The 57,671-nt window shown below is 45.5% G+C and carries 55 protein-coding genes (2 of these 55 cut by a window edge); 23 read left to right on the forward strand and 32 right to left on the reverse strand.

What is annotated here, in order from left to right; all coding sequences use genetic code 11:
- Window positions 1–34, forward strand: the 3' end of a protein-coding gene (locus ACHA99_RS13120) for an HlyC/CorC family transporter (RefSeq protein WP_113940661.1). Its footprint begins 1,241 nt before the window's first position; the window shows 34 of its 1,275 coding nt (coding positions 1,242–1,275); its start codon lies off the left edge, out of view; it ends in the stop codon at window positions 32–34.
- A 130-nt stretch (window positions 35–164) separates the two neighbouring features.
- Here ACHA99_RS13120 and ACHA99_RS13125 read toward each other — a convergent pair whose 3' ends face one another.
- From ACHA99_RS13125 to rpoE, 12 genes are all read right to left on the reverse strand, one after another.
- Window positions 165–689 (reverse strand): DUF962 domain-containing protein, encoded by a 525-nt coding sequence (locus ACHA99_RS13125; protein ID WP_393943194.1) that lies wholly within the window; start codon window positions 687–689, stop codon window positions 165–167.
- A 209-nt stretch (window positions 690–898) separates the two neighbouring features.
- On the reverse strand, window positions 899–1,282 hold the full coding sequence (acpS, locus tag ACHA99_RS13130; protein WP_028760816.1) for a holo-ACP synthase: 384 nt from the start codon (window positions 1,280–1,282) through the stop codon (window positions 899–901).
- Entirely contained in the window at window positions 1,282–2,019 is a 738-nt protein-coding gene (gene pdxJ / locus ACHA99_RS13135) for a pyridoxine 5'-phosphate synthase (RefSeq protein WP_131523032.1), read from the reverse strand. Before pdxJ ends, acpS begins: the two co-directional genes overlap by 1 nt.
- A 70-nt stretch (window positions 2,020–2,089) precedes the next feature.
- Window positions 2,090–2,800, reverse strand: coding sequence for a DNA repair protein RecO (recO, locus tag ACHA99_RS13140; RefSeq protein ID WP_028760818.1), 711 nt, complete (start codon window positions 2,798–2,800; stop codon window positions 2,090–2,092).
- Window positions 2,801–2,828: 28 nt separating this feature from the next.
- A complete protein-coding gene (gene era, locus ACHA99_RS13145; RefSeq protein ID WP_028760819.1) occupies window positions 2,829–3,845 on the reverse strand; it encodes a GTPase Era in 1,017 nt (338 codons plus the stop codon).
- Window positions 3,842–4,522: a ribonuclease III gene (rnc, locus tag ACHA99_RS13150; protein ID WP_012088603.1), complete on the reverse strand. Its 681-nt coding sequence runs from the start codon at window positions 4,520–4,522 to the stop codon at window positions 3,842–3,844. The genes era and rnc overlap by 4 nt, the downstream gene beginning before the upstream one ends.
- 1 nt (window position 4,523) lies before the next feature.
- Window positions 4,524–5,441 carry a signal peptidase I gene (gene lepB, locus ACHA99_RS13155; protein WP_393943198.1) on the reverse strand — a complete coding sequence of 306 codons (918 nt, stop codon included), beginning with the start codon at window positions 5,439–5,441 and terminating at the stop codon, window positions 4,524–4,526.
- Between the two features lie 170 nt (window positions 5,442–5,611).
- Window positions 5,612–7,402: a translation elongation factor 4 gene (gene lepA / locus ACHA99_RS13160; RefSeq protein ID WP_028760822.1), complete on the reverse strand. Its 1,791-nt coding sequence runs from the start codon at window positions 7,400–7,402 to the stop codon at window positions 5,612–5,614.
- A 166-nt stretch (window positions 7,403–7,568) separates the two neighbouring features.
- The gene (locus ACHA99_RS13165) at window positions 7,569–8,042 is read right to left on the reverse strand and encodes a SoxR reducing system RseC family protein (protein ID WP_105249858.1); all 474 of its coding nucleotides are present in this window, start codon (window positions 8,040–8,042) and stop codon (window positions 7,569–7,571) included.
- Window positions 8,043–8,052: 10 nt separating this feature from the next.
- The gene (locus tag ACHA99_RS13170) at window positions 8,053–8,985 is read right to left on the reverse strand and encodes a MucB/RseB C-terminal domain-containing protein (protein WP_028760824.1); all 933 of its coding nucleotides are present in this window, start codon (window positions 8,983–8,985) and stop codon (window positions 8,053–8,055) included.
- A gap of 12 nt (window positions 8,986–8,997) precedes the next feature.
- Complete coding sequence (locus ACHA99_RS13175; protein ID WP_393943201.1) at window positions 8,998–9,624, reverse strand: sigma-E factor negative regulatory protein; 627 nt, start codon at window positions 9,622–9,624, stop codon at window positions 8,998–9,000.
- 41 nt (window positions 9,625–9,665) lie between these two features.
- Entirely contained in the window at window positions 9,666–10,244 is a 579-nt protein-coding gene (gene rpoE / locus ACHA99_RS13180) for an RNA polymerase sigma factor RpoE (RefSeq protein ID WP_028760826.1), read from the reverse strand.
- Between the two features lie 190 nt (window positions 10,245–10,434).
- On the opposite strand from rpoE, the gene nadB reads away from it, so the two are divergent.
- Window positions 10,435–12,048: an L-aspartate oxidase gene (gene nadB, locus ACHA99_RS13185; protein ID WP_113940667.1), complete on the forward strand. Its 1,614-nt coding sequence runs from the start codon at window positions 10,435–10,437 to the stop codon at window positions 12,046–12,048.
- A gap of 34 nt (window positions 12,049–12,082) precedes the next feature.
- Here the strand turns inward: nadB and ACHA99_RS13190 are convergent, their stop codons facing one another.
- The 10 genes from ACHA99_RS13190 to rppH form a co-directional block, all read right to left on the reverse strand.
- The gene (locus tag ACHA99_RS13190) at window positions 12,083–12,523 is read right to left on the reverse strand and encodes a protein YgfX (RefSeq protein ID WP_028760828.1); all 441 of its coding nucleotides are present in this window, start codon (window positions 12,521–12,523) and stop codon (window positions 12,083–12,085) included.
- Window positions 12,504–12,752 (reverse strand): succinate dehydrogenase assembly factor 2, encoded by a 249-nt coding sequence (locus ACHA99_RS13195; protein ID WP_028760829.1) that lies wholly within the window; start codon window positions 12,750–12,752, stop codon window positions 12,504–12,506. The genes ACHA99_RS13190 and ACHA99_RS13195 overlap by 20 nt, the downstream gene beginning before the upstream one ends.
- An 85-nt stretch (window positions 12,753–12,837) precedes the next feature.
- Window positions 12,838–13,746 carry a transcriptional activator NhaR gene (gene nhaR / locus ACHA99_RS13200; RefSeq protein ID WP_028760830.1) on the reverse strand — a complete coding sequence of 303 codons (909 nt, stop codon included), beginning with the start codon at window positions 13,744–13,746 and terminating at the stop codon, window positions 12,838–12,840.
- 115 nt (window positions 13,747–13,861) lie between these two features.
- A complete protein-coding gene (locus tag ACHA99_RS13205; protein ID WP_105249860.1) occupies window positions 13,862–14,248 on the reverse strand; it encodes a hypothetical protein in 387 nt (128 codons plus the stop codon).
- A 2-nt stretch (window positions 14,249–14,250) separates the two neighbouring features.
- On the reverse strand, window positions 14,251–15,420 hold the full coding sequence (gene nhaA, locus ACHA99_RS13210; protein ID WP_168823431.1) for a Na+/H+ antiporter NhaA: 1,170 nt from the start codon (window positions 15,418–15,420) through the stop codon (window positions 14,251–14,253).
- A gap of 117 nt (window positions 15,421–15,537) precedes the next feature.
- Entirely contained in the window at window positions 15,538–16,332 is a 795-nt protein-coding gene (gene thyA / locus ACHA99_RS13215) for a thymidylate synthase (protein ID WP_393943205.1), read from the reverse strand.
- Window positions 16,329–17,138 carry a prolipoprotein diacylglyceryl transferase gene (lgt, locus tag ACHA99_RS13220; RefSeq protein ID WP_028760834.1) on the reverse strand — a complete coding sequence of 270 codons (810 nt, stop codon included), beginning with the start codon at window positions 17,136–17,138 and terminating at the stop codon, window positions 16,329–16,331. Before lgt ends, thyA begins: the two co-directional genes overlap by 4 nt.
- 42 nt (window positions 17,139–17,180) lie before the next feature.
- Complete coding sequence (locus tag ACHA99_RS13225; protein WP_028760835.1) at window positions 17,181–17,981, reverse strand: sulfite exporter TauE/SafE family protein; 801 nt, start codon at window positions 17,979–17,981, stop codon at window positions 17,181–17,183.
- 59 nt (window positions 17,982–18,040) lie between these two features.
- A complete protein-coding gene (ptsP, locus tag ACHA99_RS13230; RefSeq protein WP_105249864.1) occupies window positions 18,041–20,275 on the reverse strand; it encodes a phosphoenolpyruvate--protein phosphotransferase in 2,235 nt (744 codons plus the stop codon).
- Window positions 20,276–20,298: 23 nt separating this feature from the next.
- Window positions 20,299–20,823, reverse strand: a complete 525-nt coding sequence (rppH, locus tag ACHA99_RS13235) for an RNA pyrophosphohydrolase (protein WP_006080762.1) — start codon at window positions 20,821–20,823, stop codon at window positions 20,299–20,301.
- 690 nt (window positions 20,824–21,513) lie between these two features.
- Between rppH and mutH the strand changes: the two genes are divergently transcribed.
- Window positions 21,514–22,185 (forward strand): DNA mismatch repair endonuclease MutH, encoded by a 672-nt coding sequence (gene mutH, locus ACHA99_RS13240; RefSeq protein ID WP_131523041.1) that lies wholly within the window; start codon window positions 21,514–21,516, stop codon window positions 22,183–22,185.
- Between the two features lie 122 nt (window positions 22,186–22,307).
- On the forward strand, window positions 22,308–23,375 hold the full coding sequence (locus ACHA99_RS13245; RefSeq protein ID WP_105249866.1) for an adenylate/guanylate cyclase domain-containing protein: 1,068 nt from the start codon (window positions 22,308–22,310) through the stop codon (window positions 23,373–23,375).
- A 55-nt stretch (window positions 23,376–23,430) separates the two neighbouring features.
- Here the strand turns inward: ACHA99_RS13245 and oxyR are convergent, their stop codons facing one another.
- The 3 genes from oxyR to ACHA99_RS13260 all read right to left on the reverse strand — a co-directional run bounded on the left by oxyR (window position 23,431) and on the right by ACHA99_RS13260 (window position 26,124).
- A complete protein-coding gene (oxyR, locus tag ACHA99_RS13250; protein WP_198572141.1) occupies window positions 23,431–24,342 on the reverse strand; it encodes a hydrogen peroxide-inducible genes transcriptional activator OxyR in 912 nt (303 codons plus the stop codon).
- Window positions 24,343–24,624: 282 nt separating this feature from the next.
- Window positions 24,625–24,990: an Hpt domain-containing protein gene (locus tag ACHA99_RS13255; RefSeq protein WP_028760840.1), complete on the reverse strand. Its 366-nt coding sequence runs from the start codon at window positions 24,988–24,990 to the stop codon at window positions 24,625–24,627.
- 204 nt (window positions 24,991–25,194) lie between these two features.
- Window positions 25,195–26,124, reverse strand: a complete 930-nt coding sequence (locus tag ACHA99_RS13260) for a TIGR01212 family radical SAM protein (protein WP_393943210.1) — start codon at window positions 26,122–26,124, stop codon at window positions 25,195–25,197.
- Window positions 26,125–26,712: 588 nt separating this feature from the next.
- Between ACHA99_RS13260 and gltB the strand changes: the two genes are divergently transcribed.
- The 8 genes from gltB (at window position 26,713) to ACHA99_RS13300 (ending at window position 36,723) form a co-directional block, all read left to right on the forward strand.
- On the forward strand, window positions 26,713–31,161 hold the full coding sequence (gltB, locus tag ACHA99_RS13265; RefSeq protein WP_393943212.1) for a glutamate synthase large subunit: 4,449 nt from the start codon (window positions 26,713–26,715) through the stop codon (window positions 31,159–31,161).
- A gap of 6 nt (window positions 31,162–31,167) precedes the next feature.
- Window positions 31,168–32,574 carry an FAD-dependent oxidoreductase gene (locus tag ACHA99_RS13270; protein WP_219252993.1) on the forward strand — a complete coding sequence of 469 codons (1,407 nt, stop codon included), beginning with the start codon at window positions 31,168–31,170 and terminating at the stop codon, window positions 32,572–32,574.
- A 321-nt stretch (window positions 32,575–32,895) separates the two neighbouring features.
- Window positions 32,896–33,606, forward strand: coding sequence for a 5'-methylthioadenosine/adenosylhomocysteine nucleosidase (locus ACHA99_RS13275; protein WP_028760844.1), 711 nt, complete (start codon window positions 32,896–32,898; stop codon window positions 33,604–33,606).
- A 22-nt stretch (window positions 33,607–33,628) separates the two neighbouring features.
- A complete protein-coding gene (locus ACHA99_RS13280; RefSeq protein ID WP_393943215.1) occupies window positions 33,629–34,618 on the forward strand; it encodes a cobalamin biosynthesis protein in 990 nt (329 codons plus the stop codon).
- Window positions 34,619–34,674: 56 nt separating this feature from the next.
- Entirely contained in the window at window positions 34,675–35,052 is a 378-nt protein-coding gene (locus tag ACHA99_RS13285; RefSeq protein ID WP_012088590.1) for a DUF2721 domain-containing protein, read from the forward strand.
- Window positions 35,049–35,675 carry a trimeric intracellular cation channel family protein gene (locus ACHA99_RS13290; protein WP_173246146.1) on the forward strand — a complete coding sequence of 209 codons (627 nt, stop codon included), beginning with the start codon at window positions 35,049–35,051 and terminating at the stop codon, window positions 35,673–35,675. Before ACHA99_RS13285 ends, ACHA99_RS13290 begins: the two co-directional genes overlap by 4 nt.
- Before the next feature lies 1 nt (window position 35,676).
- Window positions 35,677–36,168 (forward strand): nuclear transport factor 2 family protein, encoded by a 492-nt coding sequence (locus ACHA99_RS13295; protein WP_028760847.1) that lies wholly within the window; start codon window positions 35,677–35,679, stop codon window positions 36,166–36,168.
- 126 nt (window positions 36,169–36,294) lie between these two features.
- Entirely contained in the window at window positions 36,295–36,723 is a 429-nt protein-coding gene (locus ACHA99_RS13300; RefSeq protein ID WP_113940677.1) for a hypothetical protein, read from the forward strand.
- Window positions 36,724–36,822: 99 nt separating this feature from the next.
- Here ACHA99_RS13300 and tyrS read toward each other — a convergent pair whose 3' ends face one another.
- Window positions 36,823–38,016, reverse strand: a complete 1,194-nt coding sequence (gene tyrS, locus ACHA99_RS13305; protein ID WP_131523049.1) for a tyrosine--tRNA ligase — start codon at window positions 38,014–38,016, stop codon at window positions 36,823–36,825.
- A 126-nt stretch (window positions 38,017–38,142) separates the two neighbouring features.
- On the opposite strand from tyrS, the gene ACHA99_RS13310 reads away from it, so the two are divergent.
- The 5 genes from ACHA99_RS13310 (at window position 38,143) to ACHA99_RS13330 (ending at window position 42,816) form a co-directional block, all read left to right on the forward strand.
- Window positions 38,143–39,549, forward strand: coding sequence for a peptidoglycan DD-metalloendopeptidase family protein (locus ACHA99_RS13310; RefSeq protein WP_219252987.1), 1,407 nt, complete (start codon window positions 38,143–38,145; stop codon window positions 39,547–39,549).
- A 20-nt stretch (window positions 39,550–39,569) separates the two neighbouring features.
- Window positions 39,570–40,679: an anhydro-N-acetylmuramic acid kinase gene (locus ACHA99_RS13315; protein WP_372838025.1), complete on the forward strand. Its 1,110-nt coding sequence runs from the start codon at window positions 39,570–39,572 to the stop codon at window positions 40,677–40,679.
- A 433-nt stretch (window positions 40,680–41,112) separates the two neighbouring features.
- Window positions 41,113–41,808, forward strand: coding sequence for an aquaporin Z (gene aqpZ, locus ACHA99_RS13320; protein WP_393943219.1), 696 nt, complete (start codon window positions 41,113–41,115; stop codon window positions 41,806–41,808).
- 152 nt (window positions 41,809–41,960) lie between these two features.
- Window positions 41,961–42,341, forward strand: a complete 381-nt coding sequence (locus ACHA99_RS13325) for a DUF2750 domain-containing protein (RefSeq protein WP_028760853.1) — start codon at window positions 41,961–41,963, stop codon at window positions 42,339–42,341.
- Between the two features lie 25 nt (window positions 42,342–42,366).
- Window positions 42,367–42,816 carry a hypothetical protein gene (locus ACHA99_RS13330; RefSeq protein WP_393943221.1) on the forward strand — a complete coding sequence of 150 codons (450 nt, stop codon included), beginning with the start codon at window positions 42,367–42,369 and terminating at the stop codon, window positions 42,814–42,816.
- A 116-nt stretch (window positions 42,817–42,932) separates the two neighbouring features.
- On the opposite strand, the gene erpA is transcribed toward ACHA99_RS13330, so the two are convergent.
- Entirely contained in the window at window positions 42,933–43,283 is a 351-nt protein-coding gene (erpA, locus tag ACHA99_RS13335) for an iron-sulfur cluster insertion protein ErpA (protein ID WP_393943223.1), read from the reverse strand.
- Window positions 43,276–44,079, reverse strand: a complete 804-nt coding sequence (locus tag ACHA99_RS13340) for a DUF6776 family protein (RefSeq protein WP_011846148.1) — start codon at window positions 44,077–44,079, stop codon at window positions 43,276–43,278. Before ACHA99_RS13340 ends, erpA begins: the two co-directional genes overlap by 8 nt.
- Before the next feature lie 74 nt (window positions 44,080–44,153).
- On the opposite strand from ACHA99_RS13340, the gene ACHA99_RS13345 reads away from it, so the two are divergent.
- The 4 genes from ACHA99_RS13345 to nhaD all read left to right on the forward strand — a co-directional run bounded on the left by ACHA99_RS13345 (window position 44,154) and on the right by nhaD (window position 50,540).
- Window positions 44,154–45,878 (forward strand): chloride channel protein, encoded by a 1,725-nt coding sequence (locus tag ACHA99_RS13345; RefSeq protein WP_006080740.1) that lies wholly within the window; start codon window positions 44,154–44,156, stop codon window positions 45,876–45,878.
- A 276-nt stretch (window positions 45,879–46,154) separates the two neighbouring features.
- Window positions 46,155–47,174 (forward strand): aspartate carbamoyltransferase, encoded by a 1,020-nt coding sequence (locus tag ACHA99_RS13350; protein WP_006080739.1) that lies wholly within the window; start codon window positions 46,155–46,157, stop codon window positions 47,172–47,174.
- Between the two features lie 26 nt (window positions 47,175–47,200).
- Window positions 47,201–48,493, forward strand: coding sequence for a glutamate-1-semialdehyde 2,1-aminomutase (gene hemL, locus ACHA99_RS13355; RefSeq protein WP_393943226.1), 1,293 nt, complete (start codon window positions 47,201–47,203; stop codon window positions 48,491–48,493).
- Between the two features lie 799 nt (window positions 48,494–49,292).
- Window positions 49,293–50,540: a sodium:proton antiporter NhaD gene (nhaD, locus tag ACHA99_RS13360; RefSeq protein ID WP_028760859.1), complete on the forward strand. Its 1,248-nt coding sequence runs from the start codon at window positions 49,293–49,295 to the stop codon at window positions 50,538–50,540.
- Window positions 50,541–50,647: 107 nt separating this feature from the next.
- Here the strand turns inward: nhaD and ACHA99_RS13365 are convergent, their stop codons facing one another.
- Together ACHA99_RS13365 and ACHA99_RS13370 are read right to left on the reverse strand one after the other, a co-directional pair.
- Window positions 50,648–51,733, reverse strand: a complete 1,086-nt coding sequence (locus tag ACHA99_RS13365; protein WP_393943228.1) for a general secretion pathway protein GspB — start codon at window positions 51,731–51,733, stop codon at window positions 50,648–50,650.
- The gene (locus ACHA99_RS13370; RefSeq protein WP_263140543.1) at window positions 51,733–53,406 is read right to left on the reverse strand and encodes an ExeA family protein; all 1,674 of its coding nucleotides are present in this window, start codon (window positions 53,404–53,406) and stop codon (window positions 51,733–51,735) included. Before ACHA99_RS13370 ends, ACHA99_RS13365 begins: the two co-directional genes overlap by 1 nt.
- Window positions 53,407–53,584: 178 nt before the next feature.
- On the opposite strand from ACHA99_RS13370, the gene ACHA99_RS13375 reads away from it, so the two are divergent.
- Both ACHA99_RS13375 and ACHA99_RS13380 read left to right on the forward strand, forming a co-directional pair.
- Complete coding sequence (locus tag ACHA99_RS13375; RefSeq protein WP_393943231.1) at window positions 53,585–54,835, forward strand: multifunctional CCA addition/repair protein; 1,251 nt, start codon at window positions 53,585–53,587, stop codon at window positions 54,833–54,835.
- Between the two features lie 233 nt (window positions 54,836–55,068).
- Window positions 55,069–55,335 carry an Lpp/OprI family alanine-zipper lipoprotein gene (locus ACHA99_RS13380; RefSeq protein WP_006080732.1) on the forward strand — a complete coding sequence of 89 codons (267 nt, stop codon included), beginning with the start codon at window positions 55,069–55,071 and terminating at the stop codon, window positions 55,333–55,335.
- Window positions 55,336–55,956: 621 nt separating this feature from the next.
- Here ACHA99_RS13380 and ACHA99_RS13385 read toward each other — a convergent pair.
- On the reverse strand, window positions 55,957–56,799 hold the full coding sequence (locus ACHA99_RS13385; protein ID WP_393943233.1) for a putative RNA methyltransferase: 843 nt from the start codon (window positions 56,797–56,799) through the stop codon (window positions 55,957–55,959).
- A 118-nt stretch (window positions 56,800–56,917) separates the two neighbouring features.
- On the reverse strand, window positions 56,918–57,671 hold the 3' portion of the coding sequence (locus ACHA99_RS13390) for an undecaprenyl-diphosphate phosphatase (protein ID WP_173246178.1). It continues 47 nt past the right edge of the window; the window shows 754 of its 801 coding nt (coding positions 48–801); the start codon falls outside the window, past its right edge — the gene reads right to left on this strand; its stop codon occupies window positions 56,918–56,920.

Here is a 57,671-nt window from a genome sequence, read left to right on the forward strand (position 1 = left end):
TATCCCGCTGTATTATCATCCCCCCAGAGTTTAATCCCCAATTTTGAGCATAAAAATTGGCCGAACCACGCGAGTTAAGATGTGGTCCGACCGACGATTTCCTCCAAGCGATGATGCTCCCCCAAGCTATAAATCTATCTACTCTAATTCACTATCTAGCCAAGCTATGCAGACTTTTTCGCCTCAAGTATACGGCGCTTCTCAAGCGCCATTGGCGTTATCTGGGCGTTCAGCGCCTTTTCTAAGCCCAACATAAAATACACTTCCGCCATTAAGAAAAATGGCCCAATTAATAGCTGATTTAAGTCATCCACAAAGGCAGGCTTGGCTTTTTCATATTGATGGCCGATTAGCTGGAACACCCAGCCCACCACAAATACCCCTAGGGCAAGCCAAGTGGCACCGGCGATATGCGCCGCCCACTCAGTAGTGAGCAGCACAGGTACCATGAATATTATGAGCCCCATTGAAAGCCTTAAGTGTAAACGGACATAATAGGCCAACACGAATATACCGACTATCACTGCTAAACTTGTCTCCCCCATACTGCCCAGCGGAATACGCACTGTGGCCAACAACAGGAAAGCAGACCAAATAATCAGTGGGATGCCAATAAAATGGGTCTGAATATTACGCTGATTTAAATGCACACTTTTGTAGGTCGATAACTGCTCTGCGGCGGATTTCATGTCGGGTTCCTCTTCATTTGCCCCTGATTTTACCTGCGCCAAATTGAGCGACGCGCAAGCCATAAACTAACGTAAAACAATTAAACTTAACAGTAAAAGTAAATAAATTGTTGCATTCGCTGATTTAACACTTATTTGGATACCCATCCAGAAATGAAAAAAGGAACCCTAAAGTTCCTTTTTTACCGCCAACAGACACAAACTCGGGTTTATTGAGACTCTATGATTACCGTCGCAATTGCATAGGATTTTTCATCGGCAATAGAGATATGCCCAACCGTCGCTTTAAGCTGCTGTAAGCGCGTCAGCGCACCTTCGGTAAAGTGAATCGTCGGTGCACCATCCTCATTGTTGCCAATGTGAATATGCTGAAACGACACGCCGCGGCCAATACCCGTACCGAGAGCTTTGGCTGCGGCTTCTTTTGCCGCAAAACGCTTGGCAAGATAACGACTTGGCTGACTATGGGCAGTATAAATGGCTAACTCAGACTCGGTCAGCACACGTTTCGCCAGCTTGTCACCTGCGCGCGCCACATGCACCTGAATACGCTCAATCTCGACGATATCTGTGCCTAGGCCGACAATCGCCATTATTCGCCTCGACGACCTTCAAGCATTAACACTTTCATGTCTTTCACTGCTGTCGCTAAACCGTCAATAGCGGCACGTGCGACAATCGCATGGCCGATATTGAGTTCATATAACTCAGGAATCGCCGCGATGGGTTTCACGTTGTGATAATGCAAACCATGACCCGCGTTAACCACTAAACCTTTGCCATGGGCGTATTTTGCCATTTCGCGAATACGCGCTAACTCAGTGGCTTCTTCTGCTTCCGTTTTAGCATCGGCATAACAGCCCGTATGAATTTCAATAAGCGGTGCGCCAGAGGCAACGGCGGCATCAATTTGAGTTTTATCGGCATCGATAAATAAGGAGACTTGAATACCCTCAGCAGCTAAACGAGTCACTGCAGCAGTGATTTTATCTAACTGCCCCGCTACATCTAAACCGCCTTCAGTGGTGACTTCTTGACGTTTTTCTGGCACTAAACAGACATAGGTCGGCTTAATTTCACAGGCGATGTTAAGCATTTCTTCGGTCACCGCACATTCGAAATTCATGCGGGTTTTCAAGGTTTTTGCCAACAGATACACATCGCGGTCTATGATATGGCGCCTGTCTTCACGCAAATGGATAGTGATGCCATCGGCGCCAGCATGTTCAGCAACGGCAGCAGCATGCACAGGATCAGGATAACTGGTGCCACGGGCTTGGCGCAGAGTAGCAATATGGTCGATATTCACGCCCAATAAGATACGGCTCATCGGGAACTCCTTAATGTTTAACGCTGATATTGCGGCCTATTGTACTTAGGCTCACGCTAAAAAACAGGAGCTAGGGCGAATTATTCCCATCAATCTTAGTTGGTACGGCTGTGCTGACGAACAATTGTCGACTCAACAAAGGTTTAGTCCCGAGTAATGGCGTTAACAGGGAGCGCATCAACAACTTAGCACTCAAAAAATGTGCGTCGGTGAGCTGGTTATCGTTAAGCGCCGTCAACATTGCACCTTGATAGGCATTGCGAGCACGGGAGTTGAGCACAAATTGAAAGCCTAACTCAGGCACGAGCTGGTAATAATCATCAGGCACGAGTGGTTCACCTTGAGTATCGCGGCTAAGAGAAGGCATAAAACCTAATTCCCGCAGCAAGGCAAGCTCAATATAACGCAGTTGGGATTGGCAAAACTTCGCGGCAAGGCCGACTAAGGCTTGATGATAAATGAGGAACAACTCTTCGGCATTGTGCTGTACAGACAAAGTGCGAACCAATAACTCATTGATATACATGCCAGCAAACAAGCTTTGACCAGAAAGAGGCACAGCAGGCGCAGCGGCTTCGACTTGAGTTAAGGTTTTTAATTCAGACTTACCGCTAAATTCGAAGATCAGCGGTTGAAAGGGCTGGAGAATACTCTTGATAGAGCGCTTACCGCTGCCAGTTCGGGCAACCACATCAACCCGTCCAATGCCGTCAACTAAGAGGTTAACTAAGACACTGGACTCTCGATATGGGCGATGATGTAAAACGTAACCACGTTTCATCGGTAAGCGCGCTCGCTGAAATTAATGCTTAATCGTCGCCGTAACCTAAGCTACGCAGGGCGCGTTCATCATCGGCCCAACCAGATTTCACTTTCACCCACACTTCAAGGAAGACTTTATTATCAAACAAGGTTTCCATGTCTAAGCGGGCTTGAGTCGCAATAGTGCGAATACGTTCGCCCTTGCTACCGATCACCATACGTTTCTGGCCTTCACGCTCAACGAGGATCAGGGCATTGATTTGATAAACGCCATTTTCCATCATCTTAAACTGTTCGATCTCAACCGTCGCATCATAGGGTAATTCATCACCTAAGAAGCGCATCAGTTTTTCGCGCACAATTTCCGACGCCATAAAACGTTGCGAACGGTCGGTAACATAGTCTTCAGGGAAGAAGAAAGGTCCTTCAGGAATAGACGCCGCCGCTAGCTCTAAAATGCGCTTAACGTTGGTACCTTTACTGGCTGAAATCGGCAAAATTTCATCGAAAGGATATTTTTTGGCGACTTCTTCCAAATACGGGAACAGCGATTCTTTGTCTTTGATATTGTCGACTTTGTTAATCGCCAGAATTGTCTGACGCTCTTCACCGCCACGGCGTAATTTACTCAACACCATCTCATCATCGGCGGTCCACGTCATGCCATCGACCACGAAAATTACCATAGCTACATCGGCAAGCGAACTGGCTGCTGCGCGGTTCATCAGGCGGTTAATCGCCCGCTGCTCTTCTATGTGTAAACCTGGTGTATCGATGAACACGATTTGCTTCGGACCATCGGTATGAATACCCATGATACGGTGGCGCGTTGTTTGTGGCTTTTTAGAAGTAATACTTACCTTCTGACCAAGTAAACGGTTAATTAACGTTGATTTACCGACGTTAGGGCGACCAATGATCGCTACCATGCCGCAATAAGTGACATCGTATTGGGCCGACGGCGTTGGCGCGGCCGCATTCATCCTTGCCAGTAATTCATCTAAACTCGGCTCAGTTGCCGCTTTTGCAGCATCGATACCTGACAAGTCTGTTTTTTTGGTCATTTCTTTAGTAACTCCAATACTTGAGCGGCCGCGATTTGCTCGGCTTTACGGCGTGAACTCGCCACACCAATGACGCTTTGACTCAAGTCTTCAATACGACATTCAACGGTAAATGTCTGATCGTGGGCATCGCCTTCTATGTTGATTACTTGGTAATCAGGCAGCGGCTTTTTAAACCCTTGTAAATGTTCTTGCAGTAATGTCTTAGCGTCTTTCTGGCTGATCCCAGGTTGGATTTCGGCCAAACGCTCGGCATACCATTTCAACAGTAATGCACGGCAAACTTCGAGATCGGAATCAAGGTAAACGGCGCCAATAATGGCTTCAACCGCATCGGCAAGAATCGACTCGCGTCTAAATCCGCCACTTTTCAACTCGCCAGGACCGAGATATAAATAATCGCCGAGCTTAAACTCTTGGGCGATGATAGTTAAGGTATCACCGCGAACTAAGGTGGCACGCATCCGGCTTAAATCGCCTTCGGTTGCCTTCGGAAACTGATGATATAAAGCATCAGAAATCACAATAGATAAAATTGAATCACCTAAAAACTCTAAGCGTTCATTGTGTTTATTTGCCGCACTTCTGTGGGTCAGCGCTTGAGTCAAAAGCTCAATATTCTTGAACTCATAACCTAAAGTACGACACAAACGTGGCAAATTTTTAATCGGTTCCATGCTATTTAATTCCACCTACACGCTCAAAACGCACACCGCTAGGCACCCAAGTTGGGAGGAAGTCGGCTTTTGAACGGTCAAATTCAAAACTAATCCAAATCGCTACCGCTTTACCGACCAGGTTTTCTTCTGGCACAAAGCCCCAGAAACGACTGTCGGTACTGTTATCGCGGTTATCGCCCATGGCAAAGTAATGGCCTTCTGGCACTAAAAACTCACCTGCGGGTAAATTACCTTCGCGCTTAAAATACCCCAGCATGTCAGGTCGACTTGGGTTGATCAAAATATCGTGGGCAACATCGCCCAATTCCTCTTTATAACGCAGTAATGGCACACCATCTTGGCTGTAATCACCACGACTGATCTCTGTGCGGGCGATAACTTGCGGTTCTGGACAATCTGCTTGCTCAACACCACAGGCCTTCTGGATCATCAACTGTTTATTACGGTAAATAATTCTATCACCCGGCAAACCGACTACACGTTTGATGTAGTCAATTTGCGGGTTTTCAGGATATTTAAATACCACCACATCACCGCGTTTGGGCTCGCCAGTTTCAACCAGTTTAGTGCGCCATACGGGATCTTTAAGCCCATAACTAAATTTTTCCACCAGAATGAAGTCGCCCACTAAGAGGGTTGGCATCATAGAACCCGATGGGATTTGAAATGGCTCATAAATGAATGAACGTAAGATCAACACAAAGGCAATCACAGGGAAGATAGAATGCGCGGTTTCGACTATGGTCGACTCACGAATGATTTGGTACTCAGCTTCTTCAGTTAAATTCGCTTGTGACGCCTTTGCTAGCGCTAAACTCTCACGACGCTTTGGGGCGAAAACGAGCACATCGACTAACCAAATAAGTCCTGAGATCAGGGTGATTAGCACTAGAATAATGGAAAAATACGCTGCCATTGCTTATTGAACTCCTGCCTTAAAAATAATTAAAGGTACCTAACTCAGCGAATATCATACTTTAGTTAACTTACCGTATTCGACCTTGGTAAACCAATGCGATAACCTAACTAAAGCGCCGCAAACAGCGGCGCAATAGTCAACTAAATTGTCACTTCTTATGCTAACGATTACTCATTTAGCTTAAGTACCGCTAAGAATGCTTCTTGTGGCACCTCAACGTTACCTACTTGCTTCATCCGTTTCTTACCCTCTTTTTGTTTATTTAAGAGTTTTTTCTTACGAGAAACGTCGCCGCCATAACACTTAGCCGTTACGTCTTTACGCAGGGCTTTCACGGTTGAACGGGCAATAATTTGACTGCCCACCGCCGCTTGAATCGCAATATCAAACATCTGACGTGGAATAAGTTCTTTCATCTTATCCACTAAAGCTAAACCACGGTGACGAATGTTTGATCTATGGATAACCATAGCCAAGGCGTCGACTCGGTCGCCGTTGATGAGAATATCTAAACGCACCATGTCTGCAGGATCGAAACGAATAAAGTTATATTCGAGTGATGCATAGCCACGGCTAGTGGATTTCAAACGGTCGAAGAAGTCCATGACCACTTCCGCCATTGGCAGATGGTAAGTCACAGCCACTTGGTTACCGTGGTAAACCATGTTCACTTGGGTGCCACGTTTTTCAATACACAGGGTAATCACGTTACCTAAGTATTCTTTTGGCACTAAAATGTTGGCCTCAACAATCGGCTCACGCATTTCTTCAATGTTGTTAATCGCAGGCAGATCAGACGGGTTATCAACGTAAATCGTTTCGCCGCTAGTCATCACGACTTCGTACACTACGGTTGGCGCAGTGGTGATCAACTCTAGGTTGTATTCACGCTCTAAACGCTCTTGTACGATTTCCATGTGGAGCAGGCCTAAATAGCCAATGCGGAAACCAAAACCGAGTGCCGAAGAACTTTCAGGTTCAAAGAATAATGACGCATCGTTCAGGCTGAGTTTGTTCAGCGCATCACGGAAGTTTTCATATTCGTCGGTCGAAATTGGGAATACGCCAGCGTATACCTGTGGCTTCACTTTCTTAAAACCAGGTAACGGCTTTTCAGCACCATTTTTGGCTAAAGTTAACGTATCGCCCACGGGCGCGCCGTGAATTTCTTTCAGACCCGCAATCACAAAGCCGACTTCACCGGTTTTAAGCTCGGTTTTATCAGTTTGTTTTGGGGTGAAAATACCGACGCGATCCGCAGTGTGGTTTTGCCCTGTAGACATTACCTTAAACTTGTCACCTTTTTTCAGGCTACCGTGTTTAATTCGCACTAACGACACTACGCCTAAGTAATTATCAAACCAAGAATCGATGATCAAGGCTTGCAATGGTGCGTCAGGATCGCCTTCTGGCGGTGGAATTTTGGCAACAATGACTTCTAAAACCTCATCGACACCGACACCGGTTTTAGCCGAACAACGCACAGCATCCATCGCATCAATACCGACGATATCTTCAATCTCGGCAGCAACACGTTCTGGATCGGCTTGTGGTAAGTCAATCTTGTTTAAAATGGGTACCACATCTAGATTCATATCCAGCGCGGTATAACAGTTTGCCAGTGTCTGAGCTTCAACGCCCTGACCCGCATCAACCACCAGCAAAGCACCTTCACAGGCAGCTAATGAGCGCGAGACCTCGTAGGAGAAGTCAACGTGACCTGGGGTATCAATAAAGTTGAGTTGATAGACAAGGCCATCTTTGGCTTTATAATCCAAAGTGACACTTTGTGCCTTAATCGTAATACCACGCTCACGTTCTAGATCCATAGAATCTAAAACTTGAGAATCCATTTCACGGTCGGTTAAACCGCCACAAACCTGAATAAGACGATCTGATAGCGTCGATTTACCATGGTCGATATGGGCAATAATTGAGAAGTTTCTAATTTGTTTCATTATGCTGCAATGACTAATACTGAAAATGGATACGGTTCAAAGGAGCGAAATTGTACCTGATTGCGGTTTCAATACCAATCACATTCACTCCTACTTAAGACAGGCCGATAAAACAACGCCCAAAACCGCAGTTAGCTGCTATTTGATAAAAAATAACACATTGAAATTATTGAGCTAATTCGTTTAAATTGATGCTCCTACCTAAATAGGCCAAAATCACAGGCTGAGCATCAACTTCTAAACGTTTAGCCTGTTGCTTACCAAAAGACCACGCAATCAAGGCACCAACGGCCGCAAAGCCCATAGCACCTAGGTTAGGATTAAACTCAAGCAACTGGCCTAAAAATTGTCCTAACGCCGCGCCGACAAACAGGCCAAACAGCGGCATTAAATAGATTAATGCAGCGGCTTTGAGGATCACGCTCTCAGGAAGGCCTAATTTGAGTAATTCACCAGCCTCGCAGCGGCGGTCACTCTGAATAGAAAATTGCTGGGTTTTCGAGGAAAAAGCCTGAGCGACAGCAGAGGTCCCGCAAGACTCACTGTTACTGCAGCTCTTGCAGGTACTCTTAAGTTCCACTTCAACCGTCAACCAGCCTTGACTATCACTGGAGACGACTCTGGCAATTTCTTCCATCATAATCGGCGTCCTATTCTAGCGTCAGACTTTTAGCAATGCGCGTTAAGGTTTCTGTCGGCACTTTACCCACAGCAACCACTTCGGCATTACCGACTTTTTCTGAGACTAACGACAAGCCATTACGGGTAATTAATTCTTCAGGCAATGGACTCGTGCCCGCACGCGCCACATAAACAGAAATATTTGCCAGTCCATCGGTCAGTGCTATGTATTCCACCGCTTCGTGACTGCCAATTAATCTATGGTGGTCGCGCACTACCACAGTAAAACCTGCGGGTAACCAAGCAAATTGCCAGTTTTGACCGTCTTGGCGCTCGGCTTGATCGATAACTGCCGGCCACTCTTGCTTATAGGCCTCTTGCAAAATGGCTGGCGGCTCGCTGAATTCAATGAGTTCAATCACCATGATCTGCTCAAGTAATTGCTTATCTTGAGTCAGCATGTCGTATCTCAGCGGCAGATAGGTTTCCATATCAAGCCAAATTTGAAAGCCATAACGGAATTCATCATTAGGCAACAGGCGGATCATCTGCCCCGGACGCCCAGCGATACGGGTACGGCCACCGAGTACAAACTGATAACCCACTTCTAAGTCCGCCATATTGGCAGAGAAAGCAGCGGGCCAGACACCTTGAATATGATTAGAAACGATACTATACGCAGGCTCATCGTGCTCAATAAAGGTGACACGATTACCGACACGCACTGCATTTTTGGGTGGACCGTTAAGGTATTCTAGAAAGGCAACTTCTTGATTATTCACCTTACCGTGCAGGTAAACCAAAGGCCGAATATGATCGGCCTGAAGTTGAATAATCGATGCTTTAAACTCTTTCTCTCGTAAAGCCTGACTCATTTTCTCGAGCCAAGCTTTGGCAGGCATGTCCTCCTGCGCGGTTGCAGGAAAGACCAAGGCTAATAAAGCCAACAGGATTAGACGCAAGCTAACTCCTCGTTATTGATTGACCGGAACGGGTACGACCTCGGTATTGTCCTCTACAACCGCACCAGTATTCAATCGTTGTTGCAACATATGATCTTGGATATAAGTATTAATTCGGCGACGTTGCTCATTTACCTGATCATTGGTATAGCCTTGATTCTGTTGTACAGGACCGGTTTGTAGGCTCACAGGTGATGCGCTACCAATCAGCGGCCTTGTAATTAACACGGGCGATGGTGACGCGGCATCATCGGCGGTTTGATTGTAATTCTGCACACCCACAATCGCAAACATAGCAACCGTCGCAGCAATGGCATATTGACCAAATTGCTTAAATAAAGGTACGACGCGGCTTTGCTCCGAATTGGCGGCAATTTGTGGCGTTACAGGTGCAGTAACTTTAGACGCATGATGCTTAGGCGCAACTATCGCTGGCTCAAGTTCAATGGCGGCAGCAATGCTAGCAGAGAGATCTAACACAATAGTCTGCGGCAATTCGCCACGCATGGCATCGCCTATCATATGATAGTTATGCCATTTATCATGTGAATGTGTATCAGCAGATAACTCTGCCATGGTCTGCTCATCAGTCTCTCCATCGACTGCGGCAGATACCCATTCTTGACCTAATTTATCCATTTTTCACCTGTCTAAATATAAGGGTTTCTTAAAATAAGAATTTAGGCTTCCAGCAAAGGCTGGAGCTTTTTATCGATTGCTTCTCGTGCTCGGAAGATACGTGATCTTACGGTCCCGACAGGACAATCCATGACTATGGCAATATCTTCGTAACTCATACCATCGAGTTCACGCAATGAGATGGCCATTCGTAATTCTTCAGGCAAGGTCTCTAATGTATCGAAAATCACTTTTTTGATTTCATCCGATAACATTAACCGTTCTGGGGAGGCAAACTCCTTCAGCGCGTCACTACCTTCGTAATATTCGGCATCTTCTGCATCAACATCATTCGCAGGCGTTCTACGCCCCTGTGATACGAGATAATTCTTCGCAGTGTTTACTGCGATGCGGTACAACCAAGTATAAAATGCACTTTCACCGCGAAAGTTTGGCAAAGCTCTGTAAGCTTTGATAAACGCTTCCTGTGCGACATCAGCAACGTCCGCTTGGTTCCGTACATAACGGGATATCAAGCTAATGACTTTACTTTGATATTTAAGCACTAACAGGTTAAAAGCGTTTTTATCACCTTGTTGTACGCGCTCAACTAATTGTTGATCACTTAATTGTCCACTCATCCGAGCCGACTTCTCCTAAATCTAAAATGCTGATTTCTCAGTCGCTCGAATCATATTCACTTATGTAGACTCGCGGGCTTTGAAAAAGTTCTAAAAATTATACAAAAAAAGTAAGGTAAAAAGGAAAGTACCCATAATCGGTGAGTTGGTTTACCATAGTTGGCACTCTTCAGTCACATCATGATACCCGATGAAACAAGTAGTTGAACACCAATCTGACATATTAGTCATAGGTAGCGGTGCTGCAGGTCTGACACTAGCTTTGCATCTTGCTGAAAAAGCAAAAGTAATTCTGCTTTCAAAAGGCCCACTCTCGGAAGGGTCGACTTACTACGCCCAAGGCGGTATCGCCTCCGTCTTCGACGAAAGTGACACTATCGAATCCCATGTTGCAGACACCTTAATCGCAGGGGCGGGTTTATGTGACAAAGACGTTGTCACTTTCACGGCTGAAAATGCCAAGAGTGCGATGCAATGGCTTATCGAATGTGGCGTCGCCTTCGATAAAGAAGAAACCACAGACGGCAACGCAAAAGATGCACCTTACCATTTAACCCGTGAAGGCGGCCATAGCCACAGACGTATTCTGCACGCTGCCGATGCCACAGGCAAAGAAGTGCAAACCACACTGCAAGAACGCGCACTCGCCCACCCCAATATTCACGTTTTAGAACGCTATAACGCCATCGACCTCATCACCACCCGTAAATTAAATCGCCCAGGTAACCGTGTGTTAGGCGCTTATGTCTGGAATCGCAATGAAGAACACGTCGAAACCGTTAAGGCTAAGTTTGTCGCGTTAGCGACTGGTGGTAGCTCAAAGGTTTATCAATATACCTCAAACCCCGATGTCGCTAGTGGTGATGGTATTGCCATGGCATGGCGTGCAGGTTGCCGCGTGGCGAATATGGAGTTCAACCAATTCCATCCAACGTGTTTGTACCACGCAGATGCGCGCAACTTCTTACTCACCGAAGCCCTGCGTGGTGAAGGGGCTTATCTGCGTCGTCCAGATGGCAGCCGCTTTATGCCGGACTTTGATGAACGCGCTGAGCTCGCTCCCCGTGACATCGTTGCCCGCGCCATCGACTACGAGATGAAACGTCTGGGTGCCGATTGCGTCTATCTCGATATCAGCCATAAAGATGCTGACTTTGTGATGAAGCATTTCCCGACCATCTATAGCCGTTGCTTAGATCTAGGAATCGATATCACTAAAGATGCGATTCCTGTGGTACCCGCCGCACACTATACCTGCGGTGGTGTAATGACAGATATGCACGGTCAGACGGATCTCAATGGTCTCTATGCTATTGGTGAAGTTGCCTATACGGGCTTACATGGCGCCAATCGTCTGGCGAGTAACTCACTACTCGAATGTTTAGTGTTTGCCCGTGCGGCGTCACAGGACATAGAAAGCCAACTGCATAAAATTCAAATCCCGGGACAAATTCCAGCATGGGATGAAAGTAAAGTATCGAACTCGGATGAGGAAGTGGTCATCGCCCATAACTGGCACGAGCTGCGGTTATTCATGTGGGACTACGTTGGAATTGTACGCTCTGATAAACGTCTGGAGCGAGCACTGCGCCGCTGCCTGATGTTACAGCAAGAAATTCAGGAATATTACAGTAACTTCAGGGTTAGCAATAACTTGCTCGAATTACGTAACTTAGTGCAAGTGGCCGAATTAATTATTCGCTGTGCCATGGAGCGTAAAGAAAGCCGTGGGCTGCATTTTAATATCGATCATCCAGAGAAATTAGACGCGCCTCGCCCGACTATTTTACTACCAGAAAAGTAACCGCATACGCATAGATTACTTCATCATAAACAGACTAAATCTTAGAATGAGGTTTAGTCTGTTGCATTTTAGCCCGCAGCAACAGCCGACATAAATGTCGATAGTCAGTATCGTCTAACATATCAGCCCAAATCAGCAAGAGCCGTAGCTGAGTATCCACTTCGATATAAATCAAGCAAACAAAGGGCGTGACCCAAGTGCGTTTTAGTACCTGAAAGTGCTCCCCCGTTGACAAACGTCCCTCGCCTTTATCACTCAGCACAAAATCTAAACGCCAATGCTGCAGTCGCCACAACTGCGACAGCAAAAAAATACTAACAAGTACGATAAACAAATATTTAAGCAGAGATAAGGCGATAATGTCGCTTTGGGGCCAAAGCAGAAATGAGCTAGAACAGACACCAATAAAAACGACCAACGAGAGTCGTTGGTCGAAAGAGGCTTTTACGCTGAAACTATGGTGCCGGTCTTCCACGGACTTTTACTATCATACGAGCCAGTTCAGTATCAGGGCACACTTCATGGCCCATAAACCAAGCAAACAATTCTGGATCTTCACATTCCAACAAACGGATAAACACGGTTTTATCTTCATCGGACATTTCTTGATAGAAGTTTTCAACAAAAGGTTGAAGCAAGACGTCTAATTCCAGCATCCCACGGCGACATGCCCAGCGAACCCTTGCGATGTTCATTAATTCCAAGGTATTTCTCCCAACACAGATTTGGCATTAGTCTATCAGTTCACTGACTAAAGTGTCGATTAACCCTTCATATTGACTCACAAAATTAGCATTGTTGTACTTGCGTATCGAGCCCCTCAAAGAGATCGCTGAAATCAGTATCCAATAATCGCTTTACCGCAGGATGTTGGATCATACGTTCGGCAAACATCACATGGTATTCCTCTTTCACATCGGTGGTTTCACCGAGCAAATTCATACCATGGGAAATCACTTCTTGGCGATAAATCGACGGCGTGACAAAAATACCTCGTTTAAGGTAACCAAAGGCTTTCATCATGGCCGCATCATCGAACTCGCCCAAAATACTGACTTTAAGGTTTTGCTCGTCAAACCAGCGATATAGCTGTTGTCCGAGTGAGGTTCTGCGGCCAGGAATTAATAGCTGGCCTTGCTCTAAACAGGCTGGAAAATCAGCGCTATAAGTCTCCGCGGAGAAAAAACTCACGCCACACTCGCCCAATTTTTTAGATAAAATTTCAGGGTATTTCAGTGACTCACCGGCACAATCCGAAAGGATCATATCCAGTTTATGCTCACGTAAACGCGCCATTAGGCTCTCGTGAGTCGCCTCATAGCAGGCTAAGTGCATAGAATTGTCATTAGGCACTACAGATAATAACACTCGACTGACTAAAGCTTTAGATAAGGCATCGGCAATACCCACCTCGAATAACATGGCATCCGCTTTTTGATAATTAAGTAAATCGAGCATTTCATAGCTAAGGCTAAACATCTTATCGGCGTAGCGAAAAACCAATTCACCTAATTCTGTCGCCTCCAATGTCCGCCCGACTCGCTTGAACAGACTGCCGTTTAACCTATCTTCTAAGGCACGAATTTGCCCCGTTATCGTTTGCGGCGTCAAACATAGGGCTTCGGCCGCCTTCGCGACTGAGCCCTTTTTCTTAATCATCCAAAAATAATACAAGTGGTTATAATTTAAGTGCAGCATGCTAACCCGCTGTTAATGCTCCCTCAAACGCCAAAGCGCTGAGGGGTTACTGTGTTATTTTAAACTCGATTAGTTTAAAATCAGATGATTAAAAACCTGATGATTCCCAGTCAAGTTACTTTAAACGCTGGCAGTCGAGTAAGTTAGTAACTATGCCTTGTAACTGCTCCAAATCGGCAGCATTCCCCAGACTTACCGCTTCAGTGACTCCTGAAACTAAAACGTTACGTTCTGGAATACGTTCGGCGCAATAGGTTCGATTCGCTTCTTGGAAACGTTTACCACCGCGATACTTAAGTGCCCTCGATTCATAACCATTAGTTTCTAATCTCGCCCCTAAGGAATCAGATTTAAACATCAAAGCGCCATCCACTATTCCTTCAAGATAGCTTTGGCAAGTCTGCGAGTTTGCATCCTGATTACAGGCCGAAATTTGCGATGCCGTCGCGGTTGTCGATAAACATAAGAGCGTTGCTATTCCCATTAATTTCAACTTTATCATAGTTATACTCCTTTCTTAGGTAACACTTTTGATAACCAGAAATACCCGACTAACGCTGCCATAATCGAACCGATTAAGGTCCCTAGGCGTGCTAAGTCACCGTACATAGGGTCTGCATGTTCAAAGGCTAACGACGCAATAAACATAGACATAGTAAAACCAATACCGCACATGGCCGCGACGGGGGCAATTTGCTTCCAACCTACGCCATCGGGCAATTGAGCTAATTTTAGTTTCACCGCAATAAAGCTAAATAACATTACACCGATTGGCTTACCTAACATCAGGCCCAATGCAATACCAACAGGAACAGGAGAAATTAACGTCTCCAAATTCATATTGCCGACATAAACGCCCGCATTGGCAAAAGCAAACACTGGCAAAATGAGGAAAGTACTCCAAGGATGCAAACTATGCTCTAAGCCTTCTGAGGGTGAACTGCCATCCTTTGCCCGCAATGGAATACAAAAAGCAATGATGACGCCAGCCAGAGTCGCATGCACTCCAGACTTAAGTACGGCAACCCAAAGGATTAACCCTAAGATGCCATAGGGTAAAAGTGAGGTAACCCCTTTGCGGTTTAACCCAACCAAGCCCGCAATCGCTAAACTGGCAATCACTAAACTGATGGTTGATAAGTCAGTACTATAAAACAGCGCGATAATCACTATGACGCCTAAATCATCGATGATAGCTAAAGCAAGTAAGAAGACTTTCAGTGAAACAGGAACGCGGCTTCCGAGCAGTGCCATAATACCTAAGGCAAAGGCAATATCGGTCGCGGCAGGAATCGCCCAGCCCGCCTGTGTGACAGGATCACCATAGTTAAACAGTAAGTACACACCAGCAGGGACTAACATGCCGCCAATGGCAGCAAAGGTAGGCAGGGAAGCTTGAGCGACACTCGATAAGGCGCCTTCAAGTAGCTCACGTTTCACTTCTAAACCAATCAGCAAAAAGAATATGGCCATCAAGCCATCGTTTATCCACAGGATGAGTGGCTTGTGTATATTGAGCTCGCCAATTTTGACTTGAACGTCAGTGCCTAAAAAGCCTTGATAAAGTCCAGATAAGGGGGAATTGGCCATCAGCATGGCTAAGGCAACAGCAACCAATAACAGGATACCGCCAGCCGACTCTTGGCTCAGAAAATTTCTAATTGCTTTTTCCATCTTGCACTCCTAAAAATCATAATGAATTGAGTGTAGACGAATTGTAATAACAAATATAATCGTAAGTTTCTCCCTAACACCTCGGTTATCCCGAAGTGTTAGACTAAAAAACATACATCACACAGCAACAGGGGCTTTGATATGAGGGTGTGGAGTGTAGTTTGTTAATTCAAAATCATCGAATTGATAGTCAAAAATCGACTCAGGTCTGCGTACAATAGTCATGGTCGGCAACGGTTTTGGATCACGGCTTAACTGCAGTGCCGTCTGTTCCATATGATTAGAATATAAATGGGTATCGCCACCCGTCCATACAAAATCACCTAAGGCCAAGTCACATTGCTGGGCGACCATCATAGTTAACAAAGCATAACTGGCAATATTAAATGGCAAACCAAGAAACACATCACAACTACGCTGATACAGCTGACAAGATAATTTGCCATCGGCTACATAGAACTGAAAAAACGCGTGGCACGGTGCCAAAGCCATTTTATCCAGTTCGCCCACGTTCCAAGCAGAAACGATAAGACGGCGAGAATCTGGTTGAGATTTTATCTGGGCGATAACTTGCGAAATCTGGTCGATAGCATCACCACTCTGGGTTGGCCAACTGCGCCACTGGGCACCATAAACTGGGCCCAAATCGCCATTATCATCGGCCCATTCGTCCCAAATACTGACCTTATTTTCGCGTAAATAGGCAACGTTAGTTTCACCCTTCAGAAACCACAGCAATTCATGAATGATAGAGCGCATATGGCATTTTTTGGTGCTCACCAAAGGAAAACCTTTGCTCAAATCGAAGCGCATTTGATAGCCAAATACCGAGCGAGTCCCAGTACCTGTGCGATCCGATTTATCCACGCCTTCGGCTAATATATGCTTCATTAAGTCTAAATACTGTTTCATTGCTGCTTACCTTGCTTACGAAAAATCAAGTACAAACCGATTAACACCATAGGCACAGAGAGTATCTGCCCCATAGTCATAAATCCCCAGTAGAGTCCCAACTGTGTGTCGGGTTGCCTCACAGTTTCAACCATAATACGGAACATACCGTAACCGACTAAGAACATACCAGAGACTGCACCGACTTTATCGGTACGTTTGCTAAACCAGTAAAGTAATAGGAATAATGCTACGCCTTCAAGGGCGAACTGATACAACTGGGATGGATGACGTGGGTCAGGCCCACCAGTTGGAAACACCATAGCCCAAGGCAGATCAGTGGTTCGTCCCCAAAGCTCGCCGTTGATAAAGTTACCAATACGACCAGCGCCTAAACCAATAGGCACAACAGGTGCCACCATATCGGCGACAGCAAAAAAAGTACGTTTTTGTTTCCACGCGATATAGAGCATCGCCGTAATCACGCCCATCAAACCGCCGTGGAAGGACATGCCACCTTCGGAGATTTTAAATAAATAGAGGGGACTGGCGAGGAAATAATCGAAATGATAAAAAAGCACGTAACCGATACGGCCACCTAAAATCACCCCAAGAAAACCATAAAAGAGTAAATCTGAAACTTGCTCTCGCGTCCATATCCCCTTTGAACGGTCGGCTTGGCGGTTCAACAACCACATGGCCGCAACAAATCCGACTAAATAGGTAAAACCATACCAACGCAGTGCCGGTTCAAAGGTTTGTCCAAAAAGATTAAACGGTCCAAATGAAACGATCACGGGATCGATATTGGGGAAACTCAACGCCATAACACATCCATTAGCAGCCTCAAACTGAGATAAACATAAAAACTAGGTCAGAATTAACTTAAGGCCGACACATAGAAGTAACAGTGCAAATATCTTTTTAAGTACAGGTGTTGGCCAAGTGCTCGCCGCTTTTACCCCCACAGGCGCCATCAAGACAGAAGTGATCACTAAACCAAACAATGCAGGTAAATAGATATAGCCTAAGGTACCATAGGGCAACTCAGGGGCATTCATTCCTGCAATAATATAGCCGAAACTGCCAGAAAGAGAGATTAAGAAGCCCATCGCCGCAGAAAAGCCCACGGCTTGACGCATCTGTAAACCATAAAAAGTCAAAAATGGCACTATCAGTATACCGCCACCTATCCCGGTCAAACCTGCCAAAACCGCAACAAAAGCCGATACAACAAAAAGCACTACTGAATTAGGTAATTGACGATTTGATTCGGCCTTAACGGGATAAGCCATTTGAATTGTCATTAAAATCACAAAGATGGCAAAACCTTGTTGTAACTTATCAGCGGGAATACGCTCAGCAATAAAACCTGAAGCCAGCGCGCCTATAATCAGGCCCGGTAACATTGATTTGAATAAATCCCAAGGCACATTGCCACGCTTATGGTGGGCACGTGCCGACGAAATAGAGGTGAGAATAATGGCTGCTAGCGAAGTGGCAATTGCAATATGGGGGAGCTGAGTAGAGCTAATACCGACCGATGGCAAAATATAAAGCAGTGCCGGCACTACAATCAAGCCGCCACCGATACCTAATAATCCTGCCATAAAGCCGACAAATGCGCCTAAAGCCAAGCAAATAAAGAACACCAACAACAAACTATCCACACGAGTACCTACAGCGTGATAAATTGAGGGCCTTAGCTTAAAGCAAAACACAGCATTAGTTAATTAAGAATTGTTGCGAGACCCTGCTGGGTCAAATATTCTTTAACCAGCTCACGCACTTGGAAGCCGTTTGATAGGCTCAGCGCTTTAGCAAGTAATTGATCTAAATCAGCCCGCGCAACACGTCGCAATAGATAATTGATCCGCGCTAAACTGCCCTGATTCATACTCAACTGATCGTATCCCATAGCCACCAGCAAAATGGCCCCCATAGGTTCGCCCGCTAACTCTCCACAGATACTAATATCGAGTTTATGGTATCGACAATCTAGGTGCGCCTGATGCAAAGCCCGCAATATTCCAGGATGATAACTGTCAAATAACGAGCTCACCCGCGGGTTATTACGGTCAACAGCCAGCAAATATTGGGTTAAATCATTACTACCAACAGAGACAAAATCCACTCGTTTTGCCACATCATCCAACTGATATAACATGGCAGGCACTTCGAGCATAATGCCTATTCGTGGCATCACTATGTCGCTGTTAACATCGTTTTTTAATTCAACATAGGCTTGTTGCAAATATTCTAAGGATTGATCGATTTCATCTAAGTTGCTGACCATAGGCAGCAAAATACTTAACTGTTTACCGTCTCCCCCAGCCTGTAGCATGGCCCGTAACTGCACCAAAAACAGCTCAGGATGATCCAGAGACAAGCGAATACCGCGCCATCCAAGGAAAGGATTGTCTTCTTTAATCGGGAAATACGGTAAAGGTTTATCGCCTCCCACATCTAAAGTACGCATCACCACAGGTCGACCGGACGCTGCCGATAAGACCTGTTGATAGACTTTGACTTGCTCAGATTCACTCGGGAAGCGCTGTTGCAACATAAAAGGAATTTCAGTGCGATAAAGCCCAATACCGTCGGCGCCCTCTGCAATTTCAGAGGCCACACCACTGAGTAATCCCGCATTGAGATACAAGCGAATACGTGAACCATCTAGGGTTACAGAAGGCAGCGCTAATTCTTGGGCATACTGGCGTTGCAAAGCTTTTTGTGCCGAAATCAGGCTACGATACTCACCGACAATCGCAGGTGATGGCGACACCAATAACTGACCACGGCTTGCGTTTACAACTAAAAGTTTTTGGTCAATATTGGCGGATAACAGTTGCTCGACACCTGTAATAGCAGGCACACCTAAGGCACGGGCTAAAATGGCGGCATGGGAGTTTACGCCACCAAGCTCAGTGACAATACCCGCAAGCTTTTGCCTTGGGAACTCAGCCAACATAGTCGCATCGGCTTCACGGGTAATGAGGATTACAGGTTTATCGGGCTCAAGCTCTAGACGTTCTGGCTCAATAAGTTGGCGTAATACTTTTTGACCTAAGTCGCGAATATCGCTAGCCCGCTCCTTAAGGTAAGGGTCTTCCATTGCTAAAAACTGTTGAATATAACGTAGAGACACTCGGCTCACCGCCGACTCAGCAGCCCAGCCTAATTGCACTTCACGGGTATATTCGCCGCCTAAACTAGCATCATCGAGCAGTAACTGTAATGCATTGAAAATGGAGACAACTTCGTCATCTTGCTCGCGATCAAACCGTTGAGATAAGGCACCTATTGCTTCTTTACAACGCACCATAGCCGTGGTTAAGCGACTCGATTCATAGGCAATATCGTCAGAGCGCACCTCAGGCTGTTCAAGGGGGATTTCCCCACCAAGTACGAAGGCATACGCAATGGCGATACCGTTTGACGCTGAAGTACCTTGAAACAGAATTTGTTGATGATGGGAGCTGACTTGTGCTTTTTGTTTTAAGCCACGCACCGCCATCGCTAATTGGGCGGCGAGCGTCATCAGGAAGGCTTCTTCACCCTCACTGAATTGGCGAGCACTCGCCTGCTGTACCACTATCACCCCTACCACAGCCTTCTGGTAGATAATAGGTACAGCTAAAAAAGCGCGGTATTCTTCTTCGGCGACTTCAGGAAAAAGTTTAAATCTGGGATGAAGCCGAGCATCTGCTAAATTAACGGCCTCTTCTCGCTGGGCAGCGAGTCCAACTAAACCTTCAGTCAGCGGCATACGTACTCGACCAACGGCGCTTTTTTCAAGACCATCGGTTGCAGATAACACGAGTTCTTGCTCTTCTAGGATATAGATGGAGCAACATTGGGTTTCCATCGCCGCTTTAGTCGATGAAACTAAGATTTCTAATGCGGTTTCCAAACTGTGGGCAGATGCCACAGCCTGAGTAATATCCCTAAGCGTATTTAACACTGTTTTCAATCCTCTTTTGAAAATCAGCCCGTTGTTTTTTGTCTTCCCCGTTTCCTAGGTATTTCTAGGGTTTGGAATGACAATGCCGTTACCGCAAACTCTTTCATCACCTTACGATAAACATCACGCTTAAATGACACAACTTGCCGCACAGGATACCAATAACTTACCCAGCGCCAATCGTCAAATTCAGGATGCCCAGAAGAACTCAAATTAATCGCACTATCTTGGCTTTTCAGTTGTAACAGAAACCACTTTTGTTTTTGCCCGATACACACAGGTTTACTGTCTTGCCTCACTAAACGCTTTGGCAAACGATAGCGCAACCAAGAACGGGTCGAGGTTAATATATGCACGTGTTCAGGTCTTAGGCCCACTTCTTCATACAACTCACGGTACATAGCCTCTTCTGCTGTCTCGCCATCATCGACGCCACCTTGAGGAAATTGCCATGAGTGTTGACCGAAACGTCTAGCCCACATGACTTGGCCATATCTGTTACAAATTATAATGCCCACATTTGCGCGAAAGCCGTCGCTATCAATCACATGGACTCCAAATCACATTAAATTTTAATAAACTGATTGTTTCATAAAGCTAGTCTCTCAGCAAACCTCTATTTTATCCTAAGCTTTGGATAACATCTGACTTAAAAGACATTTATCAACAATGCTAGGGGATGGAATCCAGGGATATCCACATTTTCTGTGGATATCTCTGTTTGAAACTCAGGTGAACTTGTTATAACGTTCAAAAAACATCTATTTACCATCGTTTTTAAAATTTAGCGTTAAAACTTAATAGCAAACAAATTCATAAACTTGCATATTAATCATGATTTATTTTAGACTAAAAAACCAATAAAGCTCATTATTTGACCAGCAAGAAGTATTTCTATCATTCTCGCGATATTACTCAACTTTATACACAAATAGTGTCCACAACTGTCCACAAAAGCCAGAATAAATGCACTTTATTCGCATTGACTTAGGATTTTTATTAGGTTAAGAGGCTCACTTTACTGAGTTATCCATAATATCTGTGGATAAGTATGTGGGGAACGCAAGGGAAAGCAGAGAGTAACTTTGAACACTTTTTTGCAAAACGGGGGTTAACACGGATATAAAATTTAAAATCAGTCACTTAGAATAAAAACATTCGGTACAAGTTAATCCACCCTGTAGAGCTCATTTTTTAACCACCATTGCTAAGCGGTTATTTTTAAGTAAAATCCAGCCATGAATCGAATTATCCCCCCTGAAAATCTATCTGAACTACTCGAACGTGCCAACATGATGGCGGGCGTGAGTTTGGCGCAGATAGCAAGCCAAAGAAGCATTCGTGTCCCCAAGGATCTTAAACGCGATAAAGGTTGGGTCGGTCAATTAATCGAAATGGAATTAGGCGCAACGGCGGGTTCTAAACCTGAGCAAGATTTTCTGCATTTAGGGGTCGAGCTTAAAACTATCCCCATTGATACACAGGGGCGACCGCTGGAGACCACTTATGTCTGCGTGGCGCCGCTATCAAATATCCAAGGATTAACCTGGCAAAACAGCTTAGTCTGCCATAAGTTACAGCGAGTACTTTGGGTACCCGTTGAAGGAGAGAGGCATATTCCTGTGGGTGAGCGCCGTATAGGTACGCCAATATTGTGGGAACCGGATCCGCACGAGTTGCAATTACTGCAACAGGATTGGGAAGAGATCATGGAGCTTATCGCCCTCGGAAAAGTAGAGAGGCTTACAGCGCGTCACGGCGAAGTGCTGCAATTGCGACCTAAGGCCGCGAATAGTAAGGCGTTAACACAAAGCATTGCCGAAGATGGTAGCCTCAAAATGACTAACCCTAGGGGTTTTTATTTAAAGACCAGTTTCACTGCTATGATACTTAATAAGGTATTTGGTTAATTTTTAGTAACGATATGGACTTGGATTGATCCAGATCACAAATTTCACTGGCACTAAGGTGACTCTTTTCTATAAACTACGGCATCCTGAAATCACAGCCGTATTCGGATACCAATCAAGCAGTGAGAGCACGTAGACAAGCGAAAAAACTCCTTTTTGCGATTTTAGCTTGGGCGATTGCCATGGCTGCATTCGTGTTTTTTCGATATGCCCAATCACCAGAGCTGCCCCAATGGGCGGTAAGTTCGGCTGATCTCGCAACACTTGCTATCTACATGGGGATTATTTTCGGCAGCTTACATTGGATGTCGAACGTCATTGCCGATTTCAGTGCAATCAATCGCCTCCCCTATGTGTTTTCAGTCATCTTTAAGGGCTTGTTTTTATTACTGGGTGCTACGACGTTAGCTTACATGACTCAGTTTTTAAATATGTGGGCCATCGAAAATCACATGTCGACCCTCAGACAAATGCTGACGGCGCACATTCTCTATAGTCCTTCATTCCAAGCATTGATCGTATATTTGGTCGTTGTACGAGTCAGCTTAGCTTTTGTCGAGCAAATGGCATTATTAGTCGGGCCGCGTATTTTACTCAACATAGGCCTTGGTAAATACCACAAGCCAAGATACGAGCAGCGCTTATTCCTCTATTTAGACATGGTCGCCTCAACCACACATGCCGAATCACTTGGCGATTACCGCTTTAGTCGATTGATCCAAGACAGCTTTAGTTTACTTTCAGATACAGTGTCCAATAACGAAGCTGAAATCTACCGCTATATGGGAGATGCAGTGCTGCTTCACTGGCCATTAGAAGAAGGGATAGTTCACGACCGCTGCATGAATATTTATTTTGAATTTAGCCAACAACTGAACTGGCAACGCCGCTACTTTGAAGAGCATTATGGCTTTGTGCCGAAATTTAAAGCGGCGGCCCATTGTGGCCAAGTCGTCGCTGCAGTTGTTGGTGTACAGAAACAAGAAATTAGTTTCTTTAGTGACGTGCTCAATACCTTAGCAAGACTGCAAGATCAATGTAATCCACTAGGACAGCGCATGTTGATTTCGGGCGCACTCGCGGGACGTTTAGATAACCCCAACACTCAGTATCACCTATCAAATCTAGGCCCAGTCAAACTCAAAGGGAAACAACACTCAATTGAAGTGTTTGGCGTTTCCCCGCTCTGATTTGTAATCGACTTTAAGCTTTAGCTTGAATTAATGCTTTGCAGTTACAGTCAGTTTATTCCCCGTCCTTAGTTAATAATTTTTGGATCATTAAACCTAAAGTGCGGAAAGTTAAGATGCGACTGGTGGTTTGACGCCAAACAAGGCCGATATCACGGTAAGGAGCTTCACCCGGTGGCGTCATCACCACTAAATCTGTGTCATTCAAAATACCCGCGTCAATGGCCATTTGCGGAAGAAACGTGGTGCCCAGTTTACTGTTCACCATCTGCACTAAAGTATGCAAACTGGTGGCGGCAAACGGATTGACTTTCGCACTATCACCTAGCTGACATGCAGTAATAGCATGGCCTGTGATGCAATGCTCACTTTGCAGAAGAAAAATGCTCTCGTCCGGCAGAGTTTGATAATCAATAGGTTGATGTATGCCACCCGCTAAATCTTTGTGGGCAACCATTTTGAAAGGATCTATGCCCACTTTCATGCTGTGGTAACCGCTAGTATCAACGGGTAGCGCTAGGATCAATAAGTCCAGCTCTCCTTTACCCAAAGCATCTAGCAAACGCTCAGTGGTATCTTCCTTCAATAATAAACTCATCGCCGGATAAGATTGCTGACACTGGCGGATCACACGACTCAATAGGAAAGGCGCTATGGTTGGAATACAGCCTAAGCGAATATCCCCCGTCATCGGCTCACCTTGATTTTTCACTAATTCCACCAAATCATCCACATCAGTGAGAATTTTACGGGCGCGCTGCACCACTTCTTCACCAATGGCGGTAAACATAAATGACTTATGGTCTCGCTCAATCAACTGATGTCCTAACTGCTCTTCTAGGTTTTGGATCCCACTTGAAAGCGTTGATTGACTGACAAAACACACCTTAGCGGCGCGGTTAAAATTCTGCTCTTGATGGAGATTCACCAAATAGAATAAGTTTTTTAAGCTAGGTAAACTTTTCATTTTCTCGATTGCCATTAAGGTTATGAATTAAGAAATTAAATCTACTTTAGCATAAGTGATGAGCAATAACGCGGCATAAGATATCAGGATTGTGACCCGAATCGATATTCAATCGGTTCGCCGTAAAACTTAAGTGGGAGTAACAAAATAAGATGGGAAAAGCGCTAACAAGAAAATGTCGAAAACAACAAACTTAATCGTAAAACCAATGCAAGATTCACTCAATTGAGCGCAACAATAGACATTATTGCTGCGCCTTAACTTACCTTAGCAAGTAATATTTTATGCTTTGGCTTGGAGGAATAACTTTAACTGTTGTAAATCTGCACTCGCGTGTTCAACGATGTCAGCAACCCAAGAGCCATGTTCAGCATCCCATCTTGCTTCTTCGCCATGCTGTAATAATTGGGCGATTTGCTGAATACGTTTTAACCCCACAGAACCTGCAGCACCTTTAAATTTATGTGCTTCTGAACATAAGGTATCTTTGTCTGCTGCGTCGTTAGCCTTCACTAGATTTCCAACATATTCAGGCATTAGCTGCTCAAATAACACCACACTCTTGAGTAAGGTACCGGCACCAATGGCGCTGCAGTACTGTTCGAGAGTATTGAGATCTAGGATTGCTTCTAATTCAACTGTGGCCATAAGGCCTCCCTTAAGTGGTTCAATGCTTAAAACGAATTTATCACATGATACCCACTAAAATTGTCAGTGCAACTTATAGCGATATTCATGGTCTAATTCAGATTAAAATTAACAAAAAACAAACTAATAGTCGTAAATAAACGCTTACGACATAATAGCGACGACATAACATTTGGGGAGTAAATTTATCCCACTAACTTGCCTCTATCGTTGCGCTAATGCGTGCCCTTGTCCACCATAAAGCTGCAAATTATCCACAATCGCCACCAATCCATCCCAACGATAGACACACCAATCGGGTGCTAATAGCATAGGTTTTTTCGCATAAGCGGTGACACGGTGAAAAATCACTTCCGCGGGAGTATGGCGGATCATCTCGCCGACACTGTGGGCATAATCCTCAATACTCAATAAAGGTAAGCGCCCACTTCGCCACGACTTAGCCATAGTGCTACCTTCGACGATATGCAAAGGATGTAGCTTCAAACCGTCAACACCCTGCTGCAATACAGCAGCTAAAGTCGCCATATAATCGCTATGGGTTTCATCGGGTAAGCCAAGAATAAGATGAGTGCACACCTTAAGACCGCGAGCTCTCGCCCTAGACACAGTGTCACAATAACAGGCGAAATCATGGCCACGGTTAATTCTACGCAGTGTTTCATCTTTGGCTGTTTGCAACCCGAGCTCTAACCACACATCGACACCATTTTCCTGATAGCGCGCCAGTAAATCCAGTACATTATTCGGCACACAATCGGGGCGAGTTCCAACACATAAACCGACTATCTCGCCATCTTTAACCGCTTCATCGTACTTAGCCATTAACACTTGATATTCATCGTAAGTGCTAGTGTAGGCTTGAAAATAAGCAATAAATTTATCGGCTTGTGCCTGAGGCTTCGCCTCACGATAGCGGCTCTTACCCTGTTCGAGTTGCTCAGTAATACTCAATACATCGGCAGTTTGATGGCTAAATGACGCCACATTACAGAAAGTACAACCTCCACGCCCTAAAGTGCCGTCACGGTTAGGGCAAGTAAACTTGGCATCTATAGTGAGTTTTCGCAGTCGGGTGCCATATCGCGCCTTACAAACGGCACCAAAGGTGTTCACATATGCATCAAGCCCCATCAGAGCACCCACCAAATTTCATATCGCTTCATTGAGAATAACCAAGATAAAATCACAAATAGAAAAGAAAATACGTGAACAAATAGAAGAAAAAGCTTAGTGTAAATAAGGTAGCGAGAGTTTTCTTGGCGCTACATCAAATTCCCGCCTGACTCATACCGTTATTATCATAAATGTGCGCATCCTCAAATTAGCCAGCTTACCGCTGAGATCTTGCTCACATCAAAAATGAATAACAATTCAACAATTTTAATTTTTTATCTATTTACTGTGTTTGCAATAAAAATCACTATTTCTAAATCAAAAACAATCCCATCAGCATGTTACACCTTGGTAAATTTTGAGTTTGATAGTTTTTAAAATTCTTTTTATTCATAATGTTATACGGCACATTTTACTGTTGACGTTAACGTAAGGCAATTGTGATTTGTGTATGAAACATGAATTAATACCCATTTTTTATGCAAATTTTTGGTTTGACCTTTATTGAATCTCAGGCTAATTTGGGTGGTTCGGGTGCATATCTATAGAAAGTCTTTACATTTTCTCCCCGAGTAGTAATCAGTTGAGGTCTAGGGAGGTTTTTGTATGAGCTTATATCATCCCAGTTTTGAGCGGGACAATTGTGGTTTTGGGTTGATAGCACAGATGGATGGCGAAGCCAGCCACCGTATAGTGCGCACGGCAATCCATGGTCTAGATCGCATGAAGCACCGCGGGGGCATTGCCTCCGACGGTCGCACTGGCGACGGCTGCGGTTTATTAATGCAATTACCCGTGCAATTTTTTGAAGCGATTGCCGCGGAAAATGATTGGCATTTGAGCCGAAAATTTGCCGTAGGTATGCTGTTTTTAAGTCAAGACGATGAACTGGCTGACCAAGCCAAGTTTATTCTTGAGCGCGAACTCGAGCGTGAAACCTTAAGTATTGCAGGCTGGCGCAAGGTGCCTGTCAATCCCGATGTGTTAGGTGAAATTGGCAAGGCTAGCCTGCCACAAATCTATCAAGTGCTGATCAACGCCCCCATTGGCTGGCGTGAAAAAGACTTGGAACGTCGCCTTTATATGGCGCGTCGCCGCTTAGAGCAGCAGATCACCGATGACAAAGACTTCTATGTCGCGAGTTTGTCAGGCCAAGTTATCGTCTATAAAGGTCTGATGATGCCTGTAGACTTGCCCGCGTTTTATCCCGATCTCGCGGACATTCGCTTAAAAAGCTCTATCTGCCTATTCCATCAACGTTTCTCAACGAATACTTCTCCTAAATGGCCATTAGCTCAGCCGTTTAGATATTTAGCCCATAACGGCGAAATCAATACGATTACGGGTAACCGTCAATGGGCCCGTGCCCGTGCCTATAAGTTTAATTCACCGCTACTGCCAGATTTGCAGCAGGCCGCTCCCTTTGTGAATGAAACAGGCTCAGACTCTTCATCTTTAGATAACATGCTGGAAATGCTGTTATCTGGTGGCATGGACTTATACCGTGCCATGCGTCTATTGATCCCGCCTGCTTGGCAAAGTAATCCAGAAATGGATGACGAATTAAAAGCCTTCTACGACTTTAACTCTATGCACATGGAGCCTTGGGATGGTCCGGCTGGTATTGTGATGACCAACGGTCGCCATGCCGCCTGCGCCGTAGACCGTAACGGTCTGCGTCCATCGCGTTATGTGATCACAAAAGATCGTATTTTGACCTTAGCCTCCGAAGTGGGTATTTGGGATTACGCCGCCGATGAAGTCATCGAAAAAGGCCGTGTTGGGCCTGGAGAATTATTGGTACTCGATACCTTGAACGGCCGCCTGTACCAATCTTTTGAAATTGATAACGATCTTAAACGCCGCCACCCTTACAAAGAGTGGATGGCGAAAAACAGCCGTACTTTAACGCCAGCGGAAGATTTAGCCTCTGAGCAGCACGGTGCCAGCGAATTAAGCCCTGAACTATTGCTGCAATATCAAAAACAATTTGGCTATACCCGTGAGGAATTAGAACAAGTCATTTGGGTATTGGCGAAGCAAGGTGAAGAAGCCACAGGCTCCATGGGCGACGACACACCTATGGCGGTATTGTCGAAAAAGTCACGTTCCCTGTATGACTATTTTAGGCAGAAATTTGCTCAAGTAACGAATCCCCCCATAGATCCATTACGTGAAAAGCACGTCATGTCGTTGACCACTTGTATTGGCCGTGAACAGAACCTCTTCAATGAAACGACGGGGCATGCTTACCGGGTAATGTTCAATTCACCTATTTTATTATTCAGTGATTTTAACCAGTTACTGGGATTAGATAGCACTTACTATCGCGCCAATATTGTCGATTTAAATTACGAACCACAGGAAGGCTTAGAAAGCGCCATTCGCCGCATCACAGCCGAAGCCGAGCGTTTGGCCCGCAGCGGCACGACTTTGTTGATCCTTTCGGATAGAGCCATAGGTAAAACGGCGCAAGTGATCCCCGCGGCCATGGCGGTCGGTTCTGTGCAACAAATGCTAGTGAATAAGAGCCTGCGCTGCGACACCAACATTATTGTTGAAACCGCATCGGCGCGAGATCCGCATCACTTTGCTGTATTGCTTGGCTTTGGTGCCACGGCGATTTATCCGTATTTAGTGTATGAGTCAATTTCCGAACTGGCAAAACGCCATGACTTAACCGATACCACGGCATTGATGTTGAACTTCCGCTACGGCATCGAAAAAGGCTTGCGTAAGATCATGTCCAAAATGGGCATCAGCACTGTCGGCTCCTATCGTTGCAGTCAACAATTTGAAGCCATAGGCATTGCCAGCGAAGTGATCGAACTGTGTTTTAAAGGCGTAATTAGCCGCATCGAGGGTGCAGGCTTTGCAGACATCGCCCAAGACCAAGCGATTCTGCACAAAGCGGCCTACCGTGCCCATGTGCCATTACCACAAGGCGGTCTACTAAAATACGTTGAAGGGGGTGAGTATCACTGCTTCAACCCTGATGTGGTCAACACCTTGCAAGCGTCATTGATTGACAAAGACTTCGCGAGCTATAAAAAATTCGCCGAACTCGTCGACAATCGTCCCGTGGCCACACTGCGTGACTTAATCGGTATTAAGGGCGCGCAAACATCGATTAATGTCGCCGATGTAGAAGCGGCATCAAATCTATATTCACGTTTTGACAGTGCCGCCATGAGCATCGGCGCCTTGAGCCCTGAAGCCCATGAAGCTCTTGCTATTGCGATGAACCGCTTAGGTGGCCGCTCGAACTCAGGTGAAGGTGGTGAGGATGCACGCCGCTTTAATACTGAACGCAACTCTGCAATTAAACAGATTGCCTCGGCACGCTTTGGCGTCACGGCGCATTATCTAGTTAATGCCGATGTGTTGCAGATTAAAGTCGCCCAAGGGGCAAAACCCGGTGAAGGTGGTCAGTTACCCGGCCATAAAGTCAGCGTTGAAATCGCCGGACTGCGTCATGCACGCCCTGGTGTGACCTTGATTTCACCGCCGCCGCACCACGATATTTACTCTATCGAAGATTTAGCCCAGCTGATTTTCGACTTGAAGCAAATCAATACTAAAGCGCTGATTTCAGTGAAACTTGTGTCAGAACCCGGTGTGGGGACCATCGCCACTGGTGTGGCCAAAGCCTATGCGGACATGATCACGATTTCAGGGTATGACGGCGGCACAGGTGCTAGCCCAATTACCTCAGTGAAATATGCGGGCAGTCCATGGGAGCTAGGGTTAGCCGAAGTGCATCAATCGCTAGTGGAAAATGGTCTACGCCATAAAATTCGCTTGCAGGTCGATGGCGGCTTAAAAACCGGTACCGATGTGATTAAAGCCGCGTTATTAGGCGCCGAAAGCTTTGGTTTTGGTACTGTGCCTATGATCGCCCTAGGTTGTAAATACCTGCGTATTTGCCACTTGAACAACTGTGCGACTGGCGTAGCAACGCAAGATAAAAACCTGCGCGACAACCATTACCATGGTCTGCCAGAGCGAGTGATGACTTACTTTGAGTTTGTTGCACAGGAAGTTCGTGAATGGATGGCGACCTTAGGGGTGAGTAAGTTTGAAGACTTAGTCGGTCGCAGCGAATGGTTATATGCCCTCGAAGGACAAACCGCGAAGCAACAAGGCTTAGATCTGTCACCGATTTTGTATCAACCCAAGGTGCCAGCAACCTCGTCACGCACTTGGCAAGAAACCAATCCACCGGCGGATTTAGGGCTGCTTAACCAGCATTTATTAAACGAATGCCAAAGCGCCGTCGATAAGGGCGAGAGTTTCGATGCCGCTTACAGCATCAACAACACCGACCGTTCCGTTGGCGCGACATTGTCAGGCTATATCGCGAGCACACTCGGCGTCAAAGGCACCAAAGCGCCGGTCAAACTGAGCTTTAACGGCAGTGCCGGCCAAAGCTTTGGCGTGTGGAACAGCCCAGGCCTTGAGTTAAAACTCTGCGGCGATGCCAACGACTATGTGGGTAAAGGCATGTCTGGCGGCCAGATTGTCATATACCCGCCTATTGGCAGCCCGTTCCAAAGTGAACGCAGCGCCATTGTCGGTAACACCTGTCTTTACGGTGCGACAGGCGGCAAGTTCTTCGCCGCGGGTCAAGCAGGCGAGCGTTTTGCAGTCCGTAACTCTGGGGCGATTGCTGTGGTTGAAGGGCTTGGCGATAACGGCTGCGAATACATGACCGGCGGCATTGTGGTTGTCCTTGGTAAAACAGGGGTGAACTTCGGCGCTGGGATGACAGGCGGTTTTGCCTATGTGTTCGATCAATTCGGCCGCTTCAATCGCCGTGTGAATACAGAGCTTGTCGATACTCAAAAACTCGAATCACCGATACATCAACAACATTTAAAAGGTCTGATTGAAGCCCACGTGGCCGAGACGGGCAGCGAACATGCCAAGATGATCTTAAGTGATTTTGGTAACTGGTTAGATTGCTTCGTATTAGTAAAACCTAAAAATATTGCCGTGGCCGATCTGCTCAAATTAGAGAAATCGAGCCCAGAATTAGTTGTAAAAGCGGGGTAATGGCGCATGAGTAACGATTTTCAATTTATTGAAGTGGGTCGTAAAGACCCCGCTAAACACCCTGCAGCTAAACGTGCGACTCAGTTTATTGAGATTTATCAGCCTTTTGCTCAGCCTCAAGTGGCTGAGCAAGCGGACCGCTGTTTAGATTGCGGCAATCCTTATTGTGAGTGGAAATGCCCGCTACACAATTATATTCCTAACTGGCTCAAGCTAGCGGAACAAGGTCGCATCATGGAAGCGGCAGATTTAGTGCATGAGACCAACACTCTGCCCGAAATCTGCGGCCGTGTTTGTCCACAAGACAGACTCTGTGAAGGTGCTTGTACTCTGAACGACGACTTTGGCGCTGTCACTATCGGTAATGTCGAAAAATACATTACCGACACAGCGATCGCCCAAGGCTGGCGCCCCGATATGAGCAAGGTCACGCCACGCCCTGAACGCGTGGCGATTGTCGGTGCGGGTCCTGCGGGTTTAGGCTGCGCGGATATTCTGTCTCGCAACGGTGTTAAAGCTGTGGTCTTTGATAAATATCCACAAATTGGTGGTCTACTCACCTACGGCATTCCGTCTTTTAAACTCGACAAAGCCGTTATGGCGACCCGTCGCAGTGTATTAGAAGGCATGGGCATTGAGTTCAAACTCGGTGTCACTGTAGGTAAGGACATCCCATTTACTAAACTGCTCGAAGAATACGATGCCGTCTTCCTCGGTATGGGCACCTATACCGCGATGAAAGCAGGCCTTGAGGGTGAAGATGCCCAAGGCGTATACCAAGCCCTGCCCTATTTGATTGGTAACACCCATCATTTAATGGGCACCCAGAATACTGAAACGCCCTACCTGAACCTTGAAGGTAAACGTGTGGTGGTATTAGGCGGTGGTGATACTGCGATGGATTGTGTGCGCACAGCCGTCAGACAAGGTGCCAGCAGCGTAGTCTGTGCTTACCGCCGGGACGAGGCCAACATGCCAGGCTCACGTCGTGAAGTGCAAAATGCGCGGGAGGAAGGCGTTAACTTCCTGTTTAACCGTCAACCTGTGGCGATTAAAACCCAAGATGGCAAAGTGATCGGCATTGAATGCGTTGAAACAGCCATGGGCAAGGCCGATGCAAGTGGTCGTCAACGCGCCGAAGCGATTGCCGGTAGCGAACAGTTGCTCGAAGCCGATGCGATTATTATCGCCTTTGGTTTCCAGCCTAGCCCTGCCCCTTGGTTTGCCGAACACGGTATCGAGCTCGATCAATGGGGCCGAGTCAAAGCGAGCAAGTTAGACGAAAACCCATTCCAAACCACAAACCCGAAAGTGTTTGCCGGTGGTGATATGGTGCGTGGTTCTGACTTAGTCGTGACAGCCATTGCCGAAGGTCGCGATGCCGCCCAAGGTATTCTTAACTACTTAGACTAAGCGCTATAGATTAAGCGCCAACGTGTTTATTTTATCGGTAAAAAACATTTTACCCTTGTCATTTTAACAAGCACTCCAATGGCTGGACTCGTGCAAACGAGTTCAGCCATTGGCTAGTGACTTATCGCAATCGGTTGATGGATAAAATAGATAGATGAAAGCGTGCATCTTAGGAGCGCACTTTTCCGTTAACCCTCCCGCGTTTTACCCCGCGATTATCAAGCAATCCCAATCTCACCATAACGACGGCACAAAACTGTGTGGTATATTAGCCAGCATTCCCGTGTCCCACTCTTAAGTGTTGAATCAAAAAGGTCTCCCATGAAAATTGGAATTATTGGCGCAATGGAGCCAGAAGTCGCTCACCTGATCGCCGCCATGACAAATGCGACATCGCAAACCATTGCTGGTATTGAATTTATTGCTGGTACTCTCGCGGGTAAAGACGTAGTCGTGACTCGCTCAGGCATAGGTAAAGTCGCCGCAAGTATTGCGACCACGCTACTCATCGAAAAATATGCGCCGGATGCGGTGATCAACACTGGTTCTGCCGGTGGTTTTGTGGATTCGCTGGCCATTGGCGATATCGTGATTTCTTCTGAAGTACGTCACCATGATGTGGATGTCACCGCCTTTGGTTATGAAATTGGCCAAATGGCACAGCAACCTGCTGCGTTTATTCCTGCCGCACATTTAGTTGAAGCCGCCAACAAAGCGATTGCTCAACTGGGTGAAGTCAAAGCGATTGAAGGTTTGATTTGTACTGGCGACAGCTTTATTTGCGATCCTGTTCGCACCCAAGCCATGCTCAAAAACTTCCCGACTATGGCCGCCTGTGAGATGGAAGGCGCAGCAATCGCTCAAGTTTGTCATCAGTTTGGAGTGCCATTTGTGGTGATCCGCTCTTTATCGGATAACGCCAACAATGACTCGCCAGTGGATTTCGACTCTTATATTGTCAAAGCGGGTTATCACTCGGCTCTGATGGTGATGTTGCTGCTTGAGCAACTGAATCCTAGCGCAGTAAAATAATCACTTAAGTGGAAAGTACCGAATGCACACCTCTTTTTATCAACAACTTGTCGAGATAGATGGCGCTTTGTTTGAAGGCTTTTTGGTACTTTTTTTTGCTTTGTTATTGGCGCGGTTAGCGCCATTGCCACGGGAAATGCAGCCGCTTATTTGGTTTAGCCATTTAGCTAAGCAACTCGCAGCCAAGGTAAATCGCCCTGAACGATCTCCAAGCCAACAAGCTACAGCAGGCTTTTTAGCTATGATGCTGTTACTGTTTCCATTTTGGGCCATTATCACCTTTTTACTCGAACTGGCTGCCTTTCCATGGTTTTTCGAATTTTTGGTGCTTTATCTGTGCTTAACCGATACAGGGTTTAGCCAAGTCGCCGATGAAATCGCTAAAGCCTTAAAACGTGGAGACAATGCCAGCGCAAAAAAGCTTTTACAGCCTTGGGTAGTGCGCGATACCGATAGTTTGTCGGAAATCGGCCTAGCCAAAGCCACCATAGAAAAACTCGCCACAGCGCCTATTTACGGCACAGCATCGACCATTTTCTTTTTCGCTATTGCTGGAGCACCGCTAGTGCTAGCTGTGCGAATGCTCAAACAACTCGAATTGAGCTGGCCGCCCATTCAACCAAAGTATCAACATTTCTGCAGTACTGTGAATGGTGTATCGATTATCTTGCTGGCGATTCCGGCTTGGTTGTGGAGCCTGTCGCTCGCCATTCAAGGCGGGCCTAAGGCGTTTGCAAAACTTTTTAGAGCCCCTAAAAATCATCACGCTATTCGAGGTTATGTTCTCAGTGTGAATCTCGTGGCCAGTATTTTGAGAATCGAGCTCGGTGGACCACAGAAGTTTGCTGGCGTGCGTATCAATGTGGATAAATTGTGCTACGGTCCGCAGCCAACCTGTGATGACATCACGCCTGCAATTAAGCTGACCTCACGTGCCTGTGCTATCTGGTTTAGCTTTATCATTATACTGCCCTTGTTATGGGCAAGTTTACGTTGGTTACAAAGCCTGTGATATGATGCCGCATTATCTCAACGTGAAGTTAAAGGCTGACCATCTTGCTCGAAAACATGCATGTTTCATTAACAACACCTGCGTTGTTATTTCCTGCTATCTCATTGTTACTATTAGCTTATACCAATCGTTTTTTTGCCTTAGCCGCATTAATCCGAAATTTAAGCAATGGTGAAAAACCCGTACATAAAGATCAAATTAAGAACCTGAGCCAGCGTATTACCATCATTCGTCGAATGCAGGAAGCAGGCGTGTCAAGCTTTGCCCTATGTGTACTGTGTATGATTTTTATCTATATCGGCTTTAATAAAACCGGCTCAGTGATTTTTGGCGCTAGCCTACTGCTCTTGCTCTATTCACTGATTTTATCTGTGATTGAAATCCGCATCTCTGTTGACGCATTAAATATCCATATCAAAGAGATGAGTAAATGAGCCAGTGGATCTACTTTTTTGATTTATGGGGTACCGCTGTATTTGCATTATCCGGCGCACTTGCCGCTGGACGCCATAGAATGGACCCCTTTGGCGTTATCGTGCTCGCCTCGGTTACCGCTGTCGGTGGTGGCAGTATTCGTGATGCCTTAATTGGTGCAACGCCAGTGTTCTGGATCCGCGACCCGAATTACATCATAGTGATCCTCGCGACCGTGCTCGTCTGTTTGCTATTAGTCCGTCGCCCTCGTAAGGTACCCGAGTATATTTTACCCGTTGCAGATGCCTTTGGATTGGCCCTCTTTACCGTGATAGGTGCTGAAAAGGCCCTCAATATGGGCTTGAGTGGGATGATTGCCGTCGTAATGGGCTTGATCACAGGCGTGGGAGGAGGCATTATTCGAGACTTACTGTGTAGACAAGTTCCTATGGTCTTACGCACAGAAGTCTATGCCACAGCTTCGATCATAGGTGGTATCGGCTATACCATGAGCTTAGCCTACGGTATGGGCGAAAAAATGGCGCTGTTTCTGGCGATGGCCAGTGCCCTGTTAATCCGCTTAAGTGCCATCAAGTGGCATCTTTCATTACCGGCCTTTGATCTCAAGACCAAGAGGGAATAGTTTGCGAATATTGTGTTTTATTTTGTGCCTCATTTTTGTTCCAGCCCTCAATCCTGCAGCGGCGCAAGCCAACTCAGGTGAAATGCCACAAGAACAGCAGTTAGCCGTAAAATATATGAATGCGCTAACTGAACACGACTATAAGACACTGCGAAAATTCTATAACCGCGAAAGCGTCTTCTTCGACAAAACCGCCAACCGAAAATACACTGGCGGCCGCTTCATCATCGACTTCCTTGAGCGCGCCCACGAGGGCGTGCTCGAGTACAACTTCAACATAGAGCATATGTATAACGCAGGCTCTTTAGTAGTGATGATAGGTAACTATCATTTCAAGGGTCCAGGTGAACAATTTGGCAAACCGGGGAAAATCATCGATGTTGCGATACCTGGTGTGACAAGCCTTAAGATCGACATGCTCAATCGCAGAGTAACGGAACATGTCGACCTAATCGATTACCAGACCATGTCAGACCAATTAGCGATGCAGTAGTCACAAAATTTACCCGTCTTTGAAACTTGATCCCTAAAAACGAGTCGAAACTAACAATGAGTCAATACCACTGCGTATTTTACCTTTGAAAAATTGACTGAGCCGTTTCGTTTCAATGAGGTTTGTATGAAGTTTTTTGGATTGATTGCCCTACTCGCCCTTAATGGCTTAATACTGGCCCCCAAAGCACAGGCCTTACAGCCCATTATCGTTTCCTACGCCGTTCAGCCAGTAAGCCATTTTAATCAACAACTACGTACCGCTCAGGCACAACATCAGCCTTGGTCGGAAGATCCCAATAAAATCAGCAGCCAATATGCAGGCAACAAATTTACCTTAGTGCGAACTCAAACCAATAAAGACGGCATTTTAACCTATCAAGTGAGCGAGCTTTCCAAGCAGCATCCACAGATGCTGTTGATTATCTCACTGAAACAAAACGCTAAACTTTGGCAGGTAAGTTCGGCCCAATTGGCATGGAAATGCAGTGGTGGGCAACACTTTGGCACCGACAGATGTAATATCGCCGAGCATGAGGCCAGCACAGCGCCTTAATCTTGTATTGTCAAAAGATTCAAAAACAAAGAGCGCCCTAAGGCGCTCTTTTTGTTCGTTTAAACTTACTGTAGCGTAAACCTAACTAAACCAACGTCACTATACCAAAGTCACTTTGGCAAACTTACGTTTACCGACTTGGAATACAGCAACAGTACCCGCTAACAAAGTCACACGGCTATCTTCTAGTTTTTCGCCGTCCATCTTTACCGCGCCTTGCTTGATCATCCGCATCGCTTCTGAAGTCGATGACACTAAGTCCGCGTCTTTCAACAGATTGGCAATCGCAATACCTTCACCCGCAGCTAACTCAATTTCTTCGATATCATCGGGGATCATGCCCTTAGAACGATCGACAAAGGCTTGATGCGCACTTTCGGCAGACGCTGCATCGTGGAAACGTGTGATAATTTCCTTAGCTAAGGCGATTTTAGTGTCACGTGGGTTAGACCCATTCGCCACATCTTGCTTAAACTGTTCAATTTCAGCCAGTGGGCGGAATGACAGTAGTTCAAAGTAACGCCACATCAAGTCATCCGAAATTGACATCAGCTTGCCAAACATTTCGTTGGCAGGTTCGCTCACGCCAATATAGTTATGCGCCGATTTAGACATTTTCTTCACGCCATCTAAACCTTCAAGCAGCGGCATCATGATCACAGCTTGTGGCTTTTGGCCTTCGGCTTTTTGCAGTTCACGGCCCATTAACAGGTTGAACTTTTGATCTGTACCACCCAGCTCAACATCGGCCTGTAGCGCAACTGAGTCATAGCCCTGAAGTAAAGGATACATAAACTCATGAATCGCAATAGACTGACCCGAGGCATAACGCTTCTTAAAGTCATCACGCTCCATCATACGAGCCACAGTTTGCTTAGACGCGAGACGGATCATACCAGCGGCGCCCAATGGCTCTAACCAGCTTGAGTTGAATTCGATACGAGTCTTAGCAGGATCGAGGATCTTGTAAACCTGTTCTTTATAGGTTTCTGCGTTCGCTAAAACTTGTTCACGGGTGAGCGGCGGACGTGTGCTATTTTTACCACTTGGGTCCCCCACCATACCAGTAAAGTCACCAATCAAAAAAATGACTTCATGACCTAACTCTTGGAATAATCTTAATTTATTCAAGATTACTGTGTGTCCAAGATGGATATCCGGAGCGGTAGGGTCAGCGCCTAACTTAATACGGAGTGGACGTCCTTCTTTGAGTTTTTCCAGCAGATCCGCTTCGAGTAAAATCTCATCGGTACCACGTCTAATTTCTGCTAATACTTGGTCTAAATCAGCCATCTCGGCAGGGACTCCTAAGGCCATGATCATAAAATGAAGAGACTTATGTTACTTGTTAGCCACCACAATTGAAAGTGTGTACACTAACGGGATTATTTAAGTCTCTGGTTATTGGTATCGGCGTCAATGGGAAAGGTTATAACGTTATTTAAATTGTTGCCTAAAAAGCATCAAATTCTCCTTAGCATTCTTTCAGTTATCACAATGATAACCATGCTTCTACCTTCTGAAGAAGCGCAAGCTTCAAGACAAACCACTAGCATTGATGACCAAGCTCAAATCAACACCCGTTATGATGTGCCCTTAGCTTTTCGCTCGCCTGAACGCCCTGAGTTGCCAGAAGGTCAAACTGATAATGCTCCGACAACGGCTGAACCGTTATCCTCACCCGATGCGCTCGCTGCTGCTGGAGCTAATAATCAAGCCGCAGGATCCCACGAAAGCGCTCTTCACAGAGATGTCGAACATTTTAACGTCAAAAATGGTGATACTTTAGCCGCGGTATTTGACCGCGCTGGCTTAACCAGCAAAGATGTTTATGAAATCACCCAGTTGCCTTTAGCCAAGCAAAACTTGCTTAAGATAATGCCGGGCGAAGAAATTGTGATTTCAAAGGATGCAAACGGTAATTTGACTGAAGTGCGTTATCGGGTCGATGCTATTTCCACGCTAGTCATCACTAAAAGCCAAGAGCAATACAACGAAAAAATCTCCGAAAAGGATGTGGAAATCCGCAACCATTTCACCAGTGCCAAAATTAAGAGCAATTTCTGGAATGCCGCCGTCGATGCAGGCATGTCTGCCAACCAAATATTACAATTATCGACCGTATTCGGCTGGGATATCGACTTTGCCTTAGACTTACGCGAAGGCGACAGCTTCGCCATTATTTACGAGCAAGAATATGCCGATGGTGAATTTTTGCGTAATGGCAATATCTTAGCTGCAGAATTTGTTAACCAAGATGAGCGCTATACTGCCATTCGCTATACCGACGGTAACTATTATTCCGAAAATGGCACTAGCATGCGTAAAGCCTTCCTGCGCTCACCGGTCGATTTTAAGTATGTCAGCTCCAACTTTAACCCAAGACGTTTGCACCCAGTGACAGGCCAAGTCAAAGCCCATCGGGGTGTAGACTATGTCGCAGCCATTGGCACGCCCATTAAAGCTGCGGGTAGTGGACGCGTTATTGAGTCTGGTTATAATCAATTCAACGGTAACTATGTGTTTATTAAACATAACGATACCTATACCACCAAATATCTACACCTCACAAAACGTAATGTCAGCAAAGGCGCCAACGTTAAGCAAGGACAAATTATTGGTACTTTAGGTAAAACAGGCCGTGTCACAGGGGCTCATTTACATTACGAATTTATCGTCAATGGCGTACACCGCAACCCGAGAACGATTACGCTACCGAAATCCGAATCAATTGCGAGAAAAGAAAAAAATCAATTCGATGCACTTAGCAAGCAATTGATGACTACACTTTCGCAAAACAAGCAAACGCAATTGGCAATGCAATAACGACGGATGGATTCCTCCCAATGAAAAACGCTTATTATATTGGACTTATGTCAGGCACCAGCATGGACGGTGTCGATGCAGTATTGGTCGACTTTTCAGGCGCACAGCCGCAGCTTATCGCCAGCCATACCGAAGCTATTCCGAGCCATTTGCTCAAAGGTCTACAGCGCCTGTGCTTACCAAGCTCAGATGAAATTAACCGCCTCGGCCGTTTAGATCGTAATGTGGGTCAGCTGTTTGCCTTAGCAGTCAATAATCTGATGGCTAAATGTGCTATTGCGAAAGAAGATGTCATCGCCATTGGTAGCCATGGTCAAACTGTGCGCCATATGCCAAACCTCGAAGTGGGTTTTACCTTACAAATTGGCGATCCTAATACTATTGCGACCGAAACAGGCATAGATGTCATTGCCGATTTTCGTCGCAAAGATATTGCTCTTGGTGGGCAAGGTGCGCCCTTAGTGCCCGCATTCCACCAGCAAACCTTTGCCCAAGTCGGTAAAAAACGTGTCATCCTCAATATTGGTGGTATTGCCAATATCACCTATCTGCCGGGCAATAGCGAAGAAGTTTTAGGCTTTGATACAGGGCCTGGCAACACCTTAATTGATGCCTGGATGCAACAGGTTAAAAGTGAGCCCTTCGATAAAAATGGCGAATGGGCTGCATCCGGAAAAACTGATCAAAGCTTATTAACTCAGCTGCTTTCGCATCCGTATTTTTCCCTTGCTTACCCTAAAAGCACTGGTCGCGAACTGTTTAACCAAGCTTGGTTAGAGCAGCAATTATCGCCCTTTAATCATTTAGATGAAGAAGATATTCAATCAACTTTATTGGATTTAACCTGCCACAGCATAGCCCAAGACATTATAAAACTATCCAATGAAGGGGAATTATTCGTCTGTGGCGGCGGTGCATTTAATGGTCAACTGATGCAGCGTCTTGCAGCCTTATTACCAGGTTATAAGCTGGATACTACCTCGGCCCTTGGCGTCGATCCTAAGTGGGCAGAAGGCATCGCCTTTGCCTGGCTCGCCATGCGCAATCACTTAGATTTACCCGCTAATCTCCCTGCAGTAACAGGCGCCTCCCGCGAAGCCGTACTCGGCGGACGATTTAGCGCTAAGTAATTAGCCTTCGCAAAATACTAAAGCGATAACCTAAACAAGAGCTTCTACATGAAGCTCTTGTTGTCTTTAAAAGACAAACTAATCTTTTCCCCTCTTCCTGCCTAAATTTATCAAGAAAATCAGCAGCTATTTTAAAGCCATCTATTCTTAATTACTGAAGCATTTAGTGACAGAAGCATGAGTAAAAAAGTTTCGTCACTGAAGCTTAATCAAGTCTCACTATAGTAAAAATGGATACAGGATATTGCTCTAAACAGCTCAAACACTTAGGAATAGCCTCATAGGCGTCCAATAAGAAACTGGTTTTAAGGGAACTCATGTCTACAGCGCGATTTTGCTCACTCAGACAAGATCCGCTAATAGGCAGGTAAATTAGGAATAAAGACGCACTGATTAACAAACAAACGTCTTTAAAAGAATAGGAAATCAAACAATGAACATGTCACAAAAAATGGCGGCAGAATTTCTTGGCACCTTATGGTTAGTCCTTGGAGGGTGTGGTAGTGCTGTACTTGCCGCCGCATATCCAGAAGTAGGAATAGGCTTACTCGGCGTCGCTTTAGCTTTTGGATTAACCGTATTAACCATGGCCTTTGCGATTGGCCATATTTCAGGTTGTCATCTCAACCCTGCAGTGTCATTCGGCCTTTGGGCTGGGGGACGTTTTCCGGCAGCAGAATTATTGCCCTATATCGTAGCCCAAGTCGCGGGTGGAATTGTTGGCGCTGGCATCTTGTATCTCATCGCTTCAGGACAAGAGGGATTTTCACTCGCGGGCGGATTTGCCTCTAACGGTTTTGGTGAGCACTCACCAGGTGGCTATAGCATGCTGTCGGTGATGATTTGTGAAATCGTTATGACACTGTTCTTCTTGATTATTATTTTAGGCGCCACCGATGAGCGAGCGCCTAAAGGATTTGCCCCAATTGCCATAGGGTTAGGTTTAACCTTAATTCACCTTATTAGTATTCCTGTGTCCAATACTTCGGTAAACCCAGCGCGTAGCACAGGCCCTGCACTGTTTGTCGGTGACTGGGCGGTATCACAACTCTGGTTGTTCTGGGTAGCACCGATTGTCGGCGCTATTTTGGCGGGCTTTATCTATCGCTACTTCCGCGCGGCAGAATAAAAGCCGAAGATCTAACACAACAGCGCTCTCTTGGCGCTGTTGTTCTTTTTCTAATCCCGCTCTAATGTTACCATTTAGCCAACTGGCGAATTTTGCTGTGCGACTAAAGACACAACAGGCTTCGCCCTATCCAAGCAAAAGAGATATTTTTCATGAGCAAGACTGTTAAAAACCTCGCTGAGACAGCAGCAATGACGCCAGAAGCCCGTTACGATTACCTCGTTGAACAAGTTAAAGAACACAAAATACTTTGGACATTACAAGACCAAGACGGTTGCGTGATGTTAACCACTGAAGAAGAAGATTGCATCCCAATGTGGCCAACCGAAGAAGCCGCTGATTCTTGGGCTGTGGATGAATGGAGTGATTGCCAAACGTTAGCGATTCCACTCGACGAATTTCACGAAAGATGGGTGCCAGGCATGGAAGATGACGACCTCTTTGTCGCCGTATTCCCAGTATTAGATGATTTAGGTGTGGTAATCCCGCCTTATGAGTTAGATCAAAGATTAGCGCCGAAGCAAAGCCACTAATCGCTATCGCTAAACGAGAATGCCTATGAGCGAGCAAAAATCAGCGATACAGACACCAGAGGCAAGTACAGCCCTGAGTCAGCACTTTCCGAAACGACTCATTGCCCTATTGCTAGTGTATGTTGTTGCGTCAGTGAGTGGCTTAGTCGCTAAACAAGGCGTGTTATTTTGTCTACTGACACTCTTGATGGTGATTGCCATTATTGGTCGACAAAAGGCGGCGCTTATCATGCTGCGTGGCTACACAGTCGTGCAGCTTGGCTTGATTAGCATGTTGCCAGTGATCATGTACGATCCCGGCAATTTAGTGGTAGGCCCGACGACGGTGCATTTAGGTGAATGGCAGGGAAAACTGCCTGACTATGTGATTTTTATCGCTTTGATCGTCTTGTCATTACTGCAAGTTTGGATAGCCTTTGATAAAAAGGTAAAGGCATGGTTTAAACCTAAGCTTAACCTGAACATCATGAACTAAGCTCTTGTAGAAAATAAATTTAGCCCAACAAAAAGCCGTCATTGCGACGGCTTTTTTGATCTCACTCTACGCCTAAAAAGATGCAAAGTTAGTCATCATTAAACAGAAAAACTTTTTTACACAGAGAAACTGGCACCACAGCCACAAGTTGTGGTTGCGTTAGGGTTTTTCACGAAGAAGCGAGAACCTTCGAGTCCTGAAGTGTAATCCACTTCACCACCGACTAAATATTGTAGGCTCATAGGATCGACAACCAAGAGAACGCCTTGTTTTTCTATCGTAAAATCGCCGTCATTGACCTTTTCATCAAAGGTAAAGCCGTACTGAAATCCAGAACAACCACCACCAGTCACATAGACTCGTAGCTTAAGTGCAGGATTTTGCTCTTCTTCCAGCAAACCTTTCACCTTAGCGGCTGCCGCATCGGTAAATTGGATTGGCATTGCTGCATCAGCTTGATCAGTCATTACTACCTCTTACATCAGTTTTCTGGGGCAAATTATCCTTTACCTGACTGTTTTGTTCAAGTATTACCCGTGGTTCTTTTTCACCCTGTAATAACTCAGGGGCACTATAGACATGTTCTGTCTGCGAATTCTTGGTCCAGCGGCTCGAAGGCACCAGCACTTTGACTTTCACTTGCTGTAAACTAAAGCCAGCAGGAACAGTGACCTTGGTATCTATGACCTGAAAATAGCGAAAATCAAATTCCAACTTAGAGCCCGTGAGTTTGTTCACACTCAAGCTAACGGATTTACCCTCCTGCACGCCAATTAATGTCAATTCGACTCGACCTTGAATCGCTTGCTTGCGCTTTTGCAACTGAGTCAACACCAGTTTGAGATTGTACTCATCGGCTAAAACGCCCGGCGTCATTTCAAGTCCGTGGATGGCGACACCTTCGGCATTATCATCCGGTGTCATAATGCTACGGTAAAACGCCAGCTCATGTTCCAATTCTTTTTGCTTTTTCATCTGCTGGCCAAACATATCTTGCATTTGGGCGTTAGCCTCACGCTCGACGGACAGCTCTAGATTTCGGGTCGCTAGTAATTGGGTCTGTGTTTCTAATTCAGCACTCAAGCGTTGGGCTTTGCTGCTGATGTGTTTAACCACGGGCTCATCACTGCTTAGTAGCAGAAAACTTATCCAAGCCCCAAAAAGAATAGAAACTAACACTAAAAGCGATAAATACACTGAAGATGGACGATACTTGAGATCCATCACTTGCAGCCGATCTAGCCAACGATGATAATTTGGCATTAGGTAACAGCCCCTTATATAAAATACAATCAACTCAAGAACGAGTTCGATACAATACAACTCAGGCCAATGCAGTGCAATTAACGATAAATAAAGTCGCTATTCAACATGCCATAGTCACAGCCAAAAAGTATTTAACCAATGAGCTACGTGACCATTTATCCCAAGCGAGGATCAGTGCACAACTGTGCATACTGGCACTGCTGTTTGCCATTTTCGCATCCTGCGTGATCTTACTGTTTCGACTCTTGCTCGTTTGGGCCAATCATTACACCCAAATACAGGCGCTGGATTTTACGGGGAACGTCGCCGACTGGCGAGCCCTGTTACCACTTTTAGGCGCAATATTAATTTGGATTGTGGCTAAGCTAGGCTCCAAACGTTATAAGCGTATGGGAATAGCCTATGTGTTACATAGAGTTAAATTGCACTATGGTAAAATTCCGTTGCAATCTGCCGTAGGGCAATTTTTTCAAGCATTATTCGCCCTCGGCACCAATTTCTCCGTCGGCCGTGAAGGTCCTGCTATTCATCTGGGTGCTGTCAGTGCCAGTTTTCTCGCCGAAAAATTCAATCTTCCCGATAACAGTGTGCGTATTATGTGCGCCAGTGGCATTGCCGCAGGGATTGCCGCGACCTTTAACGCGCCCTTGGCGGCAGTGATTTTTGTCCTCGAAGTGATTGTCCGCGAATATAAAGTCCATTACTTCTTCCCGATTATGCTCTCCGCAATTTGTGGCGCGGTTTCAAGCCAATTAGTGTTTGGTAATGTGCACGAATTTGACCGTATTCAAGTGATCCACATTCCCTTAGATCACTACCCTATTCTCGCCATCGGCGGCGTGGTATTGGGCTGCGCTGCGGCGCTGTTTAATTACTCACTCTTAAAAGTCACCGCGACGGGGCAAAACTGGCCACTCATCTACCGACTATTATTGGCGGGCAGCGTCACCACACTAATCGGTCTAGTATTACCGCAAGCCCTTGGCACGGGCGATCTCGCCATTAGCGAAGCGATTAGTCAACATCCAAGCCTATTGCTATTAATCGCCCTATTATTTGCCAAAATCATTGCCACTATTGCGGCGATTGGCTTAGGTATCCCCGGCGGTTTGATTGGTCCACTCTATGGTATCGGCGCGCTGCTCGGGGCGATTTTGGCGCTGATCAGTGCCATCTTATTCCCGTCGATCGCTCCATATGTAGGGCTTTACACTGTGATCGGCATGACGGCCATGATGGGCGTGTGCTTAAGCGCGCCGCTGGCGGCGTTAGTCGCCCTGCTAGAAATGACCAATGATGCCAGTATTATTCTGCCGGCGATGTTTGTGACTATTCCCGCATTTTTAATTGCCTATCAAGGCTTTAAAACTAACTCTATTTTCTTTAAACAATTAGAAATCATGGGGCTAGGCTATAAAGTTGCGCCAGTAAATTTAGCGCTGCAGAAAAAAGGCGTGCGAGCCTTGATGGATAAACGCTTTGTTATCGTCAATAACAACGATGAATTGTTACTCGAAGTGCTTAAACGGGCAGAAGGTCGACCTGTGCTGGTTCGCAATGCCGATGGCGTTATCGAAATGCTCAGCCTTGAAATGCAATCCTACGATGACAGTACCACGCTATCGCGCCATCCCATGCAAGGCTTAAGCGACAGCACTACGCTCAATGAAGCCTATTTACTCTTGTCACCCAAGCGCAGCGGTGAGGTGTTTATCTATCAAGATACGCCCGATAACGTGGTCGGAGTGATCAGTTGGTCGAACCTGCAACAGGAAATTCGCTTAGGCCAAGCCTAGTGCCAATTAATAACATCGATTTAAAACCTGATATCAATTTAAAATCTGATAGTGATGTAAAACCTAATATCGATGCCAAACCTTGATACCAAACCTAAGGCGGCAGATTAAAAGCTTTGGGCTTCATCGCAAAAATCTAACACAGTGGCAATGTGGCTATTTCGTTGCCCCTGTGCTTCTGCTACAATCGCGCCTCAGCCACCCTACATAACATCAGGGCAGATAAGCGCGATACCGCAGCTTAAAATGCCCCCTAGCAAATTGGAAAACAGGCTGATGAATCAGTTCGAAGGATCCCATATCCTCTCCGTAAACCAGTTAGATCTTGACTCAATCCAAACTATTTTTAATGTCGCTAGCCGCATGATGCCCTATGCACTTCGAGAGAAGCGCAATAATGTGCTCGATGGCGCCATTTTAGGTAACCTGTTTTTCGAACCCAGTACCCGTACCCGCGTAAGTTTTGGCTGTGCCTTTAACTTACTTGGCGGCCATGTGCGTGAAACCACAGGTATGGCTTCATCGTCTTTATCTAAGGGTGAATCCCTGTACGATACGGCGCGTGTGTTATCCACTTATTCCGATGTGATTGCCATGCGCCATCCAGACTCTTATTCAGTGAAAGAGTTTGCCGAAGGCAGTCGCGTCCCAGTGATCAACGGTGGCGATGGTTCGAACGAACATCCGACCCAAGCTCTACTCGATTTATACACTATCCAAAAAGAACTCAAATGTGCTGGCCGCGGTATCGATGGCATGCACATAGCAATGGTCGGCGACTTAAAATTTGGCCGTACCGTGCATTCACTATCACGCTTACTCTGCATGTATAAGAACATCAGTTTCACACTGATTTCACCTGCTGAATTAGCTATGCCTGATTATGTGATCTCCGACATTGAAAATGCTGGCCATAGCATCAAAATAACCGACCAGCTTGAAGGCCATTTAGATAAAGCAGATATTCTGTATCTCACTCGCATTCAGGAAGAGCGCTTCCCTTCACAGGAAGAAGCGAATAAGTATCGCGGCAAGTTCCGCTTAAATCGCAGTATTTACACTCAGCATTGCAAATCTAACACTGTCATTATGCATCCGCTTCCAAGGGATTCACGCGCGCAAGCCAATGAGTTAGATAATGATTTGAACAGCCACCCTAATCTCGCCATCTTCAGACAGGCGGATAATGGGCTGTTAATTCGCATGGCTTTGTTTGCATTGACACTCGGCGTTGATCATCAACTCGAAAAATATGAGTGTCCGGTTAATTGGTATTCACGTAAAGCCGATCGCTAGTTGGCTACAGACTTTAAGGACTAAACATGACCCGTTCCGAAGTGCTATTTGAACAGGCTAAAAAAACCATCCCCGGCGGCGTTAACTCTCCGGTTCGTGCATTTAATGGTGTAGGCGGTTCGCCCCTGTTTATTGAAAAAGCAAACGGCGCTTATATTTACGATGCCGATGGCAAAGCTTATATCGACTATGTCGGTTCTTGGGGCCCGATGATCCTCGGCCACAATCACCCTAAAATCCGTGCAGCGGTATTAGCGGCAGTGGAAAATGGCTTGTCTTTTGGCGCACCAACAGAACTTGAAGTACAAATGGCCGAGAAAGTCATCTCTATGGTGCCTTCTATCGAGCAAGTTCGTATGGTGAGCTCAGGTACGGAAGCCACTATGAGCGCCATTCGTTTAGCACGCGGTTTTACTAATCGTGACAAGATCTTAAAATTCGAAGGTTGTTACCACGGCCATGCGGATTGCCTGTTAGTTAAGGCAGGTTCTGGCGCACTAACTTTAGGCCAACCTAGCTCACCCGGTATTCCAGAAGATTTCGCCAAGCACACCTTAACGGCTGTGTATAACGACTTAGATTCTGTCAGAACCCTGTTCGAGCAGTATCCAACTGACATTTCTTGCATCATCATCGAGCCCGTTGCTGGCAACATGAACTGTATTCCACCTATCCCAGGTTTCCTTCAAGGTCTGCGTGATATTTGTGATGAGTTCGGCGCCTTAATGATCATCGACGAAGTGATGACAGGGTTCCGCGTATCACAAAGCGGCGCTCAAGGTTACTACGGCGTCACCCCTGACTTGACCACGCTTGGTAAAGTCATTGGTGGCGGTATGCCAGTGGGGGCCTTCGGTGGCCGTAAAGATGTGATGCAATTTATCGCCCCTACGGGTCCGGTTTACCAAGCGGGTACGTTATCGGGTAACCCCATTGCGATGTCAGCGGGTCTGGCACAAATGGAAGCCCTGTGTGAAGAAGGTCTATACGAAGCACTGAGCGCGAAAACCAAACGTATTGCAGAAGGCTTTAAAGCTGCTGCGGATAAGCACGGTATTCCAATGGCGATCAACTATGTTGGTGGTATGTTCGGTTTCTTCTTCACGGAACAACCCAAGATCACTCGTTTCGATCAAGTGACCCAATGCAATATCGAACAGTTCCGTATTTTCTACCACGGCATGCTAAATGAAGGTGTTTACTTAGCGCCAAGTGCCTATGAAGCAGGCTTCCTATCAATGGCCCATGGCGAAGAAGAAATGCGCTTAACCTTAGAAGCGGCAGATCGCGTATTGGCGAGCATGAAAGCGGCAAGCTAAGCCTAAGCTTTAGTATTTAAGCCGTTTAAACATAACAAAGGGACGCCAATGCGTCCCTTTGCTTTTATTCGATTTAATTAGCTTTGTGTCACTTTAATAACGATCAGACTTTTTAGAACCTAAAGCCGATTTAAATATTTTCGCAGCTACCATAAATTGTAAGGTCAAGTGGATATGCTCAATAACGTGCTAAGGCCAACCCATCACGCCCAGCGCAATAAGCTGCTTGCCACAATACGTTAACCAAACGAGTGAGCCTAAAAGCAAAAGACTCCAGATAACAAATGTCATTTTCCTCTACTTCAAAAACACAACATCCAGTATTGATACCCAAACAAGCTCAAGACGCAGAATTCTGCGGGACTGAGTGCTAAGAGCACTCAACTTCCGAGCGGGCACTCATTCAAAAGGTAAGCATTAAAAATGCCTGCCTACATAGGCATGACAATTCAGGAATATCGCCCTGAATAAAAATTAATTGAAGAATATGCAAACTAACTGCTTAGACTTTAATCGTAGATCTCACTTTTAACGCGGTAATCAAATCAAACAATACAGTTAATAACGCTGCAATAATCACAAAAACCAATATATAAAACTAATTGGCAACCAAAAAGCATGAGATAGACATCACAAAGAAGCATTAAATTGAGTTACAGCTAACAGTTGCGTTCTCTAGCCCATTATGTTCTGATCCGCACGCGCTAACACGGCTAGCTTAATTTAGCCTTGATATGCCCAATCTTTAGGTTGACTCAAGTCGCCCTACGACATCAAAACAGCAGTTGGAATTGCAGTTATGTTAAATACCTTTCTCATCTTACTGGCCGTGCTCGCATTGCTCAGTATTATTTTCGAAGAAGTGACCCACCTTAATAAAGCAAAAACCACCTTATTCTTTGGTTGTATCTCTTGGGTAGCGCTGTTTATGGCTGCAGGGGAACCGGCTAATGAGAAAATCGTTGCCCATCAGCTCAATGAAAATTTGCTCGAGATTGCCACACTTTGGCTCTTTCTGATGTCGACCATGACCTTCGTAGCATATTTGAATGCTAAGGGTATGATCCAAATCATGGTGCAAAAGCTGTTTCCGCAGAAAGTATCAGTGCGTATGTTAATGATCCAAGTCGCCCTGTTTGCACTCGTGCTCTCAGCATTTTGTGATAACGTCACCGCGACTTTAGTGTCTTTAGGTTTATTAACCACCTTTAAACTCGATAAGCAAATGCGCCGTAGAATGGCAGTGTTGATTATCTTCGCGGTGAACTCAGGCGGTGTGGCCCTGATCACTGGTGATGTGACGACACTAATGATCTTCTTAGCTGGGCATGTGCATATGTCTGAACTATTGATGTTGTTTATCCCTTCAGCCGTCAGCGTGATTTTACTGGCAACCCTATTCTCACTCAAAGCCGAAGGTGTTGTGAGCACGACGCCAATCAAACATACTTATCAAACCGTTGATGTATTGATTGCCCTCGTCTTCTTCTGCACCATTTTAATGACCATGCTACTCAACATATTGTTTGGTATCCCGCCAGTGTTAACCTTCTTAACGGGTCTATCAATTATGTTCCTGATTGGCCATACCACGCGCAGTGATAAAGAAGAAATCAAGATCCTAGAGTATATTCGCCAAGTTGAATACGACACCCTGTTGTTCTTCTTAGGTATTTTACTGCTCGTTGGTATGCTTAAAGAAATTGGCACCTTAGACATGTTGACTGAAGCTTATACTCAGTTTAATCCAAACATCTCTAACTTCGTCACGGGTATGGGCTCAGCCTTAATTGATAACGTACCGCTAACAGCGGCATTGTTAAAAGCCAATCCAGTGCTGAGTACTCCTGAATGGCTTGGCTTGACTTACAGCGTCGGAGTCGGTGGTTCACTGCTGATTATCGGTTCAGCATCAGGTATTGTAGCCATGAGTAAAGTGAAAGAACTGACTTTTGTGAGTTACTTGAAATATGTTCCTGCACTTTTCCTCTGCTACAGCGTCGGTTACGCACTGACCCTATTCTTAGCCAACAGACTGTTTGATTAAGTTGAGATTAGCTGAGATCAAAAAAGGCGCCTAGTGCGCCTTTTTTATCAACTACTTATTCATTGTTACCACAAATAACCGCTAGCATGACTTATCGTAATACCTGATTAGATTGCGGGCACCTTAAACTGGGTTCCTTGAATATCTAATACTATGTCCCTTGGACGAATAGAGATGATTTTCAGCTTACCAGCAATCATATCCCCTTCTTGTAACTCAGTACCGTCTACATTCAGCCATCTCTGGGCAGGGTCGCTGGAATAAACATGAGCAACGATATTAAATTCAGGCACTTGCAATTGCAGACCTGCAGGTAATTGGCCGTATTTCGGAATTTCATCCGCAGCAGTTTTAGGAATAGGATCTAATTTAGCTTCAGTGACATTCGTCTCTGCAGCATTAACATATTCCACATCCTTTAATGCATTTTGAAAGGAAGCCACTAACTTATCTTCATCGCGACTTTTATTGGTCTCTAAACCGACATCTTCCGCCGCGGCACTGACTTGCTGACGCAGGGCTTCAAGACTCGCTAGACCCGACTCATTGGCATTAGCACCTAACATCATAGGCTGCTGTGCTTGCGTCTCTGCTGGCACAACCGCTTCCTGACTTGCCGCATCGACTTGGGCTGACGTCGACATATAATCTGCGTAGCTTGAATCACTAAAACCCGAATTGCTATCACTTTGAGCTGGCATGCCAACAGAATTGGTCGTTATATTCGCGCTAGCATTCATTTGAGGCGCATTTGATACTACAGTCTCAGCCTGAAATTGCGGCGATACCGTGAGCTCAGGTAAAGTCTGCGTCCGAGGAAGCGCCACTTTCCCTGCAAGCCGAACACCTGAAGCAGCACTGGGCTCAACTTGGATCTCAGAGGCAGATCCTACCGCGGTTGACGGAAGTTCATTTTTAATCCCAGTAGAAGGTGGCAATGATGAAGTTGATGGCAGTATGTTAGCCACTGCCACAGTATCACTTTGGGGAGGTCGAGTTTTATCCCAAACGCTTAATCCCCAAGCCACACCAATTCCAGCGGCAACTGCAACGACTAATAAAGACAGTTTTCCTATCGGCACACCCGATTTACGAGGCTGTGGATAATTCGCCCTTGGCGTCATCACAGCATCAGGTAACGGTGATTGTTGCTGTTGTTTATTGCGGGTTACGGCATCGAGTAAAATGGACATCAGCTGCGCGCCCCATCATCAGTTAACCTTGGGCCTTGCTGACTTAAATACAAATTTAATCTCACTAATGTTTGATTCCCTGCAATACCATCGGCTTTTAATCCATGCTGACTTTGGAAGGTTTTAAGATCATTTTCCAATTGCACATCAAATTGATTAACCCGACGGGGGCTACGACCATTCACATGGGCTAACGCATTCTCTAACCACTGTAATTGACCAGGACTCGATTTTTGACTGATATCCATCATAGGCAAATTAGGTGCTTGCCATAATATTTCGAAGGTGCCACTGAAATGTTGATTAAACCAAGCTCTATCAACCCAAAGTTGCTGCTCACCCAGTTGCATCAGTAATTGTTCCCCCTCTACCGCAAGCACTGCACCATAAAAATCTTGTTGCTTGTCATCAACCAAATACACGACAGCCGGATAATTAAGCCGAGTCAGTGACATCCAGTTACCCTGCTGTTGATAGCAAGCTAATCCTTGCTCAACCGCCGATTGGCAAGCCGTCAAGCCTTTATAGGGCACTTTGCCCCACACGCTAAACAAACCTGCAAAAGCAGTATCGATATTGCGACTCTGATTAATCGCCTCGTTTAACAGACGTTGATTAGGATCGGGAATGGAAGTCTGACCGCTTGGTTGATTAGTCGGTTTTACTGACTTATCAGCGACGCCTTCACCACCCAAGGTTTGAGCATTTAATGACGCCACATTTGTTGGCACAGACTCAGTAACCAAATTGGACGCTGGCGCCGTATTGACTGACTTATCAGTAAATAACCAATAAGACACACCAAACGCAACACATAACGCCGCAGCGGTTGCTGTCGGCCACAGATACCTATTTTGAGTCGGTTCTTCTTCACCTAATACTTCAGCCGCGGCTTGCCGCACCATATGATGATCTATGGGCACCCGCGATTGTGCATAGCCTGCCATCAGTGAACGTTCACATAAAAGGTTAATTAATCGAGGGATGCCGCCGCTGTATTTCTGCAAAACGTTAACGGCTTTACGGGTGAATAAAGGCTCAAACCGCCCAGCCACTTGCAAACGATGCAGCACATAGAGGGCGATTTCATCTTCATTGAGCGGCAATAAATGATAACGAGCCGTGATCCGCTGGGCTAACTGACGCAATTCTTGGCGCTTCAATAACAGCTGTAATTCCGGCTGACCGATTAAAATCACCTGCAGTAACTTCTTAGTGTCCGTCTCCAAATTAGTCAGAAGACGCAATTGCTCCAGCACCTCAGGACGTAAATGCTGTGCTTCATCGATAATGAGCACGGTATTACGACCTTTGCTGTGATTCGCCAATAAAAAACGGCTCAAGTGATCAGTCAATTGCTTGAGTGTAGGATTATCGCCGTAGGAAATCTTAAGCTCATCACAAAGTGTTGCAAGTAATTCAAGCTCAGTTAACGACGGATTAAGGATAAAAGCAGTATCGGTATTGTCGGGCAATTGCCCAAGTAAACAGCGAGATACTGTTGTTTTACCCGTGCCGACTTCCCCTGTTAACAACACAAAGCCGCCCGTTTCCCCTAACCCATAGGTTAAATGGGCTAACGCCTCTCTGTGCCTATCACTCAGAAACAAATAATGGGGATTGGGTGCAATTGAAAAAGGGTTATCGCTGAGTCCGTAAAAGGCCTTGTACATACCACCAATCATCCTAATTTAAAAATAACGCCCCACGTTAAAGCGTCCCAATGTTATTGTCAAAATATCTGCAACATCAATGTGACAGATAAGTGCGCAAATATCTCGCGACGACTTTATCCATCATCTTAATGAGCGTGATAAGCTATGTTCATGACACATTAGCCGAATCTTGCCTGTGAAAATATATCTCGTCGGCGGTGCTGTACGTGACAGCCTGCTCAATCTTCCCATTAAAGATAAAGATTACCTCGTCGTTGGAGCAACACCAGAACAAATGTTGCAACAGGGTTACCGCCAAGTGGGTAAAGATTTCCCCGTATTTCTACATCCCAAAAATCAACAAGAATATGCTTTAGCCCGAACCGAACGAAAAATTGGTCTGGGTTATGGTGGTTTTAGCTGCCACGCCAGCCCTGATGTTACTTTAGAACAAGATTTGTTGCGCCGAGATCTAACCATCAATGCGATCGCCCAAGATGAAAAGGGCAACTTATATGATCCTTTTAATGGTATTGAGGATATTAACGCGCGCCTGTTACGCCATGTGTCGGATGCTTTCGTTGAAGATCCACTGCGAGTGTTACGCGTCGCCCGCTTTGCCGCAAGGTTTCATGCCTTAGGATTTCAAATTGCCGCAGAAACCCTGGCACTGATGCGTCAAATTAGCGCAAGCGATGAGCTTAACGCGTTAACGGCGGAGCGAGTTTGGCAAGAAGTTGATAAAAGTTTAGGCGGACCTCACCCAGAGGTCTTTTTTGAGGTACTTCACCAATGTGGCGCACTCGAAGTCCTATTCCCTGAAATTCACGCCTTATTTGGCATACCTCAACCTGAAAAATGGCATCCTGAAATAGATACTGGCGTGCATACCTTAATGGTGCTCGCTCAAGCCGCACTGCTGACTGAGGATAAAAGCGTTCGGTTTGCCGCCCTAGTACATGATTTGGGCAAAGCACTGAGTCCAAAAGAGCATTTACCAAAGCATCACGGCCACGGCCAGAAAGGCTTGCCACTCATAAAAGCCCTCTGTACACGTTTACGAGTACCGAATGAGGCACGCGATCTGGCGTTGCTCGTCAGCGACCAACATCAGAACGTCCATCAGGCATTCGAGCTCAGAGCCGAAACTATCGTTAAAATATTCGATAAAGCTGACTTTTGGCGTAAACCAGAGCGCTTAACGCAACTTATATTAGCTTGCACCGCAGATATGCGTGGCCGCACAGGATTTGAAAACATCCCATATCCTCAGGGAGAGTATTTAACTCAGTGCTTCACTGTCGCCAATAATGTCGATATTGCCGCCATCATTGCCACTGGTTTCCAAGGCGCAGAGATAAAACAAGCCTTAAATTTACATCGAGTTGAAGCCGTCAGTCAGTTTAAACAAAAAATGCAAACAAAACTGCCGATGGACAACCAGTAATTTGTAAAGGATTTGTAAGTCGTGCATCACTGCATGGTGAATAATACCCCTTTTTACGATTAGAAATGTCGATATCACATAGAAAAAAAGCTTTTAAAAAAAATTTATATGCCTATAGTGGTTAAACACATTAATATTCGTAGCAAATTAAAATAGCTATGTCATAATTAGGCAGTTTCGCTTACAAAGTAACGAAACATTCAAATCCAACCTATTTTAAGGGATTTTTTACAATGAACAAAAAAGTACTGATGATTGCTGGTTTAGCAATGACTGCCCTACTAGGTGGTTGCGCGAACACTACTGCTCTGGAAGAAAGCGTTGCAACTCTGGGCAACAAAGTTGATCAATTGTCAGCTGATGTTGGTTCTCTGAAATCAGAGCAAAGCAAACTGTCTGCAGACGTTAAAGATGCAAAAGCAGCATCTATGGACGCACAAGCAGAAGCTAAACGCGCAAACGACCGTTTAGACAACGTTGCTTCTCGTTACAAGAAGTAATGAAAGGTAATTTAGCTTACTATTTAGTAAGTTAAGACAAAAGGCTTAAGAAAGATGAAAGCGATAAGCACATCAATCTAAGCCTTTTTTTATGCCTGCAACTTAAGATTGCCATGCAAAGAATAGCGAATGCGGCAATACAAAATCGCTAAATTGATTTTAAACTTCCAAAGGCATGTTAAAGGCGATTCGCCTACCTCCCCCTAAAAGTTAGCCTTGGCATACTTCTGTATAAACGAGTGCTATTCCTCTTTTAAATAAAGTCGCGTTATTAATCTAACCTTCTCGTTTGCGTTTTTAAGCATCCATAACAATCAGCCTCCTTTATCATAAAAAATGTATTTATGGAAAGTGAAAGCTATTAATTTAAAGCACAGCTATAGATAAAAAAATCGAGGCTACATGGGAAACAAAGGCAATAAGAAGGTTGTATTTGTCACTGAATAAATAGGCCTAAAGTTAAAAACAATAACACCTTCAGCCTATCCAACATAAAAATAACATAAAAACATCAAACAGAATCATAGACTTGAGTAATATAGCCTTTTAAAACATCAAAAAACCATCTAACTAAGCCTATGAATTGTCTTAAAATTAACCGCATTGACTGCAAGTTTTAACCTATAGCGATTCACTCACCCGTTTATGTGCCAAGACTAATACATAGTCAATTTCTAGTAACTCAAAATGATTAGCTTGAATATCGTGTTTCATCTTGTCAGTTGCACGCCACGCATAGGGTGCCATATCCAATAACGTTAATGCCTGTTCACCTGTAACTGATAAAGTAAAGCGCAGTGACTGAGTTTCTTTTACCAATAATGCTGAGGGTAAATTCACTTGGAAAGGTTTTTCAGCCAAGTCGGAATAAATATATTCTCTGAGTTGCCATAGATGTCGTGGCCCAGGCATAACCAGTAACATGGTCCCATCATCTTTCAATACCCTGACAGACTCTTTTCCCTTTAACGGCCTATCAATAACAGTAATAAAATCCACACAATTATCGGCAAAGGGTAATTTTTTAGAAGAGCTTAAACACAAGATCCCAGGAGTCTGCGCTTTTGCTGCAGCAAAAATAGCATTTTCTGCGTCCGCTACACCCACGTACTGGACGTTTCGCGGATTTTCGACCTCTGCCAACTTGGAAGCCAAAGCACGCAAATAGAAGCCCTCAGCGCATTCATAATCCAATAAACAAGCGTCAGGCTTGATAGAGCCGGTGATTATCTCAGCCAATTTATCGATTAAAGGCGAAAAGATGCCTGATTCGAGAAGAAAACGCTTAGCCCTAACTTGCTCGCGCGAATCCCCTGTCGGCTTTTGGCGTTGTGGTTTAGTGAAAACCCAATAACCTTGCTCATTTCGATCAAAATGATGCTTATTTGCACAATAAAAACCTTGGGAGGCTTTGTGTTGTTTTAACGCAAGTCCGCAGGTTGGACACTGATATTCGAGACCCATATAAAGCTCCAAAAATAAGTTAAGCTTCAGAAAAAAGAGGAAGCTCCAAAAACAAAAATCGGGTACTTGACCCGATTCTATTATTCATAATTTCACTATGATGACTAAACTGGAATGACTACAAAAAAATAAATCCACACAACACAGCACCCAGTGCCAAACGGTAAATAACAAACGGGGTCATTCCCATGCGGCTGATGATTTTCAAGAAATAATGAATACATGCATAAGCTGCAACAAAGGAAATCAAAGTGCCTAAGATCAATGCTTGATAATCAATTGGCAGCGCGCTTTCCGCCAAATCTTTACCCACTAAAATTGCCGCGCCTAAGCTCACAGGCACTGACATTAAGAATGAAAAGCGAGCCGCAGCATCTCGACTCAAACCTAGCATTAGCGCCGCGGTCATAGTGGCACCAGAACGTGAAGTTCCAGGGATTAAAGCAAGCGCCTGGGCGAAACCAATTAACAAGGCTTTGCGCCATCCAGTCTGATAGATTGTTAAATCGCGGCGCGACATCTTATCAGCCCACCACAGCAATAAACCAAAAACGACTGTCGTGACCGCGATAACCTCTGTATTACGTAGGTGAGTTGCAATAAAATCCTTAGCCATAAAACCAAAAAATACAGCGGGTAACGTCGCCAGAATAATCCACCATGCCAGCTTGCTGTCTTCGGATTGCTGACCTTTAAAAATGCTTGCAACCCAAGCATTAAACATAGTCCATAACTCGTGTCTAAAATAAATCACCACAGCAAATAACGACCCTGTATTCACCGCCACGTCGAATGACAAACCTTGATCTTCCCAGCCTAAAAGCTGAGCAGGCAGAATTAAGTGAGCAGAACTAGAAATAGGTAAAAACTCA

The sequence above is a fragment of the Shewanella sp. S23-S33 genome (assembly GCF_043359565.1).
GTDB classification, from domain to species: Bacteria; Pseudomonadota; Gammaproteobacteria; order Enterobacterales; family Shewanellaceae; genus Shewanella; species Shewanella oncorhynchi.

Excerpts from the sequence above, each read along its gene's own strand:
- mutH (WP_131523041.1), top strand. The coding sequence starts at position 21,514 with ATGAATCGAATTATCCCCCCTGAAAATCTATCTGAACTACTCGAACGT.
- recO (WP_028760818.1), bottom strand. The coding sequence starts at position 2,800 with ATGAAACGTGGTTACGTTTTACATCATCGCCCATATCGAGAGTCCAGT.
- ACHA99_RS13255 (WP_028760840.1), bottom strand. The coding sequence starts at position 24,990 with ATGGCCACAGTTGAATTAGAAGCAATCCTAGATCTCAATACTCTCGAA.
- nhaA (WP_168823431.1), bottom strand. The coding sequence starts at position 15,420 with ATGGAAAAAGCAATTAGAAATTTTCTGAGCCAAGAGTCGGCTGGCGGT.
- lepB (WP_393943198.1), bottom strand. The coding sequence starts at position 5,441 with ATGGCAGCGTATTTTTCCATTATTCTAGTGCTAATCACCCTGATCTCA.
- ACHA99_RS13380 (WP_006080732.1), top strand. The coding sequence starts at position 55,069 with ATGAACAAAAAAGTACTGATGATTGCTGGTTTAGCAATGACTGCCCTA.
- ACHA99_RS13165 (WP_105249858.1), bottom strand. The coding sequence starts at position 8,042 with ATGATGGAAGAAATTGCCAGAGTCGTCTCCAGTGATAGTCAAGGCTGG.
- nadB (WP_113940667.1), top strand. The coding sequence starts at position 10,435 with ATGAAACAAGTAGTTGAACACCAATCTGACATATTAGTCATAGGTAGC.
- thyA (WP_393943205.1), bottom strand. The coding sequence starts at position 16,332 with ATGAAACAGTATTTAGACTTAATGAAGCATATATTAGCCGAAGGCGTG.
- ACHA99_RS13285 (WP_012088590.1), top strand. The coding sequence starts at position 34,675 with ATGCATGTTTCATTAACAACACCTGCGTTGTTATTTCCTGCTATCTCA.
- nhaD (WP_028760859.1), top strand. The coding sequence starts at position 49,293 with ATGTTAAATACCTTTCTCATCTTACTGGCCGTGCTCGCATTGCTCAGT.
- ACHA99_RS13290 (WP_173246146.1), top strand. The coding sequence starts at position 35,049 with ATGAGCCAGTGGATCTACTTTTTTGATTTATGGGGTACCGCTGTATTT.
- ACHA99_RS13330 (WP_393943221.1), top strand. The coding sequence starts at position 42,367 with ATGAGCGAGCAAAAATCAGCGATACAGACACCAGAGGCAAGTACAGCC.
- ACHA99_RS13175 (WP_393943201.1), bottom strand. The coding sequence starts at position 9,624 with ATGGATAAATTAGGTCAAGAATGGGTATCTGCCGCAGTCGATGGAGAG.
- ACHA99_RS13325 (WP_028760853.1), top strand. The coding sequence starts at position 41,961 with ATGAGCAAGACTGTTAAAAACCTCGCTGAGACAGCAGCAATGACGCCA.
- lgt (WP_028760834.1), bottom strand. The coding sequence starts at position 17,138 with ATGGCGTTGAGTTTCCCCAATATCGATCCCGTGATCGTTTCATTTGGA.
- oxyR (WP_198572141.1), bottom strand. The coding sequence starts at position 24,342 with ATGAAAAGTTTACCTAGCTTAAAAAACTTATTCTATTTGGTGAATCTC.
- erpA (WP_393943223.1), bottom strand. The coding sequence starts at position 43,283 with ATGACTGATCAAGCTGATGCAGCAATGCCAATCCAATTTACCGATGCG.
- ACHA99_RS13365 (WP_393943228.1), bottom strand. The coding sequence starts at position 51,733 with ATGTCCATTTTACTCGATGCCGTAACCCGCAATAAACAACAGCAACAA.
- ACHA99_RS13270 (WP_219252993.1), top strand. The coding sequence starts at position 31,168 with ATGAGTAACGATTTTCAATTTATTGAAGTGGGTCGTAAAGACCCCGCT.
- tyrS (WP_131523049.1), bottom strand. The coding sequence starts at position 38,016 with ATGGCTGATTTAGACCAAGTATTAGCAGAAATTAGACGTGGTACCGAT.
- ACHA99_RS13300 (WP_113940677.1), top strand. The coding sequence starts at position 36,295 with ATGAAGTTTTTTGGATTGATTGCCCTACTCGCCCTTAATGGCTTAATA.
- ACHA99_RS13125 (WP_393943194.1), bottom strand. The coding sequence starts at position 689 with ATGAAATCCGCCGCAGAGCAGTTATCGACCTACAAAAGTGTGCATTTA.
- ACHA99_RS13310 (WP_219252987.1), top strand. The coding sequence starts at position 38,143 with ATGGGAAAGGTTATAACGTTATTTAAATTGTTGCCTAAAAAGCATCAA.
- ACHA99_RS13385 (WP_393943233.1), bottom strand. The coding sequence starts at position 56,799 with ATGGGTCTCGAATATCAGTGTCCAACCTGCGGACTTGCGTTAAAACAA.
- pdxJ (WP_131523032.1), bottom strand. The coding sequence starts at position 2,019 with ATGAGCCGTATCTTATTGGGCGTGAATATCGACCATATTGCTACTCTG.
- rpoE (WP_028760826.1), bottom strand. The coding sequence starts at position 10,244 with ATGAGTGGACAATTAAGTGATCAACAATTAGTTGAGCGCGTACAACAA.
- hemL (WP_393943226.1), top strand. The coding sequence starts at position 47,201 with ATGACCCGTTCCGAAGTGCTATTTGAACAGGCTAAAAAAACCATCCCC.
- ACHA99_RS13205 (WP_105249860.1), bottom strand. The coding sequence starts at position 14,248 with ATGATAAAGTTGAAATTAATGGGAATAGCAACGCTCTTATGTTTATCG.
- ACHA99_RS13260 (WP_393943210.1), bottom strand. The coding sequence starts at position 26,124 with ATGGGGCTTGATGCATATGTGAACACCTTTGGTGCCGTTTGTAAGGCG.
- ACHA99_RS13350 (WP_006080739.1), top strand. The coding sequence starts at position 46,155 with ATGAATCAGTTCGAAGGATCCCATATCCTCTCCGTAAACCAGTTAGAT.
- ACHA99_RS13275 (WP_028760844.1), top strand. The coding sequence starts at position 32,896 with ATGAAAATTGGAATTATTGGCGCAATGGAGCCAGAAGTCGCTCACCTG.
- acpS (WP_028760816.1), bottom strand. The coding sequence starts at position 1,282 with ATGGCGATTGTCGGCCTAGGCACAGATATCGTCGAGATTGAGCGTATT.
- ACHA99_RS13370 (WP_263140543.1), bottom strand. The coding sequence starts at position 53,406 with ATGTACAAGGCCTTTTACGGACTCAGCGATAACCCTTTTTCAATTGCA.
- ACHA99_RS13315 (WP_372838025.1), top strand. The coding sequence starts at position 39,570 with ATGAAAAACGCTTATTATATTGGACTTATGTCAGGCACCAGCATGGAC.
- ACHA99_RS13340 (WP_011846148.1), bottom strand. The coding sequence starts at position 44,079 with ATGCCAAATTATCATCGTTGGCTAGATCGGCTGCAAGTGATGGATCTC.
- rnc (WP_012088603.1), bottom strand. The coding sequence starts at position 4,522 with ATGGAACCGATTAAAAATTTGCCACGTTTGTGTCGTACTTTAGGTTAT.
- ACHA99_RS13280 (WP_393943215.1), top strand. The coding sequence starts at position 33,629 with ATGCACACCTCTTTTTATCAACAACTTGTCGAGATAGATGGCGCTTTG.
- gltB (WP_393943212.1), top strand. The coding sequence starts at position 26,713 with ATGAGCTTATATCATCCCAGTTTTGAGCGGGACAATTGTGGTTTTGGG.
- lepA (WP_028760822.1), bottom strand. The coding sequence starts at position 7,402 with ATGAAACAAATTAGAAACTTCTCAATTATTGCCCATATCGACCATGGT.
- era (WP_028760819.1), bottom strand. The coding sequence starts at position 3,845 with ATGACCAAAAAAACAGACTTGTCAGGTATCGATGCTGCAAAAGCGGCA.
- aqpZ (WP_393943219.1), top strand. The coding sequence starts at position 41,113 with ATGAACATGTCACAAAAAATGGCGGCAGAATTTCTTGGCACCTTATGG.
- nhaR (WP_028760830.1), bottom strand. The coding sequence starts at position 13,746 with ATGCTGCACTTAAATTATAACCACTTGTATTATTTTTGGATGATTAAG.